The organism is Paraburkholderia sp. BR10141, from assembly GCF_056155635.1.
In genome coordinates, this window is sequence record NZ_JBMIQH010000005.1 from 111,264 (window position 1) to 165,123 (window position 53,860).

The 53,860-nt window shown below is 63.3% G+C and carries 60 protein-coding genes and 3 pseudogenes (2 of these 63 only partly in view); 28 read left to right on the plus strand and 35 right to left on the minus strand.

All coding sequences use genetic code 11. The features are described 5' to 3' along the window. The 10 genes in view from ACOJB8_RS08995 to ACOJB8_RS09040 are tightly spaced (at most 51 nt apart) and all read right to left on the minus strand, a layout consistent with a single transcriptional unit that may run on beyond the window. Positions 1-1,176 carry the 5' portion of a F0F1 ATP synthase subunit alpha gene (locus ACOJB8_RS08995; RefSeq protein ID WP_475012142.1) on the minus strand. The gene continues 402 nt to the left of window position 1, outside the view, so only the first 1,176 of its 1,578 coding nucleotides appear in the window; the start codon lies at positions 1,174-1,176; its stop codon lies beyond the left edge, outside the window. Next, a complete protein-coding gene (locus tag ACOJB8_RS09000) occupies positions 1,130-1,879 on the minus strand; it encodes a F0F1 ATP synthase subunit B family protein (protein ID WP_368727589.1) in 750 nt (249 codons plus the stop codon). The genes ACOJB8_RS08995 and ACOJB8_RS09000 overlap by 47 nt, the downstream gene beginning before the upstream one ends. Before the next feature lie 12 nt (positions 1,880-1,891). Further along, on the minus strand, positions 1,892-2,137 hold the full coding sequence (locus ACOJB8_RS09005) for a F0F1 ATP synthase subunit C (RefSeq protein ID WP_321924618.1): 246 nt from the start codon (positions 2,135-2,137) through the stop codon (positions 1,892-1,894). Continuing rightward, positions 2,134-2,832: a F0F1 ATP synthase subunit A gene (locus tag ACOJB8_RS09010; protein ID WP_368727590.1), complete on the minus strand. Its 699-nt coding sequence runs from the start codon at positions 2,830-2,832 to the stop codon at positions 2,134-2,136. The genes ACOJB8_RS09005 and ACOJB8_RS09010 overlap by 4 nt, the downstream gene beginning before the upstream one ends. Further along, positions 2,829-3,128, minus strand: a complete 300-nt coding sequence (locus ACOJB8_RS09015; protein ID WP_475012395.1) for an N-ATPase subunit AtpR — start codon at positions 3,126-3,128, stop codon at positions 2,829-2,831. The genes ACOJB8_RS09010 and ACOJB8_RS09015 overlap by 4 nt, the downstream gene beginning before the upstream one ends. Then, entirely contained in the window at positions 3,097-3,402 is a 306-nt protein-coding gene (locus ACOJB8_RS09020) for an AtpZ/AtpI family protein (RefSeq protein WP_368727592.1), read from the minus strand. The genes ACOJB8_RS09015 and ACOJB8_RS09020 overlap by 32 nt, the downstream gene beginning before the upstream one ends. Further along, the gene (locus ACOJB8_RS09025; protein ID WP_321924613.1) at positions 3,399-3,857 is read right to left on the minus strand and encodes a F0F1 ATP synthase subunit epsilon; all 459 of its coding nucleotides are present in this window, start codon (positions 3,855-3,857) and stop codon (positions 3,399-3,401) included. The genes ACOJB8_RS09020 and ACOJB8_RS09025 overlap by 4 nt, the downstream gene beginning before the upstream one ends. Then, positions 3,854-5,353: a F0F1 ATP synthase subunit beta gene (gene atpD / locus ACOJB8_RS09030; protein ID WP_475012146.1), complete on the minus strand. Its 1,500-nt coding sequence runs from the start codon at positions 5,351-5,353 to the stop codon at positions 3,854-3,856. The genes ACOJB8_RS09025 and atpD overlap by 4 nt, the downstream gene beginning before the upstream one ends. 17 nt (positions 5,354-5,370) lie before the next feature. Then, a complete protein-coding gene (locus ACOJB8_RS09035; RefSeq protein WP_368727594.1) occupies positions 5,371-6,021 on the minus strand; it encodes a BON domain-containing protein in 651 nt (216 codons plus the stop codon). A gap of 51 nt (positions 6,022-6,072) precedes the next feature. Next, positions 6,073-6,558: a hypothetical protein gene (locus tag ACOJB8_RS09040; RefSeq protein ID WP_475012148.1), complete on the minus strand. Its 486-nt coding sequence runs from the start codon at positions 6,556-6,558 to the stop codon at positions 6,073-6,075. Positions 6,559-6,832: 274 nt separating this feature from the next. Between ACOJB8_RS09040 and ACOJB8_RS09045 the strand changes: the two genes are divergently transcribed. Together ACOJB8_RS09045 and ACOJB8_RS09050 are read left to right on the plus strand one after the other, a co-directional pair. Further along, complete coding sequence (locus ACOJB8_RS09045; protein ID WP_475012150.1) at positions 6,833-7,039, plus strand: ChaB family protein; 207 nt, start codon at positions 6,833-6,835, stop codon at positions 7,037-7,039. A 37-nt stretch (positions 7,040-7,076) separates the two neighbouring features. After that, the gene (locus ACOJB8_RS09050; RefSeq protein WP_368727597.1) at positions 7,077-9,968 is read left to right on the plus strand and encodes an AMP-binding protein; all 2,892 of its coding nucleotides are present in this window, start codon (positions 7,077-7,079) and stop codon (positions 9,966-9,968) included. Positions 9,969-10,077: 109 nt separating this feature from the next. Here the strand turns inward: ACOJB8_RS09050 and ppsA are convergent, their stop codons facing one another. Beyond that, entirely contained in the window at positions 10,078-12,513 is a 2,436-nt protein-coding gene (gene ppsA / locus ACOJB8_RS09055) for a phosphoenolpyruvate synthase (RefSeq protein ID WP_368727598.1), read from the minus strand. A 73-nt stretch (positions 12,514-12,586) separates the two neighbouring features. Beyond that, complete coding sequence (locus ACOJB8_RS09060) at positions 12,587-13,039, minus strand: universal stress protein (protein ID WP_368727599.1); 453 nt, start codon at positions 13,037-13,039, stop codon at positions 12,587-12,589. Positions 13,040-13,251: 212 nt separating this feature from the next. On the opposite strand from ACOJB8_RS09060, the gene ACOJB8_RS09065 reads away from it, so the two are divergent. Then, the gene (locus ACOJB8_RS09065) at positions 13,252-13,743 is read left to right on the plus strand and encodes a carboxypeptidase regulatory-like domain-containing protein (protein ID WP_368727600.1); all 492 of its coding nucleotides are present in this window, start codon (positions 13,252-13,254) and stop codon (positions 13,741-13,743) included. A gap of 106 nt (positions 13,744-13,849) precedes the next feature. Then, entirely contained in the window at positions 13,850-14,017 is a 168-nt protein-coding gene (locus ACOJB8_RS09070; protein WP_368727601.1) for a hypothetical protein, read from the plus strand. Between the two features lie 77 nt (positions 14,018-14,094). Here ACOJB8_RS09070 and ACOJB8_RS09075 read toward each other — a convergent pair whose 3' ends face one another. After that, the gene (locus tag ACOJB8_RS09075) at positions 14,095-14,745 is read right to left on the minus strand and encodes a BON domain-containing protein (RefSeq protein ID WP_368727602.1); all 651 of its coding nucleotides are present in this window, start codon (positions 14,743-14,745) and stop codon (positions 14,095-14,097) included. Positions 14,746-15,096: 351 nt separating this feature from the next. On the opposite strand from ACOJB8_RS09075, the gene ACOJB8_RS09080 reads away from it, so the two are divergent. Then, the gene (locus ACOJB8_RS09080) at positions 15,097-15,267 is read left to right on the plus strand and encodes a lecithin retinol acyltransferase family protein (RefSeq protein WP_475012153.1); all 171 of its coding nucleotides are present in this window, start codon (positions 15,097-15,099) and stop codon (positions 15,265-15,267) included. 61 nt (positions 15,268-15,328) lie between these two features. Here ACOJB8_RS09080 and ACOJB8_RS09085 read toward each other — a convergent pair whose 3' ends face one another. Both ACOJB8_RS09085 and ACOJB8_RS09090 read right to left on the minus strand, forming a co-directional pair. Continuing rightward, positions 15,329-16,033, minus strand: a complete 705-nt coding sequence (locus ACOJB8_RS09085; protein ID WP_368727603.1) for a lysylphosphatidylglycerol synthase domain-containing protein — start codon at positions 16,031-16,033, stop codon at positions 15,329-15,331. A 195-nt stretch (positions 16,034-16,228) separates the two neighbouring features. Further along, positions 16,229-16,669: a lecithin retinol acyltransferase family protein gene (locus tag ACOJB8_RS09090; RefSeq protein ID WP_368727604.1), complete on the minus strand. Its 441-nt coding sequence runs from the start codon at positions 16,667-16,669 to the stop codon at positions 16,229-16,231. On the opposite strand from ACOJB8_RS09090, the gene ACOJB8_RS09095 reads away from it, so the two are divergent. After that, a complete protein-coding gene (locus ACOJB8_RS09095; protein ID WP_368727605.1) occupies positions 16,650-17,333 on the plus strand; it encodes a CBS domain-containing protein in 684 nt (227 codons plus the stop codon). The genes ACOJB8_RS09090 and ACOJB8_RS09095 overlap by 20 nt on opposite strands. A gap of 929 nt (positions 17,334-18,262) precedes the next feature. On the opposite strand, the gene ACOJB8_RS09100 is transcribed toward ACOJB8_RS09095, so the two are convergent. Together ACOJB8_RS09100 and ACOJB8_RS09105 are read right to left on the minus strand one after the other, a co-directional pair. After that, the gene (locus tag ACOJB8_RS09100) at positions 18,263-18,622 is read right to left on the minus strand and encodes a response regulator (protein ID WP_368727606.1); all 360 of its coding nucleotides are present in this window, start codon (positions 18,620-18,622) and stop codon (positions 18,263-18,265) included. Between the two features lie 67 nt (positions 18,623-18,689). Further along, positions 18,690-18,977: a transcriptional repressor gene (locus ACOJB8_RS09105; protein WP_368727607.1), complete on the minus strand. Its 288-nt coding sequence runs from the start codon at positions 18,975-18,977 to the stop codon at positions 18,690-18,692. Positions 18,978-19,374: 397 nt separating this feature from the next. Between ACOJB8_RS09105 and ACOJB8_RS09110 the strand changes: the two are divergent. The 3 genes and pseudogenes from ACOJB8_RS09110 to ACOJB8_RS09120 all read left to right on the plus strand — a co-directional run bounded on the left by ACOJB8_RS09110 (position 19,375) and on the right by ACOJB8_RS09120 (position 20,589). Next, positions 19,375-19,672: pseudogene (locus tag ACOJB8_RS09110) on the plus strand (cupredoxin domain-containing protein). Between the two features lie 14 nt (positions 19,673-19,686). Next, positions 19,687-20,168: pseudogene (locus ACOJB8_RS09115) on the plus strand (FTR1 family protein). A gap of 73 nt (positions 20,169-20,241) precedes the next feature. After that, on the plus strand, positions 20,242-20,589 hold the full coding sequence (locus ACOJB8_RS09120) for a hypothetical protein (protein WP_368727608.1): 348 nt from the start codon (positions 20,242-20,244) through the stop codon (positions 20,587-20,589). Positions 20,590-20,885: 296 nt separating this feature from the next. Here the strand turns inward: ACOJB8_RS09120 and ACOJB8_RS09125 are convergent, their stop codons facing one another. After that, entirely contained in the window at positions 20,886-21,368 is a 483-nt protein-coding gene (locus ACOJB8_RS09125; protein WP_368727609.1) for a DUF5676 family membrane protein, read from the minus strand. A gap of 181 nt (positions 21,369-21,549) precedes the next feature. Between ACOJB8_RS09125 and ACOJB8_RS09130 the strand changes: the two are divergent. The 4 genes and pseudogenes from ACOJB8_RS09130 to ACOJB8_RS09145 form a co-directional block, all read left to right on the plus strand. Beyond that, positions 21,550-21,711: pseudogene (locus ACOJB8_RS09130) on the plus strand (LemA family protein); the annotation flags it as partial. Next, the gene (locus ACOJB8_RS09135) at positions 21,708-22,568 is read left to right on the plus strand and encodes a YgcG family protein (protein ID WP_368727610.1); all 861 of its coding nucleotides are present in this window, start codon (positions 21,708-21,710) and stop codon (positions 22,566-22,568) included. The pseudogene ACOJB8_RS09130 and the gene ACOJB8_RS09135, both read left to right, overlap by 4 nt. 2 nt (positions 22,569-22,570) lie before the next feature. Next, entirely contained in the window at positions 22,571-23,068 is a 498-nt protein-coding gene (locus ACOJB8_RS09140) for a TPM domain-containing protein (RefSeq protein WP_368727611.1), read from the plus strand. Between the two features lie 66 nt (positions 23,069-23,134). Then, on the plus strand, positions 23,135-23,662 hold the full coding sequence (locus tag ACOJB8_RS09145; RefSeq protein ID WP_368727612.1) for a hypothetical protein: 528 nt from the start codon (positions 23,135-23,137) through the stop codon (positions 23,660-23,662). A 50-nt stretch (positions 23,663-23,712) separates the two neighbouring features. Here the strand turns inward: ACOJB8_RS09145 and ACOJB8_RS09150 are convergent, their stop codons facing one another. Continuing rightward, positions 23,713-24,048, minus strand: coding sequence for a hypothetical protein (locus tag ACOJB8_RS09150; RefSeq protein WP_475012154.1), 336 nt, complete (start codon positions 24,046-24,048; stop codon positions 23,713-23,715). On the opposite strand from ACOJB8_RS09150, the gene ACOJB8_RS09155 reads away from it, so the two are divergent. Next, on the plus strand, positions 24,043-24,726 hold the full coding sequence (locus ACOJB8_RS09155; RefSeq protein ID WP_475012155.1) for a methyltransferase family protein: 684 nt from the start codon (positions 24,043-24,045) through the stop codon (positions 24,724-24,726). The two genes, ACOJB8_RS09150 and ACOJB8_RS09155, sit on opposite strands and share 6 nt — an antisense overlap. 17 nt (positions 24,727-24,743) lie before the next feature. Here ACOJB8_RS09155 and ACOJB8_RS09160 read toward each other — a convergent pair whose 3' ends face one another. Continuing rightward, on the minus strand, positions 24,744-25,112 hold the full coding sequence (locus ACOJB8_RS09160) for a hypothetical protein (protein WP_475012156.1): 369 nt from the start codon (positions 25,110-25,112) through the stop codon (positions 24,744-24,746). Between ACOJB8_RS09160 and ACOJB8_RS09165 the strand changes: the two genes are divergently transcribed. The 9 genes from ACOJB8_RS09165 to ACOJB8_RS09205 all read left to right on the plus strand — a co-directional run bounded on the left by ACOJB8_RS09165 (position 25,098) and on the right by ACOJB8_RS09205 (position 34,491). Then, on the plus strand, positions 25,098-25,412 hold the full coding sequence (locus ACOJB8_RS09165) for a hypothetical protein (RefSeq protein WP_475012157.1): 315 nt from the start codon (positions 25,098-25,100) through the stop codon (positions 25,410-25,412). The genes ACOJB8_RS09160 and ACOJB8_RS09165 overlap by 15 nt on opposite strands. Beyond that, positions 25,409-27,391, plus strand: a complete 1,983-nt coding sequence (locus ACOJB8_RS09170) for an integrase (protein WP_475012158.1) — start codon at positions 25,409-25,411, stop codon at positions 27,389-27,391. The genes ACOJB8_RS09165 and ACOJB8_RS09170 overlap by 4 nt, the downstream gene beginning before the upstream one ends. Before the next feature lie 25 nt (positions 27,392-27,416). After that, on the plus strand, positions 27,417-28,394 hold the full coding sequence (locus tag ACOJB8_RS09175) for an AAA family ATPase (protein ID WP_368604526.1): 978 nt from the start codon (positions 27,417-27,419) through the stop codon (positions 28,392-28,394). 7 nt (positions 28,395-28,401) lie between these two features. Then, entirely contained in the window at positions 28,402-29,094 is a 693-nt protein-coding gene (locus ACOJB8_RS09180) for a hypothetical protein (protein ID WP_368604527.1), read from the plus strand. 650 nt (positions 29,095-29,744) lie between these two features. Next, positions 29,745-30,146, plus strand: a complete 402-nt coding sequence (gene cueR, locus ACOJB8_RS09185) for a Cu(I)-responsive transcriptional regulator (protein WP_368727615.1) — start codon at positions 29,745-29,747, stop codon at positions 30,144-30,146. Between the two features lie 66 nt (positions 30,147-30,212). Further along, the gene (locus ACOJB8_RS09190) at positions 30,213-30,410 is read left to right on the plus strand and encodes a heavy-metal-associated domain-containing protein (RefSeq protein ID WP_368727616.1); all 198 of its coding nucleotides are present in this window, start codon (positions 30,213-30,215) and stop codon (positions 30,408-30,410) included. A 123-nt stretch (positions 30,411-30,533) separates the two neighbouring features. Further along, entirely contained in the window at positions 30,534-32,981 is a 2,448-nt protein-coding gene (locus tag ACOJB8_RS09195; RefSeq protein WP_368727617.1) for a heavy metal translocating P-type ATPase, read from the plus strand. A gap of 831 nt (positions 32,982-33,812) precedes the next feature. Next, positions 33,813-33,968: an NAD(P)-binding protein gene (locus ACOJB8_RS09200; protein WP_475012159.1), complete on the plus strand. Its 156-nt coding sequence runs from the start codon at positions 33,813-33,815 to the stop codon at positions 33,966-33,968. 337 nt (positions 33,969-34,305) lie between these two features. Then, positions 34,306-34,491, plus strand: a complete 186-nt coding sequence (locus tag ACOJB8_RS09205) for a hypothetical protein (protein WP_475012415.1) — start codon at positions 34,306-34,308, stop codon at positions 34,489-34,491. A 276-nt stretch (positions 34,492-34,767) separates the two neighbouring features. On the opposite strand, the gene ACOJB8_RS09210 is transcribed toward ACOJB8_RS09205, so the two are convergent. After that, a complete protein-coding gene (locus ACOJB8_RS09210; RefSeq protein ID WP_368727618.1) occupies positions 34,768-35,088 on the minus strand; it encodes a hypothetical protein in 321 nt (106 codons plus the stop codon). A 513-nt stretch (positions 35,089-35,601) separates the two neighbouring features. Here ACOJB8_RS09210 and ACOJB8_RS09215 point away from each other — a divergent pair. Then, positions 35,602-35,850 carry a hypothetical protein gene (locus ACOJB8_RS09215; RefSeq protein ID WP_342920052.1) on the plus strand — a complete coding sequence of 83 codons (249 nt, stop codon included), beginning with the start codon at positions 35,602-35,604 and terminating at the stop codon, positions 35,848-35,850. Positions 35,851-35,873: 23 nt separating this feature from the next. Here ACOJB8_RS09215 and ACOJB8_RS09220 read toward each other — a convergent pair whose 3' ends face one another. From ACOJB8_RS09220 to ACOJB8_RS09235, 4 genes are all read right to left on the minus strand, one after another. Beyond that, the gene (locus ACOJB8_RS09220; protein WP_368605274.1) at positions 35,874-36,326 is read right to left on the minus strand and encodes a ferritin-like domain-containing protein; all 453 of its coding nucleotides are present in this window, start codon (positions 36,324-36,326) and stop codon (positions 35,874-35,876) included. A gap of 149 nt (positions 36,327-36,475) precedes the next feature. Continuing rightward, complete coding sequence (locus ACOJB8_RS09225; RefSeq protein WP_069263872.1) at positions 36,476-37,480, minus strand: substrate-binding domain-containing protein; 1,005 nt, start codon at positions 37,478-37,480, stop codon at positions 36,476-36,478. A 33-nt stretch (positions 37,481-37,513) separates the two neighbouring features. Beyond that, the gene (locus ACOJB8_RS09230; RefSeq protein WP_256094633.1) at positions 37,514-38,551 is read right to left on the minus strand and encodes an ABC transporter permease; all 1,038 of its coding nucleotides are present in this window, start codon (positions 38,549-38,551) and stop codon (positions 37,514-37,516) included. Next, positions 38,548-39,321, minus strand: a complete 774-nt coding sequence (locus ACOJB8_RS09235; protein ID WP_256094632.1) for an ATP-binding cassette domain-containing protein — start codon at positions 39,319-39,321, stop codon at positions 38,548-38,550. Before ACOJB8_RS09235 ends, ACOJB8_RS09230 begins: the two co-directional genes overlap by 4 nt. A 387-nt stretch (positions 39,322-39,708) precedes the next feature. Between ACOJB8_RS09235 and ACOJB8_RS09240 the strand changes: the two genes are divergently transcribed. Beyond that, positions 39,709-40,194: a GNAT family N-acetyltransferase gene (locus tag ACOJB8_RS09240; protein WP_475012160.1), complete on the plus strand. Its 486-nt coding sequence runs from the start codon at positions 39,709-39,711 to the stop codon at positions 40,192-40,194. Between the two features lie 8 nt (positions 40,195-40,202). On the opposite strand, the gene ACOJB8_RS09245 is transcribed toward ACOJB8_RS09240, so the two are convergent. From ACOJB8_RS09245 to ACOJB8_RS09260, 4 genes are all read right to left on the minus strand, one after another. Next, positions 40,203-40,505 carry a hypothetical protein gene (locus ACOJB8_RS09245; RefSeq protein ID WP_475012161.1) on the minus strand — a complete coding sequence of 101 codons (303 nt, stop codon included), beginning with the start codon at positions 40,503-40,505 and terminating at the stop codon, positions 40,203-40,205. Between the two features lie 56 nt (positions 40,506-40,561). Then, a complete protein-coding gene (locus ACOJB8_RS09250) occupies positions 40,562-41,437 on the minus strand; it encodes a phosphate/phosphite/phosphonate ABC transporter substrate-binding protein (protein WP_475012163.1) in 876 nt (291 codons plus the stop codon). Positions 41,438-41,453: 16 nt separating this feature from the next. After that, positions 41,454-42,572: an acyl-CoA dehydrogenase family protein gene (locus ACOJB8_RS09255; protein WP_342947542.1), complete on the minus strand. Its 1,119-nt coding sequence runs from the start codon at positions 42,570-42,572 to the stop codon at positions 41,454-41,456. Between the two features lie 279 nt (positions 42,573-42,851). Continuing rightward, entirely contained in the window at positions 42,852-45,179 is a 2,328-nt protein-coding gene (locus ACOJB8_RS09260) for a beta-glucosidase (RefSeq protein ID WP_475012166.1), read from the minus strand. Between the two features lie 273 nt (positions 45,180-45,452). On the opposite strand from ACOJB8_RS09260, the gene ACOJB8_RS09265 reads away from it, so the two are divergent. Next, positions 45,453-46,607: an AraC family transcriptional regulator gene (locus tag ACOJB8_RS09265; RefSeq protein WP_368605268.1), complete on the plus strand. Its 1,155-nt coding sequence runs from the start codon at positions 45,453-45,455 to the stop codon at positions 46,605-46,607. 180 nt (positions 46,608-46,787) lie between these two features. Here ACOJB8_RS09265 and ACOJB8_RS09270 read toward each other — a convergent pair whose 3' ends face one another. The 5 genes from ACOJB8_RS09270 to ACOJB8_RS09290 all read right to left on the minus strand — a co-directional run bounded on the left by ACOJB8_RS09270 (position 46,788) and on the right by ACOJB8_RS09290 (position 49,981). Further along, on the minus strand, positions 46,788-47,000 hold the full coding sequence (locus ACOJB8_RS09270; RefSeq protein WP_028203895.1) for a hypothetical protein: 213 nt from the start codon (positions 46,998-47,000) through the stop codon (positions 46,788-46,790). Between the two features lie 30 nt (positions 47,001-47,030). After that, entirely contained in the window at positions 47,031-47,312 is a 282-nt protein-coding gene (locus tag ACOJB8_RS09275) for a hypothetical protein (RefSeq protein WP_475012167.1), read from the minus strand. A gap of 105 nt (positions 47,313-47,417) precedes the next feature. Continuing rightward, positions 47,418-48,050, minus strand: a complete 633-nt coding sequence (locus ACOJB8_RS09280; protein WP_069263858.1) for a response regulator — start codon at positions 48,048-48,050, stop codon at positions 47,418-47,420. Continuing rightward, positions 48,025-49,536, minus strand: coding sequence for a histidine kinase (locus ACOJB8_RS09285; RefSeq protein WP_069264170.1), 1,512 nt, complete (start codon positions 49,534-49,536; stop codon positions 48,025-48,027). The genes ACOJB8_RS09280 and ACOJB8_RS09285 overlap by 26 nt, the downstream gene beginning before the upstream one ends. A 136-nt stretch (positions 49,537-49,672) precedes the next feature. Further along, positions 49,673-49,981: a hypothetical protein gene (locus ACOJB8_RS09290; protein WP_069263856.1), complete on the minus strand. Its 309-nt coding sequence runs from the start codon at positions 49,979-49,981 to the stop codon at positions 49,673-49,675. Positions 49,982-50,270: 289 nt separating this feature from the next. Between ACOJB8_RS09290 and ACOJB8_RS09295 the strand changes: the two genes are divergently transcribed. Together ACOJB8_RS09295 and ACOJB8_RS09300 are read left to right on the plus strand one after the other, a co-directional pair. Continuing rightward, positions 50,271-51,392, plus strand: coding sequence for an ABC transporter substrate-binding protein (locus ACOJB8_RS09295; protein WP_342947546.1), 1,122 nt, complete (start codon positions 50,271-50,273; stop codon positions 51,390-51,392). Continuing rightward, entirely contained in the window at positions 51,392-53,254 is a 1,863-nt protein-coding gene (locus tag ACOJB8_RS09300; protein WP_475012169.1) for a PAS domain S-box protein, read from the plus strand. The genes ACOJB8_RS09295 and ACOJB8_RS09300 overlap by 1 nt, the downstream gene beginning before the upstream one ends. Positions 53,255-53,330: 76 nt before the next feature. Here ACOJB8_RS09300 and ACOJB8_RS09305 read toward each other — a convergent pair whose 3' ends face one another. Further along, on the minus strand, positions 53,331-53,860 hold the 3' portion of the coding sequence (locus ACOJB8_RS09305; RefSeq protein WP_475012171.1) for an HD domain-containing protein. The gene runs 94 nt beyond the window's last position; only the last 530 of its 624 coding nucleotides appear in the window; its start codon lies beyond the right edge, outside the window — the gene reads right to left on this strand; its stop codon occupies positions 53,331-53,333.

Below are 53,860 nucleotides of genomic sequence, written 5' to 3' on the forward strand. Positions count from 1 at the left end.
CACCTGCCGCAGCTCGGGCAGTTGCGCCTTGCCGCCCACACGGCTCACGCTCAGCCCCACGTTGACCGCGGGCCGCTGGTTCGCCGCGAAGAGCGCGGCGTCTATCACGAGTTGGCCATCGGTAATCGAAATCAGATTGGTCGGAATGTAAGCGGAGAGATTGCCCGCGTCGGTCTCGGCGATCGGCAGCGCGGTGAGTGAGCCGCCGCCGAGTTCCGCACTCAGCTTCGCTGCGCGCTCCAGCAGCCGTGCGTGCAGGTAAAAGATGTCGCCAGGGTACGCCTCGCGGCCTGGCGGCTCGCCGGTGAGCAGCGCCAGCTCGCGGTGCGTGGCCGCGTGCTTCGAGAGATCGTCGATCACGACGAGCGCATGCTGGCCGCGGTCGCGGAAATACTCGGCGACGGAGAAGCCCGCGAACGGCGCAATCCACTGCATGCCAGGCGTTGCCGACGACGGCGCCACCACGAATACGCAGCGTTGCGGCGCGCCGCGCGCGCGCACTGCGTCGATCACGCGCTGTATCGCCGTGGCGCGCTGACCCACAGCGATGTACACGCAGATCACGTCGCTCGCGCGCTGGTTGACGATGGCGTCGACCGCGAGCGAGGTCTTGCCGGTCGCCCGGTCGCCGATGATGAGCTCGCGCTGTCCGCGCCCGATCACAAACAGCGCGTCGACGATCAGCAAACCGGTTTCGAGCGGCTCGCTCACGGCGGCCCGTTCGACGATGGCGGGCGCGGGGCGCTCCACGGGCAGCCATGTCCCGGCCGCAGGCAAATCGCCGCCGTCGAGAGGCCGGCCAAGCGGATCGATCACGCGCCCGAGCAGTTGCTCGCCCACCGGCACCTGAAGCACGGTGCCGGTACGCTCAACGCGCTCGCCGGCCTCCACGCCCGCTGCGCCGTCAAGCAGCACGACATTCGCGAGGTTGGCGTCTAGCGTGCGCACGTAGCCGGTCGCACCGCTTGCGAAGCGCACGGTTTCGTCGAGCGCGACATCAGCCAGGCCCGAGATGCGGGCGACGCCGTCGGCCACCTGCTCCACGCTGCCATTGGTCTGTGCCTCGGCGGCAAAGCGCACGCGAGCGAGCGCGTCTTGCGCCCGCGCGAGCCAGGAATGCGCGTTGGATTCAGCCGCGCACACCGCCCTGCTCCCGCAGCGTCTCGCGGATGGCATCGAGATCGCGACGCAAATGGTTGCGCACAGCCGCATGCGCGCCGGTGAGTTCGATCCCGGCGATCAGCTCGGGATCAGCACGCACGCGCAGCGTGATGTCGTGCCCGAGCACCGCGCCGAACGCATCCTCGCAAGCCTTTCGTTCGGAGGCGCTCAGTTCGCGTGGCGCGGCAAGCTCAAGCGGCTCGCCATGCGCGCCGAACCCCGCGCGCGTCTCGGGTGGCAGGCTCGCCAGCGCCTCGGCCGTACCGTTGATAAAGCCCTGCACACGCGCCTCCGGCGGCATGCGGTCGAGCAACCGGCCGGCGATCTCCACCGCCAGCCGCACCGCATCGCCCTCGATGGCGCGCGCCTGCGCGGCGCGCTCGCGGTCGATCTCGTTTTCGGCCTGCACGCGCACCTGCGCTGCTTCGGCCCGCGCCAGTGCGAGCAGTCTGGCCTTGTGGGCTTCGGCGTCCGCCTCCGCTGCCCGCAGCGCCGCCTCACGCGAAGCCGCGAGCCGCGCGTTTTCCTCGCGTGCTGCGTCCTGCCCGGCCTGCGCCGCGCGGCGGCTCGCCTCGGCGTCCGCAAGCAGCGCCTGCGCCGCCTTTTGGCGCGCGGCGACGATATCCGCCACGGGGCGGAACAGGAAACGCGCGAGCAGCCAGACCAGCACCAGGGCGTTGACTGTCTGCAGCGCGAGCGTCGACCAGTCGATATGCATGGAGCGGTCTTCCTACTTGACGAATGGATTGGCGAACAGCAGCAGGAGTGCGATCACGAGGCAGTAGATCGCCATCGTTTCGATCATCGCGAGGCCGACGAATAGCGTGCGCGAGATCGTGCCTGAGGAATCCGGCTGGCGCGCAATGGCGTCCATCGCGGCGGCGACGGCGCGGCCTTCGGCCAGCGCAGGGCCGATCGCGCCGAATGACACTGCAAGCGCTGCGGCCGCGATGCTGACGATTTCGATCATGTTCATGGCTGTCCCTGTGCGCGATGGCCGGCGCCCGAGGGCGCGCCGCCCGCCGCGGCGCCCACGAACACCATCGCCAGCACCGCGAAAATGTAGGCCTGTACGGCGCCGGTGAGCAGATCGAGCGCCATCAGCGGAATGGGCACGAGCAGCCCCGCGAGCGAGAGCACGATGCCGACCACGAAGACGCCGCTCATCACGTTGCCGAAAAGGCGCACGACGAGCGAGAAGGTGCGCGTGAGTTGCTCGACGACATTCAGCGGGATCATCACCCAGGTCGGCTCGGCGAAAGTGGCGAGATAGCCGCGCAGCCCGCGCGTGCGCAAGCCGTGAAAGACGGTTGCGGCAAGCACGATCAGCGCGAGCGCCGCGTCGGTCTCGAGATGGGCGGTCGGCGGTTCCACGCCTGGCAGCAGCGACGACCAGTTCGCCGCCAGCACGAACAGGAAGAGCGTACCGATCAGCGCACGATAGGGGGCGGGGTCGCTCTCTATGGTGTCGCGTATCTGCGTGTCGAGCGTCGTAACGAGCAACTCCAGCACGACTTGCGTCTTCGAAGGCTTCAGCGCTAGCCGCCGTGTCAGCAGTACCGCGGCGGCAGCCATGCAGGCCATGGTGACCCACGTGATCACGACGGGCGCAGTAATCGCCAGCGGGCCGACATGCCAGAGCGGCGAGGTGACGAGAGGCGATGCTTTCATCGTGTCCGCACCATCATGCGAAGCGCGGTATGGCATGCAAGCAGCAGCCCGGCCATGCCCGCGAGCAGCGCCGGGACGCCGGCGCGCGCGAGCGCGAACAGGAGCAACGCGGTCAGCACGCAGCGTAGCGCCTGTGCACCGAGCGCGAAGCCGATTCGGCCCGACGCAAACAGGCGCGCATTCCAGCGCAGCGCGGCGAAGTGCACGGCGCCCACCGCCACACCGGCAATCAGTCCCGCCGCGCCTGCCCAGATCGTCCAGTGATCAGTCGTCCTGATGACTCCGTTCCTGCCGATGCATCCACTTCCACGCGAACCAGAGGCCCGCCGCCGCGCCCAGCATGAGCATCGGCGCCGAAAAGAACACGCGCGTGCCGAACCACCTGTCGAGCACGTGGCCGATCGCGAGCCCGGCCAGCGTGGGCAGCACGATGGTCCAGCCGAGAATGCCGATCTGTCCGAGCCGGCTGCCGAGCGAAGGCTCCGGTTGCGCGCGTCCGCGCGCTTCCCGTTGCGCGGCGTCGCGCGCCGCCCGTGCCATGTGGTTGGACTCTCGTGACGGATCGCTCATTGCCCGCGCTCCCGTGCCGCCGGAATCTCTTGCCCGTCCGGCACGACCGGGCCGCGCAGATAGCGCAGAATCTGCCGCACCGCCTGGGCGTGCAAGCGCACGGTCTCCACACGCACGCGCCGCTCGGCATCGAGTTGCGCCGCGCGCACGCGGGCGACTTCACGCTCCAGCCGTTCGAGCGAATCGCCGACGATCGCCTCGCGGCACGCAACGGACACCGTCTGGCCGCCGGAAACCGTCAGGACGCCGCCGTCCACGGCGCAATAGCGTCGCTTGCCGTCCGGCGCGACCCAGCGCACCACTGAAGGCGCAAGCATCGTGATGAAGTCGGCGTGACCTGGCCGAATGCCGAACGCACCGCTTTCGTCCTCGGCGCGCAGCGAACCGGCGGCCTCGTGGTTCACCGCCATGTCGAGCGGCGTGGCGATCGTCAGATCGAGCAGCGTGGTGGTCATTCGTCCCCCTGGACGGGTGCGGGTGCGGCCGCGGCGCCCATTCGCGTTGCCGATGCGCGTTCCTTCTCGCGCGCCTCATCGAGTGTGCCGACCATGAAGAGCGATCGCTCCTGCCAGTCGTCGCACTCGCCGGCGATTATCGCCTTGCAGCCTGCGAGCGTTTCCGCAATGGTGACCGAGCGGCCCGGCTGCCCCGAGAACGCCTCAGTCACCGCGAAGGGCTGCGTAAGAAAGCGCTGCAGGCGGCGCGCGCGCTGTACGAGCAGCCGGTCCTCGGCGCCCAGTTCCTCGACGCCAAGCAGCGCGATCACGTCCTGCAGTTCGCGATGGTGTTCGATGAGCCTGCGCACCTCGACCGCGACCGCTGCGTGTTCCGCGCCCACGACCAGCGGATCGAGCAGCACCGACGACGAGGCGATCGGATCGATGGCCGGATACATGCCCTCGGCGGCCATGGCGCGTGAGAGCACGACCATACTGTCTACATGCGCCGCGATGGTCGTCACGGCGGGATCGGTGAAATCGTCGGCGGGCACATACACAGCCTCGACGGCCGTCACCGCAGCATCGCCCACCGAGACGATGCGCTCCTGCAGCGCGGCCACTTCGCTCGCCAGCGTGGGCTGATAGCCGACCCGCGAAGGCATGCGCCCGAGCGACGCCGACACCTCGGCGCCCGCCTGCACGAAGCGAAACACGTTGTCGATCATCAGCAACACGTTTTGGTGCTTCTCGTCGCGAAAATGCTCCGCGATCGTGAGCGCCGTGAGCGGCACGCGCCAGCGCGCCCCCGGCGGCTCGTTCATCTGGCCGTACACCAGCACCGTGCGCGCGAGGACGTCCGAGCCACGCATGTCCGAGAGCATCTCGTGCCCCTCGCGCGAGCGCTCGCCCACGCCCGCAAACACCGAGATGCCCTGATAGCGCTCGACCATCGCGTGAATCAGCTCCATCAGAAGCACGGTCTTGCCCACGCCCGCGCCACCGAACATCGCGGCCTTGCCGCCCTGTGCGAGCGGCGCGAGCAGGTCGATCACCTTGATGCCGGTGGTGAAGATCTCGTTTGACCCGCGCAGGGCCGCAAGCGGGGGCGCCGCGCGGTGGATCGGACGGCGCGGCGCGCCGGCGTCGAGCGGCGCTCCGCCGTCGCGCGCCGTGCCGCTCACGTCGAGCAGCCGTCCGAGCACCGCGTCGCCCACGGGCACCACGAGCGGGCTGCCCTGCGCCTCGACGCGGGCGCCGCGACGCAATCCCGCCGTGGATTGCAAGGCGAGCGCGCGCAGCATCGTGCTGCCGAGATGCGCCTCGACTTCCGCGACGAGCCGCGAGCCGTCGTCGCAGACGATAGTCAGCGCGTCTTCGACGGGAGGCAGCGGCCCGTCTTCAAACACAATGTCCAGAACCGCGCCGCGCAAGGCGCTCACGCGCCCCACGGCGCGCGGCACGGTTGCAGCGGCCGAGGTCGAAGGATGGTTCGGGGCGAGGCTCACTGGCATGGCGGGACTCCGCGGCGTCAAACCAGCACGAGTTCGTCGATAACCGCGTGCACGCCGGGATGCGCCCACGCCGCGCCGCGCGCTACGGTGCGTTCGGCGTCCGATGCTACCGTCCCTCTCAGCGTCACCATGCCCTCGCTTGCTTCGACGTGAATGCGGCTCGCCTCGTCGTCCGCATAGCGCTGAAACGCCTTGCCGATGCGCTCGCCGATTTTCCGCGGGTCCATGCGCCGACGCGCCTCCACGCGGCTCGTGATTCCCGTCACGCCTCGCAAGCGCACGAGCGCGCGAATCGCAAGCTCGCGCTGCCATTCCCATTCGACCGCTCCCCGCAAGAAAAGATGGCCGTTCTCAGCCTCGACCTCCACGGCCCGCTGCGGCACGCCGGCCGTCCAGTGCAGGACAGCGCGCGCCATATCCGCAATCTCGTCGTCGCCTGGCGGGTCGATAACCGGCCGTTCGACCCGCATCCGCGTAACGACCGAACACACGCCGCTCACGCGCTGCGCAGCGTGTTCGGCGGCATGCGTGTGGGCAAACACCGGCACCGCGCCCGCCAGCGTCACGACTCCGTTTGCCACTTCGACACGAATACGCGACGCGTCCAACGCTGAGTCGAACGCCAGTTCGTCCAGCACGTCCTGCTTCAGTTGCGTATCGGCTTTCATGGCGTGCTCCGTACGCGCGGGCGTCATTGGCGGAATCTGGACTCCTGACTATCAGGCACCGGTGGCTGCGGGACGACTTTCGAACTTCGCCTCACCATTCGGGCGCACGCCCGCGAATTGGCCCAGGTACGTCAACCAGTCGGCCGCCTGCGGCACGGCGCCAGTCTGGCGGGTCGCCCGAGCCTGCGCACGGATACAGGCTTTTTCGAAGTCGATCGCGCCGGCTCGCAGCAACGCCCCAAACGCCGTCTGGCTTCGCATAGCCAGTTCCTGACTTTGCTCGAACAAGGCCACGCTCGCCGCGCAGTACTCCCGGAACAAGTTTTGACACGTCTGCACGAGCGCCCCCTTATCGTACGTGCGGACATCCGTCAGGGCTTCACACGCATGTTGGGCCGCCACGCGGTCACGCTCGACGCACTTCGCCTGCAGTCCGAGCAGGGCCTGAAAATCGTCCAGGCCAAGCTGCACCATGCGCGCGCTCATGCTCAGCATGGAAACGGGTGAAAACGGTAGATTCTGGGGGCTCTCTCTCATTTGCAATCTCCAGATCGATCGACCACCACCGCCTGATCCGCAACGCGCGGCTTCGCCCGGCAGGTCGCATTCCTCGTTCAATCTATCGGAGGGGCTTCCCGCGCAATTGACCTGCATCAGTACTTTTTGGGGGACGGGTAGCCGGCCGGCGGAACGCGCGTGCGTGCAGACAAGATCTGGCGTCTCTTGATTTGAATCAGATGCAGGTCGACTGAGGCGCGCGAGCCTCTCACTTGTTCCGCTTGACTTCGTGTGCAACCCGCACCTCACAGCCATGCCTTACCCGACGAATAGCGACTTGCCTCTGGGCGTACGCAATCATTTGCCGCCTCATGCGCAGGACATCTTCCGGGCCGCGTTCAATCGCGCCTACGCCGACCACGCCCTGGACCCGCGCCGCGAGGAAGCGGCTCGCCGGATTGCCTGGGCGGCCGTAAAGCGCCTGTATGTTCGCGACGGGATGTACTGGGTCCCGCTCTAGACGATCGCTCCCCGCTGGAACCGCGCCACTGCACGCCATGACTCCACAATCCGACGACACTCGCGCGGTATGTCTGCTGCGTCTCGTCGATACCCTCGCCACGGAGTTGCACGGCGAGGCGCAGCATCGCGACCGCGTTTCGATGACGACGCAACTCGAGCGCGATCTCGGCTTCGACAGCCTCGCGCGCGCCGAACTGGCCGAACGCATCGAACAGGCGTTCGGCGTCCGTTTGCCGCCCGACGCGTTTGCGGCGGTCACGCCCGCTGACCTGCTCAAGGCAATCGAGCTGGGCGCCGAAGCCATGCCGGTCGAGGCAGCGGCACGTCTCGTCCCGCTGCCCGAAATGTGCAGCGAACCTGCGCTGGCGGTGCCCGAACAGGCCCAAACGCTCGCCGAGGTACTCCAATGGCACGCGCTCAGGCATCCGGATCGGCTCCATCTCACGCTCATCGACAACGGCACCACGACGGAGCTCACTTACGCTGCGCTCTTCCATCGCGCCTCGCATGCCGCCAATGTGCTGCGTTCGCTCGGCGTGGATCCTGGCGCGCGGGTCGCACTCATGCTGCCAACCGGCATCGATTATTTCGTCGCCTTCGCGGCGTTGATGCTGTGCGGAGCCGTTCCCGTGCCGATCTATCCGCCCACGAGCCTCGCGCAGGTCGAGGAGCACGTCGCGCGTCATGCTTCGATCCTTGCGAATGCCGGAGTCTCCACGCTGATCGCTTCGGCGTCGCTGGGCCCGGTAGCGCATCTGCTCAGGCTGAAGGTTCCGACGCTGCGTCAGCTCGTTATCAGCGCGGCGCTCGCCCCGGTGCAAATCGACGATAGCGGGCAGGCGCCGCTCGTCAGGACCGGAACACGCGACCTCGCCTTGCTCCAGTACACCTCGGGCAGCACCGGCGAGCCCAAGGGCGTCATGCTGAGCCACGCGAACCTGCTTTCGAACATCCGCGCGATGGGCGAGCGCATGATCGTGCAGCCCGGCGACAGGCTTGTGAGCTGGCTGCCGCTCTATCACGACATGGGGCTGATCGGCGCATGGCTCGCGCCGCTCTATTTCGGCTTTCCACTTGTCGCGATGTCGCCGCTCGCCTTTCTGGCGCGCCCCGCCGTCTGGCTGGAAACGATCTCGCAACACCGCGCGACGATCACCGCGGCACCCAACTTCGCCTACGAGTGGTGCGCGCGGCGTGTGCCGGAGCGCCAGCTCGCCGGGCTCGATCTCCGGTCGTTGCGGTTCGCGTTCTGCGGCTCCGAGCCGGTGAATCCAGCTACGCTGCGGGCCTTCGCAAGCCGCTTCGCGGCGTTCGGGTTCGACGCGCACGCCATCACGCCGGTCTATGGACTCGCCGAGAACACGCTCGCTGTCACGTTCCCTACCCCGTCGCGCGGCCTGCGCGTGGACTTGGTGGAGCGTGAGGCGCTCAGTACGCTCGGCGAAGCCGTAAAGACGACGCGCATGGACGACGACCCGCTTGTCTTCGTTGCCTGCGGCTATCCGCTCGCGGATACCCAACTGCGCATCGTGGACGAGCGGCGCCAGCCGCTTGCCGAACGCCGGATTGGACATATCGAGTTTCGCGGCGCGAGCGCAACGGCGGGCTATTACCGCAATCCCGAGCAAACGGCGCGTCTCGCGCACGACGGCTGGCTCGACAGCGGGGACCTCGGCTATCTCGCAGACGGGGAGCTTTTCGTGACAGGGCGCACGAAGGATCTCATCATCCGGGCTGGCCGCCACATTTTTCCCGATGAGCTGGAGCACGCGCTCGCACAGTTGAACGGCGTCGAACCGGGCGGCGTGGCGGCCTGCGGCGAGCCTGATCCCCTGGCCGGTACCGAGCGGCTCGTCCTGATCGTCGAAACTTCGATGCGCGATGCCGCAGATCGCGCCGATCTCCAGGCGCGCGTCAATGCCGTCGCGCGGCGGCTGTGCGGTGCGCCCGCCGAGCGCGTCATGCTCGTCGCTCCGCATGGCATCTTCAGAACGCCTGGCGGAAAAATCCGTCGGGCTGCGACGATCGAGCGACTACGCCGCGGCGATGCGCCTGAAGCGCCGATGAGCGCGTTCGCACCCTGGCGTCAGGCATTCGCTCTCGTTGTGGCAAACGTGGTTCCGCTCACGCGGGCTGGCGTCGCGCGGCTGCGGCGCAGCACCCGCGGCGCCTGGTGCTGGTGCCTCGTCGGACTGGCGTTTTCGGCAGTCTCGGTGTGGGTCGCACTCGAACGCGAGCCTGCCCGCCGCTGGCACGCGGCCGCTCGCGCGTGCCGCTTCGTGCTGCGCGCCGTCGGACTGCGTACGACGCTGCGCGGCGCGGAGCACCTTGACGCACCAACGCATCCCGTACTGGCCGCCAATCATACGAGCTACCTCGACGTGGTCGCGCTACTGGCCACGCTGCCTGTGCCGGTGCACTTCGTCGCGAAGCGGGAGCTCTCGCGGCGCCCGTTCGTGGGCGGGCTGCTGCGCGCGCTAGGCACCCGCTTCGTGGCGCGCGACGACTATGGTCAGAGCCTGGCCGACGAAGCGCAACTGGTCGAATGCGCGCGCGCAGGCGAGACGCTGCTGTTCTTCCCCGAAGGGACATTCGTATCCGCCGCCGGCCTGCGGGCATTCAGGCTGGGCGCGTTTCGCGCGGCCGTGCTGGCTGCGAGGCCCGTGCTGCCCGTCGCCGTGCGCGGCGCGCGCACGGCGCTGCGCGACGGACACTGGATACCGGAGAGCGGGGACATCGAGATCGAAGTGCTCGCCCCGATCTATGCGCAGGGAGCCGATTTCCGCGCGATGGTGAGTCTGCGCGAGCATACGCGCGCGGCGCTGCTCGCGAAATGCGGGGAGCCCGATGCGGACGATCAGGCAACGCGCCTCGAACAGCTCGACGCACACGCCACAACGAAGGATGCAACCATCGCGCCGGAGTGAATGAGAGGACCATCAGGCAATGGACATCGCCGTCCTGCGTCGCGATGATCCTTGCCTTTCTGGTCCACGATGGCGTGCGCTGGTGGCGGCGCGATTGACGCCGCCCCGCTCAGAGCGGCAAACGCTCGGTCAGGCTCACGGGCATGCCGGCCTGCGCATCGAGCGCCGGCTCGCTGTCCGCGACGCGCCACTTGACCGCGACGAAACTGTCGGGGCTCACCGAGATCGAGTCGATGCCGCATTCCACGAGGAAAGCGGCAAAGTCGGGGTGGTGCGCCGGTGCCTCGCCGCACAGGCCGATCTTGGCCCCGGCATGATGGGCCTCGGCGATCACTCTGCGCACCATCCACTTGACCGCTTCGTTTTGCTCGTCGAAGAGCCCGAAAAGCTGCGCCGAATCGCGATCCACGCCCAGCGTGAGCTGCGTGAGATCATTGCTGCCGATCGAGAATCCATCGAAGCGTTGCGCGAACTGACGCGCGAGCACGACATTGGACGGAATCTCGCACATCACATAGATCTCCAGACCATGGCCCCCGCGTTCGAGGCCGTTTTCCTTCATGACAGCCAGCACGCGGTCGGCTTCCTCGGGCGTGCGGCAGAACGGAATCATCACGACGACGTTGGTGAACCCCATCGTTTCACGCAGGCGGCGGATCGCTCGGGATTCCAGCGCGAACCCTTCGCGGTACAACGGCGAGTAGTAGCGCGAGGCCCCGCGAAAGCCGAGCATCGGGTTGGCTTCCTTCGGCTCGAACTGCGCGCCGCCCACCAGGTTCGCGTATTCGTTGGTCTTGAAGTCGCTCATGCGCACAATGACGGGACGCGGATACTGTGCGGCCGCGATACGCCCAAGCGCACGAGCGAGATGCTCGACGAAATACTCGGTGCGGTCTTCATAGCCGGCGGTCAGATCGCGAATGGTCCGTTTCGCCTGTTCGTCCTTCAGGTCGTCGAAATGGACGAGCGCCATTGGGTGAACCCGGATCTGGTTGCTGATCACGAACTCCATTCTTGCGAGCCCCACCCCGTCGGACGGGATGCGCCACCAGCGAAACGCCGCAGCCGGATTCGCGAGGTTGAGCATGATCCCGGTGCGCGTAGGCGGCATGTTCGAGAAGTCGATCTCGTCGGCGTGAAATTCGGCGATGCCCTCATAAACCATGCCTTCCTCGCCCTGCGCACAACTCACTGTGACTTGCTGACGGTTGCGCAGCACGCGCGTGGCGTTGCCGGTTCCAACGATCGCCGGCAGGCCGAGTTCGCGGCTGACAATCGCCGCGTGCGAAGTGCGGCCGCCATGATCCGTGACGATCGCCGAAGCGCGGCGCATGATCGGCACCCAGTCGGGATCGGTGGTCTGGGCGACCAGCACCGCGCCGTCCACGAAGCGAGCCATGTCGCGCGGCTGATCGATCACGCAGACCTGCCCCGCGCCGATGGCCTCCCCGACACTCACGCCCGACAGCAGCTTCGGTCCCGTCTTGCCGAGTCGCCAGGTCTTGAGCGCGCCCGCGTCGCGGCGCGACTGAACCGTTTCTGGACGCGCCTGGACGATGAAGATTTCTCCAGTGGCGCCGTCCTTGGCCCACTCCATGTCCATCGGGCAGCCATAATGTGCTTCGATCAGGCAGGCCCAGCGCGATAGATGCAGGATTTCGTCATCGCTCAGTACCCAGGCCGTGCGCTCCGCGCGCGAAGTCCGCGCGTTCTTCGTCGGCTGGGTGCGGCTGCGCGTGCAGACCATTTTGACCGCCTTTGCGCCACGCGTCTTGCCGACAATAGGCGTGATCGACGGCGCGTCCAGCAGCGGCTTGAAGACCTCGTACTCGTCGGGGTCGACCGCGCCCTGCACGACGTTTTCGCCCAGCCCCCAGGCCGCGTTGATCAGCACGATGCGATCGAAGCCGGTTTCGGTATCGATCGAAAACATGACGCCCGCGCCACCGAGATCGGCGCGCACCATCTGCTGCACGCCTACCGAGACTGCGACCTGCAGCGCGTCGAATCCCTTGGCCTGGCGGTAGCTGATCGCGCGGTCGGTATAGAGCGACGCGTAGCAGCGCCGGCATGCGTCGAGCACCGCCGTACTGCCGGATATGTTCAGGAACGTTTCGAACTGCCCGGCGAAGCTTGCTTCGGGCAGATCCTCGGCCGTCGCGCTCGAACGCACAGCGACACCGAGCTTTTCATTGCCGGTCTGGCGGCAGAGGTCCTCGTAGGCAGTCCGGATGCCTTGCGCGATGGCGGCAGGCCATTCGCCGCGCAGGATGGCGGAACGGATCAGTGCGCCCGTTTCGGCGAGCGTGCTGCGCTGGGCAGCAAGGCCGTCGAGCGCGGATGCGATCACTTCGTCGAGACGGTTCGCTTCGATGAAGTCGCGGTATGCCTGCGCCGTGGTTGCGAAACCAGGCGGCACCTTCACGCCGTGGGGCGCGAGGTCGGCGATCAGCTCGCCGAGCGAGGCGTTCTTGCCGCCCACGCGTGCAAGGTCGGCGCGCGTGACCTGTGCAAGCGAAACAATGGGAGAAGTTGCGTTTTCCATGGGTTGCTCCATGTATTGACCGGAAGGCATCAGGTTCGTGCATTGGGTTCGCAATGCATCGGGCCGCTACGCCTCACGCGGCCTCGCCGCGCACGAGCAGCACAGGGCACTCCGCCTTGCGGACGAATTCCTCCGCCACGCTGCCGAGGAAGGCGCGCCTGACGCCGCGCCGACCATGTGTGCCAAGCACCACGAGTTGAGCGTCAATGCGCGATGCACAGGCTTGCAGGCAGTCCGCCACGCTTTGCGTGACGCCGCCCACTTCGAGCAGTTCCGTCTCGCACTTCACGCCCGCCGCCTTCGCTTCGGCGTGCGCAGCTTCCAGCAGCTTCCTGGCCTCCTCCCGATACGACGCGAGCAGTTCCACCGGAACGTAGGTGAGTCCCATGCCGGGCGGCGCCACAACGTCGATCACGTGTGCCACATAAAGTTGGCCGCCCGTCAGTTGCGCCGTGCGCAGTGCCTCGGCGAGTGCCAGATTCGAGGTTTCGCTACCGTCGAACGCCGCCAGAATCCTCTCGTACATGTTCTGCCTCCTGTCCCGCGGGATATCCCGCACCACATCGCGTTGCCTGACGCCCATCATCGGTTTGCGTCGCGTCACACCATTGATTTGCATCAAGAGAGCTACGACGTCGAGGCAGCGCGGGGCGGTTTGATTTGCATCAGACGCAGCGCCGCTGGAAGGCGGGATGCTCCCATCGTGGCAATACCGGCCACTTACGCGAGGAGCAAACCATGAAACCTGCCCTTGGCTTCACGCTGAGCGCTGCCCTGGTTGCCGCAATGACCCTCGGCGCCGGCGTTTGCTCGGCGCAAACCGTCGCCGCTGGAACGGACGCCGCCGCGACGCGGACCGTCCAGAACGGCGTCGCCTACATTACTGGCGGCGTGGGCAGTGACGAAGCCGCCGCGATACGCAGCGTCGCCGGCCAGTACAGCCTGCGGCTGACGTTCGTCACGCAAGGTGGACAATTCCTTTCGGACGTGGACGTCGAGATCGTCGGTCCTTCCGGGGCGTCGTTGCTCAAGACACGCACGCTCGGCCCGTTCCTTTACGTGTCGCTTCCGACCGGAAGATACCAGGTCGCCGCATACGCGGCAGGGGCGAAGCAGACCCGCGTGGTGCTCGTGAATGTGCGTCAGGCCACGAATGTCGAGTTCGATTTCCCCGTTCTTGTGCACCGTGCCGCCGCACCGTGTTGTCAGACGCCGCCCGTCGCGCAATGAGCGCAAGCGCATGGCCCGGCGCAAGTTCCCCTGATGCAGGTCAAGTGTGCGAGTCAGCCCCAATCTAAGCTTTATCCATCTTCGTTGAAGCCTTGCGGGACCCATCATGTACAAGCGATTGATCTTTCTCGCCGTCCTCGCCCTGCCCGGCTCGTTCTTCGTTCTCGCAGCCGTCGGCCTGCATCCGCGCGGCCGCGCGCTTCTTGTGCAAGCTGCTGGATTCGGCGTCTTGCGCGCGAAATCGGCCATCGCTCGCAACGTCGCTGCGCGCTGATCGCCAAACCAGCCGCGCGATCTCCCGCAAAGCCTCAGCACACGTACGTCAGCGCGCCCCCGCCCGCAATCGCCGCGTCACTCCACTGTCAGATCGTCCACCACGGCGCGCACACCAGGCGCCGCCCACGCCGCGCCTCGAGCCACGGAGCGTTCGGCAAACGAATGAACCTTGCCGGACAACCTGACCGTGCCCTCCTGCACGGTGACCTGAATATGCCGTGCCTCGCGGTCCGCATGTCGGCGCATGGCGTCGAGGATGTCCTTGCTGATCTGGTCCGGCCCTACCTTATGATGGATTTCGATGTGGTCCATCACGTCCGCGACGCCTCGAAGTTGGGCAATGGCACGCACTGCGGTCTGACTCTGCCATGGCCAGTCAACCGCGCCCCTGAGCACAACGTGGCCACGCTCGACCTGCACCTGCACCGCGTCCTCGGTCAGTCCTGCGGTCCAGCGCAAAACGGAACGCGCGATGTGCGCGATGTCCTCGTCGGTGCGAACGTCTTCGCCCGGCAGATGCACATCCAGTTCGATCACGAGCGCGCGCACGCCGCCCACACGTCGTGTCGCCTGCTCGGCTGCGATCTTCTCGCCAAGGCTCGATAGGTGCCCGGCAAGGGTCACGACACCGTCCTTCACCTCCACCCCTATGTTCGAGGCGGTCACCGCGGGCTCCCACTCCAGTTCGGCTTCCACGTCATGCTTGAGCTGCAAATCGGTCTTCATCCTCACCTCCTTCGAATCGGGTCCCAATGCGGACCATCAAAACAAGCGTGGCACGGGCCGCCCTCCTTCAGCTGATCTGCATCAAGCAGACGGCGGTCGCGCGGCGTGCAGTCCGCCAGCACATGCCTGGCAATTCGGGATCAGCGTTCCGATCACGTGGTGTCAGTCATTTCTGACACGCACGGCGCAGATCGGACACCAATCTCAGCCGGGGCTGATTGTTGCTACCGGCGCCAAATCCAATACTTGAAGCGTGGCGAAAGCAGCAGTGTGATCACGCGGTGCGCAAATCTAGCATCAGGGGCGTAGTCCCGACAGCACAGACGCCGCCGCAATGGCCGGGAGCGAGTCATGAGCCAGCCTGAAGAATCCGGTTGCACAGAGGTCATGTCCACGCGTTTTCTGTCGGTGGGCACCCACCTCGCCACGAAGCGCGCGAGTTATCGGCATCACGGCATCTATATCGGAAATGGCCGGGTCATTCACTACGCCGGCCTTTCGCGGTGCTTGCGTGTCACGTAGATACGCCGCAGGCCCCGCCATATGCCCTTTAAAGACGCGCGCTCGCTATCGCTGTGACGAATCATGCGGCGCCTCCGCTTTGCGCCGGCTCGCGCGCAATTCGACGCGGGCAAGCCAGAAGCCGGGCAGCATGGGCAGCCAGAAGGTGAATCAGGATGGCAGGAACGAGCAATAGCACCAGCAGGAATACGGCAACGCCGGCGAAGAGCGTGGTGCCCGCAGCGTGATGGAGCCAGAGAATCGCGGCGCTCATGAACACGACGATCAGAAAGGCGATATCGCGCGAGAGCAGACTCGACAGCAGTGCGGTCAGCGCGATCGAGCGCGGCACGCCCCGGCGCAGCAGCCCGCGAATGGCCATGAGGCTGCCGCCGAGGCCGGCGCTCGGAAGCGCTTGATCGGTAAAGACCTTGATGATGCCGAGCCGTACCAGTACGCGCATCGGCAGTTCGTAGCCCGAATCGTGCAGAGGCTGGCGCCAGACAAGCGCGGCGCTCAAGTAGGTCGAAATCTGGGCTGCGACCGCGATCAGCAGCCAGCCTGGGCGCGCCGCGCGTGCGAGCGCGAGACTGCGCTCGAGTGAACCGGCGCGCACGACCGCGACCACCAGCACGAGCAGGCAAAGGAGGCCGACCGCCCAGGCTGCCTGGGCGCGTGGTCGCGCGTTCGGTGCAGAGAGCGTTCGGACGATGTTCAGTGCGTCGGCTCGCGGCGCGGACGGCTCGCCATCGGGGCGACACTCTGGTGGAGATGGGCCGGCATTCATCGAGACCTGTCTCTGGGAAGGGTACCGGCGCACTGCGTAGTGATCGGGCGTCAGCAGGTGGATTTTCGGCGCGTGCCTGCTGTCAGGCTTGATACATGTCAATCTTCGGCGCCCGGTTTGCTTTCGCGCGGCAGGCATGGCGCTGCGAATGTCGGGGCGCGCAAACGGTGGTGCAGGCGTCTGCTGTTGGTTGGATCAGTAGTTCAGCGCCGGTACAACGGCTTCGAACGTCTTGCCGAAAGCAGCAGGCTTGCAATCACGAACGAGCTTGCAGAAGAACAGCGTGAAGAGGACCCGCACAGCGCGAGCGGGATTGCGGATGCACGCATCGACCTGATCGCTTTTTCCGTGGCCTGCCACGCACCACATGCAGAGATGTTCGCAATTGTTCGTCAGCAAACGATAGTCTTGCTCGCCCAGCCGCGATGCCGCACGTCGGGCGACTTCGACGCCCGTGTACAGCGCGTGGGGGTGTTGAACGATCTCGAAGCCGAATCCCGCCGAAAAGAGCTGGAGCGAGATCACCTCGACCGGGCCGCGGCCGAACCCTTGATATAGGTCAACTGAGCGTCCTCGCGGCAGCAAAGAATGACCATCGGTTTTGAAGGAGAAACTTATGCGCGCTATTGACGTCATGACTTCGCACGTGGTGGTTGCCTCGCCCGATATGAACGTGCAGACAGCGGCCAAGCTGCTTGACGACAACCGCATTAGCGGCATGCCTGTTGTCAACTCCACCGGACAGGTGGTAGGCATGCTCAGCGAGGGCGATCTGGTGCGGCGAACGGAAATCGGCACTGGCGAGAGGCGGCGTTCGTGGTGGCTGGAGTTGTTTACTTCGAACCGCAAACTTGCGAGCGAGTATGTCAAGGAGCACGCGCACACGGTGATGGACATCATGAGCCAGCCCGTCGTGTCAGTGAGCGAAGATACGCCGCTGCACCTGCTCGAACGGCACCGCGTCAAGCGCGTTCCCGTACTACGCGACGATAAGCTCGTCGGAATCGTAAGCCGCTCGAATCTGATCCGTGCGCTTGCAACCGTCACGCCCGTCAAGCTGGCGACCTCGTCCAGCGATCGGGAGATCCGCGAAGCGGTTCTGCGCGAACTCAGCAAACGCCGCTGGGCGTTGCCCCGCCACGGCGTCCTGGTCCAGGACGGCGTCGTGCACTTTTGGGGCGTCGTTCAGTCAGAAGACGAACGGACTGCGATCCGCGCAGCGGTAGAAGGGGTGCCTGGCATCAAGGGTATCGGCGACCATCTCTATCTTCCTATCGGTGAAGTGCCGATCTCGATCTAATGGGGTATGCCTGCTGATTTCCGCCGGCGGAGAAACATTGATGCGCCGTCAAACTCCGAACTACGTGACCATGAGCCTAAACGATGGCTCCTGCTGCTTTGTGCTGGCGACGTGGCAAGATGGCTTTCAAACCCAGGTGCATGGCTTTACCTGCGAAGCGGATGCCCGTGCGTGGATTAGCAAGAATGGTCCGAAATGGCGGGAATGGGCACCGCAACGTGTTCAGCGCGAGCGATACCTGGATCGGACGTTGTGGTCCTGAAAGCAGCGATTGCCGCGGCGATGCGCAATGGCCGCGTTGTGTCCATGCGACCCGTTCGTATTCTCCCAAGGGCGACGCTCGTATGAACCGAGCATCGTCTCCTCCATGCATATGTGTTCAGTCCGCCGCTGCGGGCTTTTTCTTCGATTGCTGACTCTCTGTCGCAGAGCTCGGTGCTATAGTGCTTCGCTCGTCCAGTGACACTCTGCCAGCCATGTCCTGCGAAGCGTGCGAACGAATGCAACTGGGAAACACCGTCCAGCCACATGTGGGACTGCGGAGAGTCGGCGCCCAGACTCGGCTGCGGCCGCTCGGCCGACGCCCAGTGCTTCTGCGACATTACGTTTGCTGCAACTGCAACACGAACTGGTTGCTCGAACTCGATCCGCGGCAGCCGGAGCAGCCGGAATGGGTTTGTCTGTATCAGGCCTCGAGCATTCTCGACCCTGTATCCGCAGTTCATCAGGGCACCCGTTCATCGGCTCCCCCTTCTGCCAATGGACGGGCTGACGTTGCACGCGGCGGAACGACCAAGCGGCTCCTGCACAGCCTCCCCTGACCTGACGCTCCCGCAACCGGCTGACGGCGTCCGTGGCTTGGCGCGCCGTGAGTTCTGCTAGAGGGAGTCTGCCGCCGCCAGGCAGGAAACGGCATGCCAGCCCTGCGGCTAGCCGTGTGGCGGGGCGACAGTCTTGTTGATCAGGTCGAGGAACTGGGACGCGGCGAACGGTTTGCGCAGGAAGGCAAAAAAGGCACTCGGGTCAGGCGGCTCCGCGATGGCCGAGGTGAGTACGACCGGCACCATCGAAAGCCGGGGGTCGTCAGCGAATGCTCTGGCCAGTTCGAGTCCATTCATAAGTGGCATCATGTAATCGGTGACGACTAATTCTGGCGGTTGCGAACGCGCGAGCGCCAGCGCTTCTGCGCCATTGCGTGCCTGAGCCACCTGATGACCTTCGGACTCGATCAGCCAGACCAGGGCGTCGAGCATGCGCGGATCGTCCTCCACCAGCAATATCTTGGCCACGTACCGCTCCTGCTTTTGCGTTTCAGGACGATCCTGAGCCACCGGTGCAAGAGTCAACTCGCGCGTCCTACGTGGATGCCATCAGCTTCCACTGTGGCGCTCCGCGATTGAGCTCGTAGACCACCCGCGTTTCACCCACCCATGCATTCGAGATGAGTCCAGCTTCCAGAAGGCTGGACAGTGCGCGATAGACACTCGCCTGACTGCATCGGTCGGCCCCTGCCGATGGCCGGCGAAACACTTGTTCCGCAGTCGTGTGCTCACGAGGACATTCATAAAACGCAGTGAGCACGGCGACGCGACCGGACCCCGCACTCAGGCGGGCCCTTGCCAGTTCGTAAGAGACCGCTCTCATTGCCTTGACTACCTAACCCGCCGTTGCGAAATTTGGGAGGAATGTTTCATGTTACCTCATGCTTGGCGCATGACTCGGGTTGCGGGTTGACGCAATCAAAAGCTCGTCGAAGTTCACGCGGACGGGGAGAAGGGCCACCAGGGCAGCGCAACCCGCTGCATTACCAGGGAGAATAACTGAAAGCCCGGACGCGGAGCGCGCTATCGACAGGCAGATGTCGCGGCTTTCCGCTGGTGTTGCCCTGTGGCAGTGAAGCACAATCCCCTACTGAATTTATGGGTCATGCGGCCGAAGATGATAACCACTCTTATTATCACCTCTACTACCACCTGTTACAAACCGGCAGACATCTGATGAAAACAACGCGCGCGTCTCAGTTGTCTTTGCGAAGACCTCGTTGGTTCTGTCCGCAGCAAACGCAGTTGCTGCACAGGAGGCTCACAACCTGATGCTCAAGGACCACAAGTTCTCACCGCCCGAGCTGACCATCCCTGCTGGTAAAAGAGTGAAGGTTACGGTCAAGAATCTTGATTCGACGCCAGCCGAATTCGAGAGTGATGATTTCAAGGCCGTGAAGGTGGATCCCCGCCGGCAAGCAGGGCGATATTCTCATCGGACCGCTGAAAGCTGGAACGTACGAGTTTCACGACGAATATCACGAAGTAGAGTCGAAGACCCATCTGATCGTTAAGTAGCCGTTTGCAACACCATGCTCTCCACCGCCCTCATCGTCTTCCGGTGAAGTTCTTGAAGCCGCGCTCGTCGTGTCGATCGTAATGGCAGCAACCAAAGGGGTGCTTAACCGTGGACGGTGGGTGAGCGTCGGCCTGGTCTGCGGGATCATAGGGGCTGCGCTCATTGCCATATTTGCTGACGTCATTGCTTCATGGGCGTCGGGTATGGGCCAGGAAGTGTTCAATGCCTGTGTGATGTTCGTCGCAGTCGTCATGCTCGGATGTTGGTCACCTGGTGTCTGCGGCCCTCTTGCCGTCGCGGGGTGATACCGTCTGGGACACATCGTGGTTGCTCAACGAGACTACCATTCCCGGCAAGATGCTTCACACCCTCATTGGCTACACAGCCCGTCCGGCGGGGATTCAGATCGTGACCTATGTCACAATACTTGCGCTCATCGTTCTTCTCGCTCGCACAATTGGCCGCTCCCAAAGTAACGCGCGACAAGCAGCGTAGGCCGCCGTGCCGTACTTTCCAGTGAGGCCCGGGCTAACTATTCCTGCGTTGCTGGCAATCGAAAGAAAATCAGATGAAGACACCCAGGCTGGAGCACAGCGCGGCGATGCTTGTCGCGCTGAGGATAGTGGCGTGCCGATATGACGTTATTGCGGAGCGCAAGTTTTTTGGCTGCCCGGCCTTCTTTGTTAGACGAAGGATGGCAGCTTGCGTGTACGGCGAGATGATCGCACTGAGGCTTCCGCAGCTTTCCGTGGCTGCGCTGATGAAAACACCAGGCTGTTCGTCCTTCCAGCCACACGGGCGTGGTCCCATGCGACGCTGGCTCGCATTCGAAGCGAGGAGCCCAGCCTTTACCTCACTTGAAGATCTTTTTGAGGAGGCCGTGTCGTTCGCGAATGAGCTGGCAGCCCGCGATTAGTGTCTTGTCAGGACGCTCAGAGTCTTGCGCTATCGGTGCTCTTGCAGATTCCCCCGAGCGGCGACGGTACTGCGATTCTCCTTCCCTTGCGGCCTCCGCACTACGAGCCGCGGGTGATGGTTGCCGGCGGGACGAGCAACGGCGCAAGCTGGTCGCCGTCTGAAGCGAACCCTTTGCAGACCGCAGAGTGGATCGATCTGTCGGTCGCGGCGCCGGTGTGGCAAGCGTTACCGAACATGAACGTCCCACGGGACTCCGAGCGTGACTCCTCGGACTCAAAGTAGTACGTGCGCCCATCAAATATCGAGGTAAGCGCGTGAGTCGGGTCGACCGAATATCCGTTGACCGGATCGCGCGGAGGGCCGGCGTCTTGGGGTTGATGTTCGCGAGGTTCTCGACGGTATCCGCCCATGCCGCAACTCATCCCGCCGCGTCGCATCAGAACGAAAACAGCGAGCGCAAGCAAGATCCACAACCAGTCTTGTGATAGCCATTCCATCATGCTTCTCCACGATACAAGATTTCGCGAACCCAGGCGAAAAGCGTCTTCCTACAGCAAAACCCCAGACGACGAACACGACAAACGGGTAGACGAACATACCCAGCGTGAAAGTGACGCCGGTATCGTGCTTGCGGAAGTCCAGGCCGTGAAACAGTGCATTCAGGAAGTCAATGCCGAGCGCGGGCCACGCCGCATATAGTGCGGCGCATACCGTGTAGCTGGTCGCGAGCGTCAATGCAATGGCGACCCCGAATTTCCAGTACGGCTTCATGTTCATGACCAGCTCCCGCAACGACTCAGGCGCATTGATTCCGCGCGCAGATCGCCTTCACTACGCGGACATCGTAGCGACGCGGAGTGGGCGTGAATTGATCGATATCAAGCGGCCATGCAAAGGAAATCGCCCGCCCCCCGGACACTTCCTTGAGCTTGCTGGTGCCGCGACCTGCAGCATCAAGAGCGTGCGCTCGTTTCCGTCCGACCTCACCGCCATGGCGTTTGAGTATAAGGAGAAACCGAATTTCTCCGTCAGCAACGAAGCGGATATTGCCAGACCGCCCCGCGTCGAGTTCGACACGACGCAAGGGGGCCGCCCGGCGGCTGCTGGGGCCACCAATTGAATGTGCTGGAGAAAGTCTCGCTGGCGCTGATTGCCGCGTTCGCGCTGTGTCTGACGCCGCAGGTAGGCGCTGAGGTCGCGGTTCCGCCCTTGACGGCACGTGTGACGGACCAGACCGGTACGCTCACCCCGGAGCAGGTGGGCGAACTGGAGCAGACGCTGCAGGCATTTGAGAAGAGAAAAGGCACTCAGATCGCCGTGCTGATTGTTCCGACGACCGGCGAAGAGACGATTGAGCAGTATTCGCTGAGGGTCGTCGAGCAATGGAAACTCGGACGCAGGCAGGTGGATGACGGAGCGCTTCTCATCGTGGCGAAGGACGACCGTGCGTTACGCATCGAGGTTGGCTACGGCCTTGAGGGCGCTCTCAACGATGCCATCAGCAGCCGCATCATCCGCGAAATCATTGTGCCGCGATTCAAGGAAGGCAACTTCTACGACGGTATCGCAGCGGGTGTCAATCAGATGATCCGGGTGGCGGACGGTGAGCCATTGCCTCCTCCGCAGCCCCACGCAGGCCCGGGTTCGCCGGATGTCTGGAAACTCGCGCCCGTCATCTTCATGCTCGCAGCCGTATTCGGCGGCATGCTGCGTTCTGCACTCGGCCGATTGCCCGGCGCTGTGGTCGCTGGAGGGGGCGCGGCGCTCATTGCATGGCTGCTGACCGCCGGCATACTGGTAACGGTGGCTGCTGGCGTGATTGCCTTCCTCTTTACGCTGACAGGTGCGGGCATGGGCGCCTACGTCGGAACATACGGCATCGGACGCCACAACGGCGGGTTCAACAGAGGCGGACGTGGTGGATTTGGCGGTGGCGGTGGTGGATTCGGCGGCGGTGGTGCGTCGGGCAGGTGGTAAGCATGGAACTCAGCCGAATCGTCAGGCACCTCCTCACGACTCACTGGAAGGTCAGGCGCGCTTTTCCACCCGCCACACTGATGGCAATCGGGCAAGCCATCAGGGCTTGCAATGCCGCACATGTCGGGGAAGTCTGCTTTGCGGTTGAAGGTGCGCTCCACAGTGCGCACCTCTTCCGCGGGCAATCGCCACGTGAGCGCGCGATCGAGGTGTTCTCGCAATTGCGGGTCTGGGACACCGAGCACAACAATGGCGTGCTGATCTACGTGTTACTCGCGGACCGCGCGGTTGAAATCGTCGCGGACCGGGGAGTTCATGCGCGAGTCGGCGCAACGGGGTGGCAGGAGATCTGCGAATCCATGGAGGCGGAATTTCGCAGTGGAGCGTACCGGGACGGCGCGGTCCACGGAATTCAGGCGGTAGCCAATCACCTTACAAGACACTACCCGGCCGCTGGCCCTGACCGTGACGAGCTGCCCGATGCGCCTGTGGTGCTGTGATGCGGTACCGGTTGGCATCCCCGTTCCTTCGGCGTGGCGTCGAGCCACCACCAGGGGAGCCGTAACGTGTGCGACCGGGAGTCAAGCAAACACTCCAGCGCGACGGACGCGGGCGGCGCGAGGAAGAGCACGTCAGCCAACAGGGCCGGCCGGCGAATCCGCAGCCTGGTGGATCTGCACGCATGGCTGCTTGCTGCCGTGGGAGTAGCGATGGTGCTGGTCGGCGCATATTTCATTTTCCTTCGACCGCCCCTGCTGCCCTCGGACATGCGCTACCTGGCGGTGTCGACCGCACAGATCCAGGCTGACGCGCCGCGGCTCATGTTGTGGCTCCGATGGGTCTTCACGGTTCTCGGAGGCTACATTGCCTCTACGGGCGTTCTCTTCGTACACCTCGCTGTGGGCGCATTCGCCGAACGAAAACGATACGCCATTGTTGTGGCCCTGGTGGCGGGCGGCTTTTCAATTGGCATGATGAGCGTCGTCAAGCTCATCATTGATTCGGATTTCAAGCAGGTTCTCCTGGTCCTCGCGGCAATGTGGGGCGCCGCGCTTGTCTTCGCGTGCCGCGGGAAGGGTGCTCACGTCAGTTGATTTGGGTCAAGCATCTCGTCCCGCGCGAGCGTAGGTTGCAACAAACGCCGTCAGTCTGACTGACGGCGGCGACTGCGGAGTCCTGTATGGAACATGGTGGCCAGGAGCGGAAACCGGGCGGATTCGGGCGTTCGCGCACAAACATCGTGCTGATCGGATTCATCGCGATTGGTGCGTTTTACCTGGTGACAGAGCACCGGGCGCATCTGCTGGGCTGGTTGCCGTACCTGCTCTTTCTCGCATGTCCATTGATGCATCTGTTCATGCACCATGGACATGGCGGAGGTGGTCATGGCGAGAGGGCGGGCAGAAATGAACCCGATCGCGACGGGAATACCAGTTCCCATCATCACTGACAGGACCATCGACAGGAGCCAGTCATGCACGACAATCCTCCCGCCTACGGCCTGTGGTTGCTGGTCATCCTGAACTCGGCCTTTTTCATCTTCTTTGCCTTCACGTTCTTCAAGCCGAAGACGAAGCGCGACTGGCGTTCGCTGGGGGCGTTTTCGGCCTTCATCGTGGCGCTCTTCACGGAGATGTACGGCTTTCCGCTGACCATTTACCTGCTCTCAGGCTGGCTGCAGACTCACTATCCGCAGACAGACTGGTTTTCGCACGACGCGGGGCACCTGCCGGAAATGCTGTTTGGCTGGAAGGCAAACCCGCACTTCGGGGCATTCCATCTGCTGAGCTTCGTATTCATCGGCGGCGGCTTCTGGCTCATCTCAGCCGGCTGGCAGGTGCTTTATCGTGCCCAGCGCAGCCATACCATGGCAAGGACTGGGGTCTACGCATCGATACGTCATCCCCAGTATGTCGGCTTCGTGCTGATCATGTTCGGCTTCCTGCTGCAATGGCCGACGTTGTTGACGCTTGGCATGTTTCCGGTGCTCGTGTACATGTACACACGACTGGCGCGTTCGGAAGAACGGGAATCCGTAGAACAAAGCAAAGATGTCAATTCGAAATCCTTGAAGCGTAAGGATTCCGCACGCCGAATTGACGACTTTATTTGCAGTCTGAACGAAATAAAATCGTCAATTCGCATAAATCCGCATTAAATTCGTCAATTCGCGTTCTAGACTTCGAATCCCGCTCCTAAGGTCTTGATCTTATGGACGTTCCTGTGCACCTGATGCAGCCGGTCGCGATCGCGCGAGCGCGCGGCGCACACCGCTTCGAAGTCTTCAGCCCGAAACTCAAACGCCGGCTGACGCTCGACCGACGCTGCGCCGTCGATCAATGGTTCGTGCTCGAATCCGATCCGACCGTCCGCGCCTTTTGCGAGCGCCCAGGCTTTGTCCAGTTCGATGGCCGGCGATATCTCGTCGATTTCCACGTCCGCTACGCTGACCGTCATGAACTGCTGCTCCTGCCCGATCCGGTCATCGTCGAAGACGGCAAACCTCGCGCGGTCATTGATGCCAGTGCGATGACTGTGCGCCACGTCGAGCCCGCGGAGCTGGCGGCCTCGCGCATGTGGGTCGACAACTGGCAGCGCATGCTGCCGTGCCTGATCGCCACACGCGGTCTCGTGCCGGCTTCGCTGCTCAACTCGATCGAGCGCTTCGTTGCAACGTCTCAAGCATTGCTCGACATCGAGCGAGAGTTCTCAACGGGTGACCCCATTATCGTGCGCGCCGCCTTGTTCAGCCTGTTGCATACAGGCCGTGTCACAGCACCCGAGTTGCGCACCGAGCCACTTTCGTGGCTCACGCGCTTTGCTGCTGCCGAGGCCCGCTCATGAGTCGCCGCAAACCCGAACTGCAAGCACTCGACCTGACGATCTGGCCGACCGTGGCGTGGACCGAGTTCGATGCGCCCACGCGCAAGTGCATCAAGCTTCGGATGCAGGCAATCGAGCGTTACGCGCGTGGCGAACCTGTCAAGGACATCGAACATGCGACCGGAGTAAATCGCCGGCAGCTCTATCGCTTGCTCGAACGGGCGCTCGAACTGCATCGCGACGGGCGCATCTATGGATTTCGCGCGCTCATCGCGCATGTACGCGTGACGGAGTACGTCCGTGTGCGCCCCGTCACCGTACAGGGCGAGCGGGGCAGCCGTGGCGCCGTAGGCGCCCTCTCACAACTGTTTGAGCGTTACCCTCCCCTCGCCGGCTGGCTTCGGCTGCAGCTCAAGCAGCGCCGCGTCAAGCTTGATCAGCGCCATACAGATGGCGCTCTGCATACGCGCCTGCGCGGCCTGCAAGCATTGCACACTGAATTCCTGCAGCAGTGCCGGCAAGTGGGCCTGACGGCGGCGGACTATCCGTTCAATACGGCAGGCCAGGCGATTCGCTCCCTCTCGGCGTGCGTGAAGGCGGAGCTGCTAGGCAGTTTCGGTACTGCTGCGCGCGCGGCCGGCGCCTCGCACCTCAAAGGCTTGCCTCGCCCCGATGATCAGGCAGGCGCGCCACCGGCAAGCCGCCCCTATCAGGTCGTCGAATTCGATGGTCACAAGCTCGACATCCGGCTCAAGGTCGTCGTGTCCGATCCACTGGGCTTCGCGCACGAGTTCGAAATCGAGCGGGTCTGGCTGCTTGTCATCATCGACGTCTGCACGCGCACGGTGCTCGGCTACCACCTTGTGCTCGCGCGCGAGTACAGCCGCTACGACGTCATCAAGACCATCGAGAAAGCGCTTGAGCCCCACCCCGCGCGCATCTTCAGCATTCCCGGTCTCGCATACGGAACACACGACGGGTTTCCCTCCCAGCGTCTGCCCGAGTTGGCCTACGTGGCGTGGGAGTGGATGAAGCTCGACAACGCGAAGGCGAATCTCGCGAGCGACACGCTGGCCGCGCTGTGCGAATTTGTCGGCTGCAGCGTAGACGCCGGTCCCCACTATAGCCCGGACGAGCGACCTTATATCGAGCGCTTCTTTGGCACGGTCGCCTCTCGCCTGTCTTCGCGACTGCCCGGCTACACCGGTTCGCACCCGCGCGATCTGCGTCGGGCGCTGGCCGATCCCAAGGGCAATCTGCGCCTCTACGTGTCGCTCGACGAGCTGGAGGAACTGATCGAATATGCGATCGCAAGCTACCACGGGACTCCACATGCAGGCCTGAATAGCATCACGCCGCTCGAAGCGATGACGTATTTCGTGCGCGGCAAACAGCAGCTGCTCACCTGGCTTCCTGAGCAGCACCGCCGAACGTTGTGCCTGATGCAAACGGCCAGGCGCTGCCGCGTGCGGGCTTATCTCGAGCAGGGCGTGCGCCCGCACATCAACCTGTATCGGGTCCGCTACACCAACCCCGTGCTCGCCTGCAGCACGCACCTGATCGGGCAGCCGCTGCTCGTCTACATGAATGCGGACGATTTGCGTTGTGTGCGCGCCTTTCTCGCCGACGGCACCGAGCTCGGCGTACTTGAGGCGCAAGGGGCGTGGCGCGTCGTACCGCACAATCTCAAGCTGCGCCAAGAAATTCTGAAGCTACATGGCGACAAGCGCGCCCGTCCGCTCGCCTCCAATCCCATCGAAGCATACATACAAGCCAAGCTTGCCGAGGCGAGGAAGACCCGCAAGGCCGCCTCCGACCTCGCTCAGGCGATGCGCGTGCTCGCCGCAGCACCCATGGTACGCGTGCCGCCAGGTCCCGTGACATTGGCCAAGATCGCCGCGCCTGCGGCGTCGCTGGCCGCTGCGCCGAACGCCGAAACGACCCCGCCTGCGAGTGTGCGTCCCCGCAAGCTCACCATCGGCACCGGACAGGTTTTCTAACGCTGTCGTTTGCAAGGGAGGCCCCATGTCGCCGCAAATCCCGCGTCCGATCGACCCGTCGCTGCACCCGCTCGTCACTGGCAATTACCGCATCGCCACACCCGCGATCGAGGCGTTCCATGAGCTCGTCACGCGCTGCCTGCGCTACCGGATCATGGGGGCACTCATTTACGGCCCCTCGCGCATTGGTAAAACCCGCGCAATCGAGTACGTGCGGCTCATGCTCGCGCGACAGCATCCGAAGATGACGACCTTCCACGCGCAGTGCGAGCACAAGCCGCGGCACGCCGAAGGTCCATTCTTCGTGAACTTGCTGGAGGCCGTTGGCGATCACACGCCGAACTCCGGCACCAATCCGGCCAAACGCATGCGCCTGACGCTGCGCATTCGCGAGGCCGCCGCCCGCGCCGGCAGCGGCACGGTGCTGCTCTTTTGTGACGAGGCGCAACGCTACAACGAGAACGAATACGAATGGCTGCGTGATGTGCACGACGCCCTCGATCGTCAGCACATCAAACTCTTTACCTTTCTCGTCGGCCAGGAGGATCTGCTCGCTCAGAAGACGGCGCTGCAGGTCGCCGGCAAGACACAGATTGTCGCGCGTCTCATGGTCGAGGAATTCGCCTTCTGCGGCATCCGCAACGCCGAAGATGTCGCCACGTGCCTGGACGGCTACGATCAGACAGCCTACCCGGAGGGCAGCCAGTGGAGCTTTACCCGCTTCTACGTGCCGCAGGCGTTTGACGCCGGCTACCGCCTGATCAACGACGCCGGTGTGCTGTGGCAGGCGTTCGAGGCAGCGCACCACAAGGCGAGCTTGCCGGGCCGGCTCGAAATCCCGATGGAATCGTTCGCACGCGCCGTCGAAATCGTGCTCAAGGACAGCGAACTCAAAGATGCACCCGGTTACTGTCCCACGGCAGCGTTGTGGGCTTACGCCGTGCAGCATTGCGGCTACGTCCAATCCCGCCATGCCACCGGACGCGTGCTTGTCACGGCGTGATGCCGCAGTGCTCAAGCCGCCACGCTTTCCGATTCTGACCTTTGACGAGCGGCAACTCTCGCTCGCGTTCGGCAGCGTGATTAACCTCAAGTGGCTGATGCCCGGGGAATCCCTACTCTCGATCCTGTGGAAATTCGCATGTGCCAATTCGCTGCCCAGCCACGTGCTCGTTCAGTTGTTGAGCCCCGAGGTTGACGCGTCTGAAGGCGTGGCGCCGGTGCGCGACGACATCGACCTCATGCGCCTGCGCTGCATCCTCCGCCTGCCCGAGCACATCTTGCGCGTCTCGTTGCTCGAAGCCGCACGCTCAGGTCGGTATCACGCGACGTTCCGGTATTGCCGACAGTGCGTAGCGCACGGCTACCACAGTGTGCTGCATCAGCTCGAGGATGAAGATCGCTGCCCGGCGCATCATCAATCGCTCGAAACGCGCTGTCCGCACTGCCGAGGCGAGACGCCTTACCTCGTCAACACCAGCGTGATCGAGGCGCCGTTTCGATGCGTCTGGTGCCATTCGCACTTCAGTTATGGGCGTCTTCCTCTTCTGTCGACCACGCCTGCAATGCGCAGGCAGGACCGCATCGCCCTGACTCGCCGATTGCGATTGCATCTGCGCTTGGGCAACGGCATCGACGCAGCGGTCGCTCAAGGGCCGATCGCTGCCCCCTTTGTTGACACCTGTACGACGCCAAGCCGGTGACAACTTTAATTCGTTTTCCGTAAACGTTTGAATTTACGGCGATTTTTCGGCAGCCTTCGCGATGAATCCGCGAAGTGACATCTTTATTAGCGAAGTTGTGACATCTTTAATTTGGTCTACGGAATCGCTCGCTGAATTTGGCGAGACATACCGTCAGTACATGAACGAAGTCCCTCCCTTTATTCCGCGCCTCGGTGCGCGTCATGGTGGCCCGACGCGCGGCCGCGCCGGTCGGAGCTGATCGGGGCGCATCAGGGAATCCAAACACGAGCACCAGATCAAGCGGCTTGATATCACCCGGCGACTGCTCGCGACACTGCGCATTCCAAAGCTGTTGTTCGCATTGAAAGATCCTTCTGCAGCTGCGCCTGCGGCGTCACTGCGCCATTTCGGCACGGTGCTCCCAATCGAGCTCTCGCGCAGGCCGTGCTGATGGCGGCCGCCGCGATGGTCCCGAGTCCACTGCCAGACACGACGTAAGCCAACCGGCTTTTTGCGTTCACTCCGGGCTTGTAAGCTGGACGGCGCCTCGCAGTTGCGGCTGGAACGTGCCCTTCGTCCCTGGACGCACCTCCGGAACTTGACCTTCCCACTGTGGGAAGGCCAATAATGTTTTTGAGAGCGGCGGGTGTCCCGCCTGGGAGAAAGTGATGAACATCGGCGTGGTGGCGAAATCTTCGGGTGTCTCGGCCAAGATGATTCGCCACTACGAGGAATCCGGGCTGATCCGCCCGGCGACACGAACCGGCTCGAACTATCGGACGTACACGGCGAGAGACGTCGAGATCCTGCGATTCGTACGCAGGGCACGGCATCTCGGACTTTCGATCACGCAAATTTCCGCGTTGCTGGCACTTTGGGAAGACCGCGAACGACCCAGCAGCGAGGTCAAGCAGATGGTCACGCAGCACATCGATGACCTGAACGAGCGCATCCGCGAACTCGTGGAGATGCGCGATACGCTCCAGTATCTGGCGGCGCACTGCAAGGGAGACTCGCGCCCGGACTGCCCGATATTGGCGGAGCTGGCAGGCCAACCGCGTTGCAGTTGATCCAGGACAGAGCCCAGGACGCCCAAACTGTGTACGAATGAATCGAACCCTGAATGGAGTTAAGGAATGGAACTCGAGATCAAGGATATGACCTGCGGTCACTGTGCAGACGTCGTGACGAAGGCCATCGAGGTTGTCGATGCAAACGCGCAAGTCGATATCGATCTGAACACCAAGCTCGTTCGCGTTTTATCGGAGCATGCGCCGGGCGAATTCGTCGCGGCCATCCAGCAAGCCGGATATAGCCCTACCGAACTTCGCTGATTTGCCGGATCTCAGCAGCCCGGTTACGGCAACGCATATGCGTGCGTCTTCAGTGCAAACGAGCTCGGTCCGAGCCATGCGCGAACCCGATCGAGTCTGTGCGGGTATCAAGGGAGCGTCGAGATGAGCAGTCAAGGCAGCAAAGACCGGTCTTGTCACCAACAGAATTCCGGGCACTCGTTGTCGGGCGCGCATCACTCGCACGGCGCGAATGAGCACGATGCGAGTGCCGAACCCGAGCACGGCGCGCGTGCCCATCACGGTGAAAGCAACCACGCGCATGCGGGTGCCGGAGAACCGCTTCGGGACCCGGTCTGCGGAATGAACGTAACAAACAACTCGAGCTTTCATACCGGGCACGGCGGCAAGGAATACTACTTCTGCAGCGACGCATGTTTGGCGAAGTTTCAGTCTGCCCCGGAGAAGTACGTCGAAGCCCCGTCAGCTGAGCCTGCACCACCAGCACCGGTGGGCACAATCTACACGTGCCCGATGCATCCGGAGATACGCCAGGACCACCCAGGCCAGTGCCCCAAGTGCGGCATGACCCTGGAGCCGATTCTGCCCAGCCTCGACGAGGGCGAGAATCCGGAGTTGGTCGATTTTCGGAGTCGCTTCTGGTGGACGCTGCCGCTGACCGCAGTCGTCTTTGTGCTGGCGATGTTCGGCCATCGACTCGGGCTGATGGCCGCGTCGACCGAGAGCTGGGTTGAGTTCCTCTTGTCCACCCCTGTTGTCCTGTGGGCTGGTTTCCCGTTTTTTGAGCGGTGTGCGCGCTCGTTCCTTAACCGCAGCCCGAACATGTGGACGCTCATCGGACTCGGGACAGGCGCTGCCTACATATACAGCGTCGTCGCCACCGTCTTCCCGGGGTTGTTTCCTGAGACATACAGCGCCCACGGCCGGGTCAGTGTCTACTTTGAAGCCGCGGCAGTCATCATTTCACTCACGCTGCTCGGACAACTCCTCGAGCTGACGGCTCGCTCGCAAACGTCTGCCGCCATCAAGGCGCTTCTTGGGCTCGCGCCCAAGACCGCCCGACGCATCAACCCGGACGGTTCCGAGGCAGATGTCCCGTTGTCCAACGTGCACGTTGGAGACCTGCTTCGCGTCCGGCCGGGCGAGAAGGTCCCGGTGGATGGCGTCGTGACGGAGGGTGCAAGTTCACTCGACGAATCGATGATTACCGGGGAACCCATTCCCGTGACGAAGCGCGTTGGCGACCATGTCATTGGCGCGACGACGAATGCGACAGGCAGTCTAATCATCCGGTCCGAAAAGGTAGGCTCGCAAACCGTGCTGTCGCAAATCGTGCAGATGGTCGCTCAGGCACAACGGTCCAGGGCGCCAATGCAGCGGATGGCTGACAAGGTTGCCGGCGTGTTCGTCCTTGTCGTCGTCGGCATCGCGCTTCTGACGTTCCTGCTGGGGGGCCTGTTTGGGCCCGAGCCCAGCTGGATATTTGGTCTCATCAACGCGGTCGCGGTGCTGATTATCGCGTGCCCTTGCGCGCTGGGACTTGCAACACCGATGTCCATCATGGTCGCCAGTGGCAAAGGCGCATCGAGCGGGGTTCTCTTTCGCGACGCGGCCGCGATTGAGAATTTGCGCAAGGTCGACGTGCTGATTGTCGACAAGACAGGAACATTGACTGAAGGTCGTCCAGCCTTCGAACGGGCTGCGGGCACGAATGGCTACACGGCTGAAAAGGTACTTCGACTGGCGGCGAGTGTTGACCAGGGCAGCGAGCATCCACTTGCCGCAGCGATTGTCGCGGCTGCCCGCGCGAAGAACCTGGCCCTGGAGCGCGCCGAGGACTTCGAATCTGCGACAGGCATAGGTGTGCGAGCGCTCGTTGCCGGCAGGAAGTTGGCATTGGGCAACACCGCGCTGATGCAGGCGGATTCCATATCGGTCGAGCCGCTAGCCAGGGAGGCGGACAGCATGCGAGCACAGGGGGCAAGCGTCATGTACCTGGCTGTTGATGGTTGCCTGGCCGGGTTGCTGGCCGTCGCCGACCCGATCAAGGCGACGACGCCGGAAGCACTCGCGAGGTTGAAGGAAAACAGCGTTCGTGTCGTGATGGCGACCGGCGACGGTGTAGTGACGGCAAAGGCGGTTGCCGGGAAACTTGGTATCGACGAATTCCATGGCGAGGTCAAACCTGCCGACAAACTCGATCTGGTGACGAAGCTTCAGCAAGCCGGGCATGTTGTGGCAATGGCTGGAGACGGGATCAACGACGCGCCGGCACTTGCGAAGGCTGATGTCGGCGTTGCCATGGGGACCGGCACAGACGTGGCGATGAGCAGTGCGCAGGTCACCCTTGTCAAAGGTGACTTGCGCGGCATCGTCCGTGCGCGGGAGCTGTCCGAGGCAACCGTCGCAAACATGAAGCAGAACCTTGGCTTCGCGTTCGTCTATAACGCGCTTGGCGTTCCTCTGGCTGCCGGGGTGCTTTTCCCGTTCACTGGATTGCTGCTCTCGCCGATGATCGCGGCGCTTGCCATGAGCTTGAGTTCCGCTTCGGTCATCTCGAACGCACTCAGGTTGCGTAATGCCCGAATCTAGCTTTGATGTTGCGGGAGACCGGATGCATCAACTCCTCTTGCGCCGTGCGTTCGAGCGCATTACGGCTGGCCGTTTCCGGGAACTTTGAGAAAGCGGAATATAGATGAAGGCGTTTAACCGGCACCCCGCTCAGGCGTACATTCGAAACCGGGATTGGACATTCCTCCCATGTGAATGTTTAGGATGTGCCAATTCTTTAAAGTCAAGGCCTCGATGTCTCACTGGCGTGCGTTCCCTTTCGCAATGCTGCTAATCCTGGCGGTCCAGCGGCTCGTCGGTCCTGAGAAGCTCGCATATAGGGTGCCGGTCCATTGTCGGGCGCGTCACTTGTATAACGGTTTCGATGAAGAATGCAAATTGCGGAAGAGCGTGGTCAGATGTTTCTTCGGTCGCGGGAAAGCAGGCGTATGGCGGCCCGTCATCTGGTCGGCGATGGCCCCCCGACGTCCACGGATGCGATCGAAGCTATGCTCGCTATAGCCGAGTCCAACCATGGCAAATACAGATACCGCGAACGTTATAATCCGGCCGCCAATCGCCTGGGCGGTCGCGGTGATTGCCGGGCTCGCACTCGACCGACTCGCGCCCTTGCCGTTCGTTCCGGCCGTGGTACCTTGGGTAATCGTCCTTTTCGTGCATGTATGGTGGCGACGGCGGTACAAAATCCACAGCAGATCAGTTCTATTCGCTGGTCATGTAAGCATTCGTATTCATTCGAAAATTCTATCGCCTCGTTTGTGTTATCGCGACACAACCCACCAGAGTGTCGCCCCGATGGCGAGCCGACGCAAAGCAGCCAACTCCGTATGAACCTTCAATCCACGAGCGCAAATGACGTTGACGGAGGTGAACATGTCATCAGACCGGAATCACTTTGATGCGATCGTCATTGGATCAGGGATCGGCGGCCTCGCATTCGCGACGGCCCTGGCTAGATACGGCAAAGCCGCGCTGGTCCTCGAGCGCATTGTTTCCGCTGGGACGTAGGCCTGCACTATCTGGGCGAGATGGGCCCGGTCGGCGAGGCGCACGCGATCATTGACTGGCTCTCTGGCAATGCCATTACGTTTGCATCGCTAAGCAAGACATACGACATCGTCCACTTCCCCACTTCCCCATTTCCCCGACAATTTCACGGCTTCATTCACGCGTCCGAAGGCCGCGTTCGCGAACGATTTGAAATCCCGATTTCCCGATTCCGCAGCGACAATCGACCCGTTCTTCGACGCGCTCGACGCGGCCGTTCACGCTGGGAAAGCGCTCTTCACGTCCCGGGCGCTCTCAGGCTTCCTCGGTGAGATCTACAGCCTCTGGCACAAGCGCGATGTTCTCAAGTGGTGGGGGCGAACTGGTTCGTTGGGATACCCGTATCAACGACCAGCTCCTCGCGGACGGTGGCCATGTCGGCGCTGAAATGAGTTTGCGTGTGCTGGCCTACAACCTCAAACGCGTCATCAGGATTCTCGGGTTCGCAAAGACAATGCGTGCAATGAAGCTGGCAGGCGCTTGAACTCGCGCGCCGACGCTATTCGTCGGTAAATGCAATTACGCTATCTGTCCGTGTGCCGCCTCAGCGCAATTGCGCTCCCAACCGGGCGTCGCCGGTAGGGTGTTCTGCGTGTTCTTACACGGTCTCGGCCAACTGCAGCCTTTGGCCAGGAAGACATTGAACGATCCACGTCCGCAATGCCGCCGAATGCGGCCAATTTCACATACGTTTTACTGGCCGTTGCCTGGCTAACGTGCGGGTATCTTCGCTGGAAGCCCGGTTGCGCTAATGACACTACTAGCTGTACTGGCGCGCAAAAGCGGGGCGAGTAGAAAGAGGCTGGAGCGTCTGCTGTGCGACGCAACTGACGAGCAATGCATCGATCTGGTCCAATGCGCAGAGAGGAAGATCCTGTGCAAGCAGTATGCGAGCCTCGTAGGTACGGTTTCGACATGCAGGCTTGTCTGAAATAGCGCGTTCCAACAAATCGATAAATCGGGTGATTTCGGCGAGCAGAGCCTTCCGATCGATAGATCCGGTGTCGACGGCCACATTCCGAAGGGCGGCGGCCAGTACGAGAAAATCGCTGATCTCTGAAGTCATTCCGAAGCCGTCCATTGCAGCTCTCCCTGTGAATGATCACAGCTTGCGCGCTTGCTGCCTGAGTCACTGTACTGCATTTCGGACGAAGGTGGGGCGTCCGAAAGGCATGCATTTTGGCAAGCGATGATGCACGGGGTCTCGGGTGTCTGAGAATTGCCTGCTACGGTCCTTGAACGCTGCCGCGCCCTCCGTACCGTCGAATATCGGCGGCGCGATCTTAGCTCTCTTCGGCTTTGCTCGATTGATAGCTGCCCCCGAAGGGAAGCGTATCCAGTCGTCGATCGTGCTTTCGGAATCTTGAAAATGCCGATGCGTACGCGTCTCTAAGGATAAGTTTTCTTATCACAAGGCATTCATTCAATGTGAAAACATTCCATATTGAAAACGCGTCGCGCCTCCAGGGGGCCGCGCCGGAGCACCCTGGAATCAATTGAGGCAACCGCCTCCGGCGCGCCCTCAACTGCGCACCGGGTCCAAAATATGCGCTCTTTCCATCAAGCGACAGCGCGCAAAACCGGGAGTGATGTGATGAATCAGGAACGGAGAGCGAAGATCGAGGCGGTGGCGGGCAGGCTCATTCAGGAAGTGATGACGACCGGCCTCACATGGGATGAAGCGGTCGCTGTATTTGGCCTTGCCGCGAAGGCCACGGCACAAGCTGCGGTACGTCTCGGGGCCGGCACGCCCGCGGATTGCCTTACGGTGGCGCGCATTCGGTTCGAGGACGCCTTCGCGCAGGACGTGCGGGTGGTCGTTACGGAATCCGCCACCCAGTAGCGCCCACGTCGACCACGCTCGAGTCAGGGTTTCGTCTCGGCAAACTGGACTCGCAACTCGCGGATGCGATCGAGATCCTGGGCCACATCGCTATATAGCCGCGCCACCACGGCGTTCACATCAGCGGGCAAATTCCTTTCAAGCGCACTGTGAAACCGCTTCTCCGCGGTATCTTCGCCCTTTTCGCAATCTGCAAGGATGGCGTCGTCGGTGCGGGTGCCAACCGCGGATTTCACATTGAGCCAGCCGCGATGCAACGCGCCCGCGACGCTGCCGCCGTTTTCCGGCTTGCCGCCAAGCTTCACGACGAGTTCCTGCAACTGGCGCGCGCCACGCGAGCAGTGCACGGCACTTTCGAGCAGCGCTTCGTTCACGCTTGCGTGCTGTGCCCCGTCGGCTGCTTTCGTGAATTCGTGCTCGCCGTCCTTTGAAGTTTCGATCAGCTCGTTCAGCATGGCAATGACAGTGGTCGTCATGGGTTCGCTCCCGTCGAATAAACGCGTGAAAAGCTCCATGTTTCCGCATACGCCATGCCCGAACCGTCCTGCCAGGGGTACGATCGCGCCCGCCGCAACCTATGAGAGTTTCACCGCGTCGTGCCCCCGTACCTTCATCCCATTCGTCCTTAGCGAATCCCGCGCTTGATGAGCGGAATGAGCGAGTCGATCGTCGCGGGTGTCTGCACACCTGCACCGGTGTTGATGGTCAGCCCCGCGAAGTGATAAGCCGCCGAGAGCACGCACTGCGTAACCGGCAGAAAGCCCTGCAGATAAAGCTGCTGATCGAGCGTCGCGGTGATGAATTTGCTCTGCAGCCCGGAAATCGTGGCAGGCGCAAGATCGATGCCGCCCACGATGATTTGCCCCGGCTTCTTGCCGGCCTGCTGGAGCGCCTGCGGAATGAACCCGGTCACGCCGCCGTGCTGGGTGCCGATGGCCTTCAGATCAGGGTGCGCCTGGATAAAGGCGACCAGGATCGGCACGGCGAGCGATGAATCGGAATCCACCTGAGGCGAGATATTGAGCCGGGTCACCTTCACACCGGCCTTTTCCAGCGTCTCGGCAAGGCCGCGGTCGGACTGGCTGCGCACACTCTCGTTGAAGACGCCATATTCGAGCGCCTCGTCGCCCTTCTTGAGCCCGGCGCTCAGCATGGCCTGAGCGGTAATCTGGCCGCCAACGTAGAGTTCGACGCCGGCGTAGCCGAAGCCCTTCGCGTCGTAGAGCTTCTGGTTATCGGGCAGCGGCGTATTGCCGACGGTCACGATGATGCCCTGGTCGACCGCCTGCTTGATCAGCGGGGCGAAGGCCGGATCGCCCGGGTGGCCCATGATGCCGATACACGTCGGCTTTGCCGCCATCGCCTGGCGAAACTGCGCAAGCATCGTCTCCGGGCTCCAGGCCGAGAACTGCTCGATCACCTTGATGCCGAAGGCGTGTCCCGCATCGGCAGCCCCCGTCTGACGTGGCAATGTCGCGCCGTCGCCGGGGTTTCCGCCCATCTGCATATACATCGTCATACCGGCGCCGAGTTGCCCTGACGTGGTCGGATCGGTCGCGCCGGCGTTCATCGAAAGGCCGAACGCAAGCACGCCCGCCCCCAGGAGGAATCCCGTCATGATCTTGTTCATCTCTCTCTCCTATCTCCTGATTTAACGGCTTTATCACCTCCCAAGCCTGAATCTTTCGCGCAACGCGCGCAGCCTGGCGGGATTCTCGACCAACAGATGCAGGATCACGGCGACGATGAACACCACCCCTTCGATCGCCTGTACCCAGAAGCCGGCGATGCCTGTCGCAACGATTCCGGCCTCCAGCATGCCAATCACGAAGGTGCCGAAGAAAGTCCCCACGATCGTCGCCGTGCCGCCGAACACCGAAGTTCCGCCGATGAACACGCCGGCCAGCGCCGGCAGCAGGTAGCCTTGCCCCTGGGTCGAGAAATAGTTCAGGTTCTCGAGCGTGAGCAGAACCGTGGCGAAACCGGCCAGCACACCCATCAGCGTGAACAGCTTCACCGTCTCACGCAGCACATTGATGCCCACGACCTTCGCTACGTTGCGGTTGTCTCCGATGAACAGCACGTGCTCGCCAAAACGGTGGCGATTGAGGATGAACCACATGAATATTGCGAGCCCGAGCGCCCAGAGCGCTTGCATCGGGAGGACGCCGAACAACGTGCCCGTGAAGACTGCATAGGCTGAACCGCTGGCGAGCTGCTGTAGCGCATAGGAGAGCCCGCCGGAAAGAATCGAAGCAACACCTGCCCAGAGGAACTGCGTGCCGATCGTCACGATGATCGAGGGCATCCCGACCACCGCGACCAGCACCCCATTCACCACGCCGACCAGCGCGCCGCCTGCCAACGCCGCAACAATGGCTAGCCACGCGGAACCGGTGGTGTTCACGCACCAGGCGAACAGAAAGCCCGAGAATGCCATCACCGAAGGGAAGGACAGATCGATCTCCCCCGCCGCAATCACCAGCGTCAGCCCGATCGCCAGCACCACGAGCGGCGGCACAGTGGTCAGGAAGGAGAAGTAGATTGGCCAGCCCAAAAACACGCGCGGTGCCGTTGCCATGAACAGGCCGACCACCAGCGCGAATACGACCAGGCTCGGCAAGCCCTCCATGCGGGCAAATCCCGGCAGACGCAAACCCACCGGGCGCACCGGCCGTTTTTCCTTGATCGGATCGCTCACGTCTTTGTCCCCGCAACCGGCGCCGGTCCGTGCCCGCTCTGCTGCAGCGAAATCAGATACCGCGTTAGATCCTCGAGGCTCATCTCGCCTGACTTGATATCCGCGACGATGCGGCCGCGATCGAGCACGACCAGCCGATCGGCTAGCTCGTGCACATGGGCGAGGTTATGTTCGATATAAATGCAGGCGCGCCCGGACTCCTTAATGGAGCGCACGAAGTCGAGAACCTTGCGCACCTCGCTGATGGCAAGTGCCACCGTGGGTTCATCGAGAATGATCAGATCGCTGTCGAAATACATCGCCCGTCCGATCGCGATGCCCTGGCGCTCGCCACCGGAGAGTTTCGCAATCAACGAATCCGCGTCGATCCCCACGCCGCGAAAACCGAGCTGTTGCTTGAGAATATCGTTGGCAATGCGCCGTTCTTCGGCGACATTGATGAAGCCGAGCCGATTGGTGATCTGCCGGCCGACAAAAAAGTTACGCCACAGCGGTTGCTTCTCGCCGAGCGATTTCTCCTGATACACCGTCTCGAAGCGCAACCGGTGTGCCTCGCGCACGGAAAAGCGGCTCCAGTCGACCTCTTCGTCGCGAATGAACAGCTTGCCCGTGCTCGGCCGCACGACACCGGTCAACACCTTGATGAGCGTCGATTTACCCGCGCCGTTATCGCCGATCAGGCCGACGATCTCGTTGCGGCCAATGGCGAGGTCGATGCCGGAAAGCGCGCGTATCTTGCCGTAGGACAGGCTGATGCCCTGCGCGCGCACGATATGCCGCCAGTCGCTCGCAGCGGGCGCGGCATCGCTCGCCGTCACGCTGCGCTCCGGCTCGAATGAACCACAGAGATGTTGTGTACGACGATAGCCATAAAACTTTCCCCTTTGCTTATCGCTCGCCGCCTCAACTTACCTGGAAAAGTCTCTGGAATATAGTAAGACTAACAGTCAAAGTCTAGTTCAAGAATCGCCTCGCGAGACCGCTTGTTTCATCGGGAAATTACTAGTCCTGGGCATCCGAATAACGGAATGTAAGGGACTTGGGCACGTCCACGCTTGATAGCAAACTTCGCGCGCGTGACCTGACACGGTGGCCCGTGCAGGAGGCACGACAGCACCGTTCGCTACTACGGCGTCGAGGTCGACAACGTGCTTGAGATGGTCAACAATCACAAGGCCCGCCACTGCCAGTTTCGACCGCCACGAATGAATCCACCTGAATTCACACTTCGCGCAGCGACGCCCGCCGACGAGCCATTTCTGTTCGCTTTGCGCAAGGCAACGATGACCGAGCACCTGGAACGTGCTGGTGAATCCACCGACGAGCACGCACATTGGGAGCGTCTTCGCTATCGCTACGACGACGCTTATGTCATCTGTTGCGGGTCGGAAAAACTCGGACTCTTCAAGTTCTTTCGCGACCTCGATGAATGGACCATCGTACAAATCCAGATCCTGCCCGAACATCAGGGTCGCGGTATCGCGGCTCATCTGCTCGGTGAATTTCTAAGCCACGCAGACGACGCTCGCGTCCCTGTCAAACTCAGTGTTCTGAAGGGCAATCGGGCCATTAGCCTTTACCAGCGCTTTGGGTTTCACGTGGTCGACGCGACTGACACGTCGTTGCTGATGAGGCGGCGGTAACGCCGCCGCTACATGAAATTGCGCGTATGCAGCGCCGCAAGCTGCTTCGCCTGAGCCGGCTCGAAGCCAAGGCGCACCAGCCTCGTGTAGCGGCCATCGGCCATTTCGCGCATCAAGGTTTGAACCTGCGCGTAGCCTCGCGCCACGGCCGCCGGCGTCAACTCGCCCGCGGCGATCAGGATCAGCGCGTCGAATACCTCTTCATTGAGACCCGCGGTGCCCTCCAGTGCGTCATGACGTTGCTCGACCGCGTGGGCCAGACGCGAACGCAGGCGCGGCTCGCTGTTGAGCCGGTAAAGCAGATGGGACATGCCCAGGGCGACATGGCGGGCCTCGTCACTGAGCGCCGGCGTCGAAACCGAGCGACTCAATATCGATAAGCGGGCTCGGCGATTCGGCCCTGGTGGTCATAGAAAGCCTCTTCCGTTACCGCACGCTCGAGCAATGCGTAGCCACTGGCGCGGCCAGGCAGCCACGACCTGAGACCCTCCAGTTCGAGCAACGGACGCACCCGCGCGTCGTTCCAGTCCATCGAGCGCAGCAGGTCGCCAAAGCGCTGCGCCGCTTCCTGCGGCACGCCGGGGCTAACCGTCATGTTGCAGTGATCGAATGCGCCCGTCGTGGCGACGATGCGCGACGCGCCCGCCGGCAGCGTCCCTTCGTCGGCAAACGCCCGGAAGTTGCCTGCGATCATCCACGTGGCGTCGATTTCGCCGCGCACGAGGGCGCTTGCCGCATCGCGTTCGCCGCCGACATGGTCGCCGTGCTTGCCGCCCAGCACATCGAAGCGGCGCGCCTGGTAGTCCTGGCCCGCGACGAGGCCGCCCTCGTGGCGCAGATGATCCAGCGGAATCAGCGTGGCCTGGGGCGAGTCGATCGCACCGAAGCCGATCGTGCCGCCGCGCAGGTCGGCGAGCGTCTGGACGCGACTGTCACGGCGAACCACGAGCACCGAATGCAGGTCGCGGTCCGTGTCGCGCATGGCGAGCGGCAGCACGGTCTCGCCGCGCGCCTGCGCGATGCGGCTCGCGCGTATCCAGGCAAGCGGGGAATTCCACGCGAACGCAATATCGCCTGCGAACTGGGCCTCGACCTGCGTTTCATAGTTCGAGTAAAGCAGATAGTCAATCGCGACTCCGCGTTCGGCAAACCATGCCTTGAAGCCCTCCCAGATCGTGACGACCTTGGACGCATACGCAACGGCGCCGAGCATCAGGGAGGCATTTCGTGCGCTTGAGGACATGATGGGTGTCTCCTCATCAGGCGAGCGGCAGGCCGCACAGCACGCGGCCAACGAAGTCGTAAAGGACGTCCGAGGTCGGTCCCATGATGGAGGCGGCGCGCGCGTCGCGGAACAGACGCTCGATGCCCACCTCTTTGCGAAAGGCCGCGCCGCCGCAAATACGCATCGCCGTATCGGTCACGGCGAGCGCGGCTTCCGCGGCCACCGCCTTCACTTCGAGTACGCGCAGCATCGCGTCGGGCCGGCCCGACGCCAGCGCGGCGAGCGTATCGTCGCGCAGCGCGCGCGCCTGATCGACGCGCAGCTGCGCGCGGGCGAGATAGGCGCGGATGGTCGGCAGGTCGGCAAGGGCACTGCCGCTCTCCGCGAAGCGGCTGCCGGTCACGTGAGGAATGGCGCGCGCCAGCGCGCCATCGGCGATGCCGATCGATGTCGACGCAACGAGGTTTGCAAACGCCGGCAATGCTTCGCCATTCATGATGTCGCCGCCGCCCCCGTCAGGGCCGAGCATCGCACTGGCCGGCACACGCAAACCTTCGGCCTGGATCGGCGCGGACGCGTTGCCGCGCAAGCCGAGGCCGTCGAAGGGCTGCGGACAGTGCAGCCCTTGCGCACGGCTGTCCACGAGCCACAGCGTACTGGCGCCATCCGCGGCCAGCGCCGGTCGCGACGACCAGACGTAGGAGTCGGCTTCGACGGCGGACGTCACCATGCTCTTGCTGCCGTTGAGCACGAAATCGTCGCCATCGGGATGCGCGGTGCCGACCGGCGCCCAGAAATGGCTGCGCGAGCCGGTCTCGGACCATGCCAGCGTGGTGAGGTGCCCGCCTTGCGCAATGGCGCGCCTCACTTCGATGGGGCCGTATTTTTCGATGAGGATGGCGCCGGCGTAGTGCATGGTGACGACCATCGCGGTGGACGGGCAGTCCCGCGCGATGCGCTCGACCACCTGACACGCCTGCGCGACGCCCTGCCCCATGCCGCCGACCTCTTCGGCGCTGACGAGTCCGAGCAGACGTGCCTCGCCTAGCGCGTCGAGGGCCGCGCGAGGAAAGCGCGCGAGCTGATCCGTTTGGGGAGCTTCGGGGGCAATAGCGGTGCGAACGAGCGGTTCCAGCACGTCGATCAAGGACATCGGAGTCTCCCGGACAGAGTTGGCGGAGACGGTCGTCCGGGTCTGTGCTGATGCCGCGCACGTGTTGCGCAGCCGAAAATGGAGGACGCGCGTGCGCCGCTCCGGTGCATCTGTCGCATGCAGACCTGCAACAACGACTCTCGCACTTGAAGGAGCCCGCAGCGCATCGGCAGTGCCGCAGGCTGGCACATTATTGCATCCGCCGATTTTCTCTGGACGCTGGGTGTCCTCGCTCGTCCGCAAGGCCTGGGTGCGGGCTGCGCCCAGGCCTCAGACAGCTCAATGCATATCGCCAACGACAACGCGTGCCGACAACGCATTCGTATCGCGCGACGACGACGCGGCGCGAATCTCGTAGCTTCCGCCATGCACCTGCCACGCGTGCGTCGTGACGTTCCACGTCGCGAGGCGCCGTGCCGGGATGACGACGGTCACCTGCTGCGACTGCCCAGGCCGCAAGGCGACCTTCGTCCATCCCACCAGGCGCTGCGGCGGCTCGCCGAGTCCCGGCGGCAGCGTCGCGTACACCTGGGCGACTTCGGCGCCGGCACGCGAGCCCGTGTTGGCAACGGTGAACGTCGCGATCACATTGCCGCCCTGATCGGTACGCGTCCGGAGCCCCGAGTACGAGTAAGTCGTATAGGAGAGGCCATAGCCAAACGGGAAGAGCGGATCGATGTTTTTCGCATCGAACCAGCGGTACCCCATCAGGAGTCCTTCGCTATAGACGACGTTCAGGTTGTTCGGGTCGATGGTCGGCTGCGGCAGATCGGCTTCCTGGCGCGGGAACGTGATCGGCAGCTTGGCGGACGGGTTTACGTCGCCGAACAGGATGTCCGCGATCGCCTGACCGCCTTGCACACCGGGATACCACGCTTCCACTACACCGTGAACGCTGCCGAGCCACGGCATCGTGACGGGGCTGCCATTCTCCAGCACGACGATGATCCGTTTGGCCTTCGCAGCCACCGCGTTGATCAGCGCATTCTGGTCGTAAAGCTGATTGCTCGCGTCCGCCTTGTTGTCCGGCAAGGACAGGTTCGCCAGATCCGTGCCCTCGCTTTCCCACTGCGTGGCGAACACGATCGCGACATCGGCGCTGGCGGCTGCGCTAGCCGCGGCGGAGGCGTTCGTGCCGTCGAAATACGTCACCGTGGCCTGAGGCGCCTTGGCCTTGATCGCGTTGTACGGCGAGGACTTGTACCAGGTCGCGCAACTCGAAAGCAGCGGATTGCCGGACTGGCATCCCGACACCGCATTGCCGTCTGCCGCGGGCACGCCTCCCGACCCGCCTCCGGACATCACACCGACATCGGCATGGCCGCCGATCACGACGATCGAGTGCAGGCCGCCAGCGGCGAGCGGAAGGACCGGCTGGTTACTGCCGGATGCCGATCCATTCTTCAGTAGAACGATCGACTCGTGCGCGACCGCGAGAGCGTCACGGTTGCCTGCCGTCTGGTCGACCGAGCCGCCGGGGGTGGGCGGGTTGTCCATGACGCCGAGGGCGATCATGGTGCGCAGCTTGCGAAAGACCATGTCGTTGAGACGGGCGACCGGAACGGTACCGGCCTGGACCGCGGCCTTGAGCGCGCTGCTGAAATAAGACTGAATGCCAAAGCCCGCGCCGGCCGTGCCGAGATCGCCGGGCTGCTCTTCGTCGAGACCGGCCATCGCGGACGCGACAGTGCTATGGTTGGCCGTCCAGTCCGACTGAACCTTGCCCTTGAATCCCCACTCTTTCTTCAGGATGGTCGTGAGGAGTTCCGGATTCTGGCAGGCATACACGCCGTTGACCAGGTTGTACGAGCACATCACGTTGCCGGGATGCCCCTCGCGCACGGCGATCTCGAAGGCGAGCAGCTCCGTTTCCCGCATCGTCCTTTCGTCGACCACGGAATTGCTCGTCATCCGGTTGGTTTCCTGGTCGTTCATCGCGTAGTGCTTCACCGTTGCGATCACGTCCTGAGACTGCGTCCCCATGGTGCGCGCCGCACTCATCGTGCCGGTCAGGACGGGATCTTCGCCCATGTACTCGAACGTGCGGCCGTCGCGCGGTTCTCGCGCCAGATTGACCCCGCCACCCAGCCCTTCCGCGTAGCCGAGCACGCGCAGTTCACGGGCAATACGCGAGCCGTAGGCCCCCGCGAGCGCCACATCCCAGCTCGAGGCGAGCCCGATCGGTGCGGGAAAAGCCGTGGCATGCGCGTTCTGCACGTTCACGCCGCCAGCCGAATCCGCGGTGGCCAACGGGGGAATGCCCAGGCGACTGATACCGGGGATATAACCGGCGCCCTGCACCCACGATGGAAACGGGCCACCCAGACCGATGGTGGGAATGCCCGTGCCGTGCACCAGCTGGATCTTTTCGTCGAGCGTCAATTGCGATACCAGCACTGCCGCGCGCCTGTCGGCCTGGTCGCCCTTCGCTTTCCAGTCAAAGGCCGGCTGCTGTGACGCACCCGAAGCCTGGGAAAAGAACTGCGCCACAATCGAAAATGGGCTGTTGCCCCATGTATTGCCGGTGGCAGCTTGATCCGCGTACGCCACAGAGCCGGCACACAATACGCCGGCGACGGCAATCGCTATTTTCTTCGCATTCCTCACGGTGTCTCTCCTGTTTTGCCGATTGCATGAGCGATGACCCGCAGGATTGCGGGACCGTAATCGGACTACATTTTTCTTCTGGTTTTATGTTGAATTGCCCTACGTAGCGAGATGACGATAGCACCGGAGAAACGTTGGCACTTATCGTGCCGTCGCAGAACTTAACTTTGCGTCGCAGCATCAGGGTTTGCCTTAACCCTGCGCCGTTTGCCATTCCGTCGCTACCTTACAGGCAGTTTTCGAGTCTGCGCACCCGCTCACAGCGCCCGCGCAGTGGTTCATGCGGATTCGATATCTGGCCCCATCGGGCCGTTTGAGGATTGCAGCAAGGATGCTAAAGTCACCAGCTACCAGCGGTTAGCCGAGGCGACGTTTCTCCGTTCCATGGTGTCTCCCATGACGACCGATCAAAAGACCGTTTCAAACGTCCTTGCCCAACTCTCGCTCAAGTCCGCCGTCGAGCACGGCATGTCGCCACACGATTTCACGCGCCTCACCGGCATCACCGAGGCGGAACTCGTCCATCCGGACGGGCGCATCCCCGCACACAAGCACATTGCCATGCTCAATCTGCTGGAGCCGGGCTACCAGGCTTCGGAGCGGCTCGAAATCTTTTCCAGTTATTCGTTTCGCGCCCCCATCAGCACCTTATTGGCCATCGTCACGAACAGCCCGACGTTGACGAAGGCCTTTGACCAGTTTCTGCGCTACCGGGTGTTGATCGGAAATGTCGATACCGTGAAGGTAAAGCGGGCAGGCCAGACATTCGAATTCGAATACGTTCTGGACGGCGCGGGCAGAAGTTCATCGAGCGCTTTCTATAATTTCCTGCTGCTCATTCGACTCGCCGAACAGTACAACGACGACGAGCCCTATCCCACCCAGATCGAGTTGACCGGAGAGGCGTTTGCGCCCGTCTCCCAGCTCTCGCACCTGTGTGGCGCGACGGTGAAATTCAGGCAGAGCCGCAACCGCATGCTGATGAAAACCGGAGCGGCAGACCTGCCGTATTGCAGGTACAACGAGATCACCGAAAACATTCTCTGCGGGCAGGCCGATGCCGATATCAGACGCTTCGTTGTGGGCCATTCGTTTTCTTCGAGAATCGAAGATTTCGTGACGAAGATGATTCGTGAGGCGCATGCCGGTCTGCCATTTGCGAACCCCATGGAAGAAGTCTGCGGCCGCCTTGGCATTTCACGCTCGACGCTGCACCGGCGCCTGCAGATTGAAGGGACGAACTTCCAGGCTATCCTGTCTCATGCGCGCCTCGAGGAGGCACGGCGGTTGCTGCCGTTGGCCGATTATTCGGTTGCCGCGGTGAGCGATCTTCTCGGCTTTTCTTCTCCCTGCGCGTTCTCGCGTTTCTTTCTCGAGAACAGCGGCAAGTCTCCTTCGCGCTACAAGTTCGAAAACTGCAGGCTCTAGTGAGCCTTCTGGGCAAACCGCGCCTGCGCTGTACACGATCGAATATTCGGGACCAGACAGAAAGCGAACACGCGCGTCGAAATCACGATGAGGTCGATGAACAGAGCGCACTACGCAATACACGTGGATGATCAGATCGAGGCCGCATGAGCGCTCGACGCGCCGTCACGAAGGCGCAAGTCAGTGCGCCGGTCCGAAGAAGGCCTGCGCACCTTCCGATGGCGTCAGTCCGGCGGCGAAATAGCCTTCGAGGCGCTCGGCCTTGGCGTCGTCGAGCAAAAACGGCGGACGCACGAGCCCTTGCGCAATGGCGTGGTCGTACCACCGGCTCATCCACTCGCGCAGCTTCGTTTCATAGGGTGACGGCAATTCGTCTGGCGCGATCTCTTCCATGCGCAATCTCCGCTCGCGGCCTGCCTGCCGCTATATTCTAGTCGCGACACGTGCTGCGCCCATCGAAGGACGCAGGATATCGGGTGGAAACACCTGCCATCCACGGTCGGGATGGCGGAAGAAAAACAGCGCGCGCGGTCCGTCCGCTGTCTGCGCCTCGATGAACACGCTCGCGATCCGCCCGGACGGCGCACGATGCACCGTCACGACCCGCACTGTCTGCCTGCTGGTGGGGTTCAGCCACTTCACGACTGCTGCCCCTAACGACTGCCGCACCGCCATCGCCGCCCCCCACGCTTTAGGTGAAATCATCGTAGACAGCCGTTAAACCGGCCGCCATCGGGACGGGTAGATAGTTCCCTCGGGATTGTCCGGTTCGTTTGTCAGGATTTCCTTCTCGCCGCGCACGACCGCGCGTTACTCGCCCACCAGCCCATGCCGGATCGCATAGCGGATCACCTCCGCGTTATTGCCCAGCCCGAGTTTTTGCATCAGCCGCATCTTGTGGGTGCTGATCGTCTTGGCGCTGAGCGCGCACGCATCGGCGATATCGTTGATGCTCTTGCCCGACGCGAGCATCTGCAACACCTGGAACTCGCGGTCCGAGAGCACTTCGTGCGGGGGCACATCGCCCGAATGCTTCTCGAACACCATGGCGTCGACGAGTTTCGGGTCGATAAAGCGCCCGCCGTCCGCGAGCTTGCGAATCGCGGCCAGCAGCACTTCCGGATCGCTGTCCTTCGTCACGTAGCCTGTCGCGCCGGCCCGCAGCGCGCGCGACGCGACCTGGGCTTCGTTGTGGATGCTGAGCACGAGCACCGGCAACGCAGGTTCCTCGGCGCGCACGCGGCGGATGAGATCGACGCCGCTGATGCCCGGCATCGTCATGTCCAGCAGCAGCAGGTCGACTTCGCAGGTCCGCAGCTTTTCGATCACCTCCGAGCCCTGCCCGGCCTCCGCCGTCACGACCATGTCGGCAGTCGTCGCGAGGATCTGCTTGAGTCCGCCACGCACGATGGCATGGTCATCGGCGATGAGTATTCTGATCATGGGGGTCTTCGAGCGGAACGTGGATCGAAATCGTGGTGCCAGACGCAATGCCGATGGTCAGGTCTTTGCAGGGCTGACTGTCGATGCTCAACGTACCACCAATCAGCCTCGCGCGCTCTGTCATGCCAAGCAGACCGTATGCGTACCTTGCATACGCGGCGGCCACGTCGAAGCCGCGGCCGTCGTCGCGCACACGCAAGTCGAGCGAGCCGGGCCCGGTGCTGAGCGTGAGCTCGACGCGCTGCGCCGCCGCGTGGCGCGCGACGTTCGTCAGCGCCGCCTCGACGATCCGGAAGAGCGCCGTGGCCTGCATGTCCGACAAGGCCGGCTCGCCGCTTGCCATGTGCAGTTCGCACGGGATGGCGTTGTGCCGGCTCCATTGACTGGTGAGCCATTCGAGCGCCGAAACGAGGCCGAAGTTGAGCGCCGCGGGCCGCAGGTGGCTTGCCACGTTGCGGACCATCCAGATCGTGCCTTCGACCAGTTCGCGCATGTCGTCGGCCCGGCCGACGGCCTCGGGATCGTCGGTGAGCCGCATCCGCAGAAGCGAGACGTCCATTTTCAGCGCCGTCAGCAACTGGCCGAGTTCGTCCTGAATCTCCAGCGCGCTGCGCTTGCGCTCGTCTTCGCGCATGCCCTCCAGATAAGCCGACAGGGCCCGCTGCTGCTCGCGCGAGCGCACGAGTTCGTCTTCCACGCGCTTGCGGCCGGAAATGTCGTGCAGGCCGACGTAAATGGCCGGTGCGCCATCGTAGTTCGACAGCCGTGCCGTCGCCATGGCCCAGAACTGCGTCCCGTCCGGCCGACGCAGATTCACCTCCGCGTCGCTGAAGCTGCCTTGGGCCGCGAGACAGCGCACGAGTCTTTCGCGCTCCAGCGGATCGACGTAGAAGTCGACGATATTGACGTTCGCGCGCGCCGCTTCATCGAGGCGCAGCAGTTCGCGAAACCGTGCGTTGGCATAGAGCAGTTGGCCGTCGGGCATCGAGGTGATGCCCATGGCCACCGGGCCCGATTCGACGATCGCGCGAAAGCGCGTTTCGCACGCGTTGAGCCCGCGCTGCTGCATGGCGAGTTGCCGGTGGGCCGACCGCAACGCGATGTGCGTGCGGACCCTGGCCACCAGCTCCTCGACGAGCACGGGCTTGCGCACATGGTCGGCTGCGCCGGCGCTGAGGCCATCGGCGAGACTTCGATGATGGCCTGCCGGCATCATGAGCACCACGGGAATATCGCGCGTGCGCGCATCCGACTTCAGGCTGCGGCAGGTGGCCAGGGCGCCCACACTGGCGGCCTCTGAATCGAGCAGAATCAGTTCGGGCTGGGAGACGTACGAACGCTCCAGCACCTCGAGGCCGCTGTTCGCGGCGAGCACCTCGAAGCCCTCCCATACGAGGTGGTCGGCGATCAAGCGGGTCTCGTTCGGCGTACCGCCCGCGACCAGTATCGTGCAGGGGTTCGTTGTCGTGGCCTGCGAGTCAGTCATCTTGCCCACGGTTGCTCCGGCCCTGGTTACTTTGTTTTGTCCTCGTCGCCAAAGCCATGGCCCTTCGGCAACCCTTTATCACGTATGCAGGTAATACGGATTGCGCGCCCCGTTAGCCCTCTATGTTCCAGGTGCCTTACGTAGCGAACGAATGCCTCGCGGAAATTTCCGCACGGTCGATCAGTTCGTCGAGACTGCGTGCGAGTTCGCCAAGCGCCGATAACGCATACAGATCGAGCTTGTCCGCATGGTTGCGGCGCAAGTCTTTCATGCTTTCCTGCAAGCGCCGTATCGTGCCCGCGCGGCTGTCCGGCAGCGGCCAGCAGTGCATCAAATAAGCCAGCGGCATGAGATTGCGGGATTCGCACCACGTATCGAACAGGCGCATGCAGATCGAGTTCACGTCCTGCACGCGCGCCTTACGGTCGCCCCACTCGGAAATCATCGCGCGTCGCCTCTGCCAAGCTTCGAATTTTGCTGACCTCATGATGAGCCCGCCAATGATCGCGTGCAGTCGTCTTCGACTGCAAACGGTAAAGGGGAACCCTGAATCTTGTGTCGGGAAATCCTGAATGGCGGACTTCGAGGCGCAATCGCACCCTTGAATGTCTGCCGGGAATTTCCGTCCTGGCCCGAAGTAAAGCGGATTGTCGGCGAGATTACGTCGCGTTATGCTGCGCGCGACTGACCGTTCGGTTCCACACAATGCCGCGCATGGCATACGCTGATTTCGTATGAACAGAAGACAGATGATCGCGCAATGCGTCGGTATAGGCGCGAGCCTGATAACGATGCGGGCGACCATGGCGTTGCCGGTCAGCCGTGGGCCAGCAAGCGTCGTATTCCTGAATCCGGGCGAAAGCGTGGAACACGATACGGGCCAGCACTGGCAACTCGTCTCGCGCTTCATGGCCGCGACTGCAAAACGCTTTGGCATGCAGCTGGAAGTGCTCTACGCGGAGCGCGATCATCTGCTGATGCTTCGCCAGGCCGAATCCGTAGCGGCACGTACAGCGGCGCCCGACTATGTGGTGATCGTCAACGAAAAGATGGCCGCGCCGCAGATGCTGCAAACGCTGGCACGCTCGAGCGCCAAAGTGCTGTTGATCCACAACGATCTGACCGAAGCCCAGCGTGCCCAGACCGGCAACGAGCGCGAACGGATCGCGAACTGGATCGGCACCGTCACCGCCGATGCCGGACGCGGCAGCTTTCGCCTCATGGATTGCCTGATCCGTTCGAACGGCAGCGGCCCCGCCCGCGTGATCGGCATTACCGGCGACCCTGCCACGCCGGTCTCTGCCGAGCGCGCCGCCGGGGTGCAGGCCGCGCTGGCGCGCCGGCCGCAGGACCGCATCGATCAGCTCGTCTATGGGGACTGGAGTTTTTCCGACGGCCGCGACAAGGCGCGCGTGCTGCTCTCGCGCTACCCGGATGCCAATATCCTTTGGGCTGCCAACGATTCGATGACGCTTGGTGCATTGAGTGCGGTGCAGGAGCGGCATCTGTCCACCATCGTCGGCGGGCTCGGTGCGCTGCCCGAAGCCGTGGCATCGGTCATTCGCGGCGACCTGGCCGCGATCGTTGCAGGCGACCAGTTCATCGGCGCATGCGCGCTGGTCCTCATTCACGACTACCACTACGGCGCGGACTTTGCGCAAGTGGGCGGACCGCGCCAGCGGCTCGACTATCTGAAGGTGCTCGACAGCAGCGACGCCAGGCGTTACGCCGAGATTGCCTTTCAAGGCCGCACGTCTCCCGATTTCAGCCGTTTCTCGCGCGTGCAAAGCCGGCGTGTGGGCGCCTACACGTTCGATCTCGACACCCTGCTCGATTCCGCTTCAAAGGCCGCGTAATGCTGCAAACCCTGTTGCGTGCCCGCTTCCCACGCAGCCTGCATGCGCAGCTCATGCTCTCGCTGCTGGTGCTCTGTACGCTGGTGGCGGGCACGTCGGCGTTCTTCCTGCTCGAGCATGCGCGCGAACGCCGGATCGCGGAACTCGACGAACGTGCGAACCGCATTGCCGATCTCCTCAGCCAGTCGCTCGCGCAGCCGCTCTGGAATGTCGATCGCGACGCGATCACACGGCAACTGAATGTGCTCAAACCGAATCCGGAGGTGGTGAGCTTCACCGTGACCGCGACCAACTATGGCGTGCTGGCCGACGCGAGCAATGCGCCGATGCCCGACCCGCAGGCGCGCGTGGTTCGCGTGCGGCCGATAGAATTCACGCCACCCGGCAATGCGCCGCCAGAAAAGATCGGCGAGGTCCGCGTGGTCCTGACGCGGGCCGCCGCCGACCGGGGTTTCGAGGCCGCGCGCGCAGCGGTGCTGGGAACGCTCGCGCTCGTGCTCGCCGTGGTGTACGTCACGACCTTTCTGCTCCTCAAACACCTCGTGCGCGAGCCCATCCGGCGCCTGGAAGAAATGGTCGACCGCATCGCGTCAGGTGATCTGGACAGCCGCTGCGCCATCGAATCCAGTGTCGAACTGGGCCGGCTGGCCGCGCGTGTCAACGTGATGGCGGAGCGGCTGCGCGACTCGACGGCATCGCTCAGGGAGAGCGAGCGCAAGTACCGGAGCATCATCGAGAATTCACTCGAAGGATTCTTCGTGCTCGATCGCAATGGCAAACTCTGCGACGCCAATCCCGCGATGGCCCAGTTGCTCGGCTACCGCGACGTGCAAGGCATGATCACGGCGCCACGCGACGACGCGAGCGCAGTTCATGCCAAGCCCCAGCCGTTTTCCAGCGGGAAAACGGCCCAACTCTTCGCGATGCTGCAATTGACCGGCAAGATCGCGGGCCTGGAAATCGAGCTGACTCGCGCCGACGGCACCGCGGTCTGGTGTCAGCTCAATGCCCGCGGCATACGCTACGACGGCGCGGGCCCCCAATGCCTCGAAGGACAGTTGACCGATATCTCGGGCCGCAAGCAGGCGATGGAGATCCTCACGCGCCATCGCGATCAGCTCGAGGAAGAAGTGCGCGAGCGCACGCGAACCGAGCAGCTGCTTCGCCATTCGCGCGAACAGTTGCGCCAGCTTTCGTCCCACCAGGAGTCGATCCGCGAAGAGGAGCGGCGGCAGATCGCCATGACGATCCACGACGAACTGGGCCAGTTGCTCACCGCGATCAAGATCAATGTCTCCTTGCTCAAGCTTGCGCTGAGCCAGGGCGCCGAGTGGCAACAAAAGGTGGGCGACATCGGCGGGCTGGCTGAACGCACCATCGACATCGTGCGCAACGTCGCGAGTCACCTGCGACCGGCCGCGCTGAATTTCGGGCTCCTGTCGGCACTCGAATGGCTCGTTCAGGACTTCACCCGACACAACGCAACGGTCTGCACGTTCCTGCTCGAAGGCCGCGAACCTTCATTGAGCGACGACCGCGCGACGGCGGTGTTCCGCATCGTCCAGGAGGCGCTCACCAATGTCAGCCGCCACGCGCAGGCCTCGCATGCCGAGGTCGTCCTGCGTTGCATCCATAACCACTTCGAACTCGAGGTCCATGACGACGGCAACGGGTTCGACGTGGCGAAGGCGATCCGTGGGGATTCGTATGGACTGCAAGGCATGCAGGAGCGCGCACGGATGATCGGCGCGCAGTTTCATATCGAAAGCCGGGACGGGCCGGGATCGACGGTTCGCATCGTGTTCAACGAGACGACGGAAAACGTCAGTCGAGCGCTGCCCGCCGATAGCGAACTCCGCTAGTCATGCCTCGTCTGCCTGGCGCTTTTCGCTAGATGCGAAATCCTGATGGTCGTTTCCCTGATTTGCCAACCTGGCCTCATGTCCCGGCGCCCGGCGTCGGCTGTGCGAGCCGCCACGCGAGATTGGCGCGTGCCGCGGCCTCGCAATGCGAATGAAAGTAATCGGTCAGGTAGATGCGCGGGCGCGCGAGCAGCGTCTCCAGCATCCGCCGCTCGTGCATGGCGTAGGCGTGGTCGTCCAGGTCCGGGCGTTCGGCTCTCAGGCGCATGCCGTTGTCCTGAAACTGGCGGCGCGGTGCGCCCAGTGACGCGAGATCGATGTCGCACGCGAAGCGCGCATCCAGTTCATCCGGCGCGCGGGTATGCCGGGTCGCGAGAATCGCTTCGCAAATGCGCGCGCAAGCCGCGATGCGATCGTCTGCGCAGCGCCGCAGCCACTGCGCGCTGCGCTCCTCATTGTCCTGAGCGCCCGGCACATAGATCACGTCGTGGCACCACAGCGCAAGCTCCACGAGATTGCCATGCGCAATCGCCTCGCGCGCCCGGTCGAAATCGCGCAGGCAGCGGTGCACGTGGCGCAGCGTGTGGTAGTGCCGCCCCGCCTCGC

Bases quoted from the DNA above. Each gene is read 5' to 3' on its own strand.
- ACOJB8_RS09210 (WP_368727618.1), bottom strand. From the start codon at position 35,088: ATGGACGGCTTCGGAATGACTTCAGAGATCAGCGATTTTCTCGTACTG.
- ACOJB8_RS09290 (WP_069263856.1), bottom strand. From the start codon at position 49,981: ATGATTTCCGAGTGGGGCGACCGTAAGGCGCGCGTGCAGGACGTGAAC.
- ACOJB8_RS09020 (WP_368727592.1), bottom strand. From the start codon at position 3,402: ATGAGCGATCCGTCACGAGAGTCCAACCACATGGCACGGGCGGCGCGC.
- ACOJB8_RS09225 (WP_069263872.1), bottom strand. From the start codon at position 37,480: ATGAACAAGATCATGACGGGATTCCTCCTGGGGGCGGGCGTGCTTGCG.
- ACOJB8_RS09040 (WP_475012148.1), bottom strand. From the start codon at position 6,558: ATGAGAGAGAGCCCCCAGAATCTACCGTTTTCACCCGTTTCCATGCTG.
- ACOJB8_RS09280 (WP_069263858.1), bottom strand. From the start codon at position 48,050: ATGATCAGAATACTCATCGCCGATGACCATGCCATCGTGCGTGGCGGA.
- ACOJB8_RS09165 (WP_475012157.1), top strand. From the start codon at position 25,098: ATGACTGTGCGCCACGTCGAGCCCGCGGAGCTGGCGGCCTCGCGCATG.
- ACOJB8_RS09205 (WP_475012415.1), top strand. From the start codon at position 34,306: ATGTTCTCAAGTGGTGGGGGCGAACTGGTTCGTTGGGATACCCGTATC.
- ACOJB8_RS09045 (WP_475012150.1), top strand. From the start codon at position 6,833: ATGCCTTACCCGACGAATAGCGACTTGCCTCTGGGCGTACGCAATCAT.
- ACOJB8_RS09300 (WP_475012169.1), top strand. From the start codon at position 51,392: ATGCTGCAAACCCTGTTGCGTGCCCGCTTCCCACGCAGCCTGCATGCG.
- ACOJB8_RS09220 (WP_368605274.1), bottom strand. From the start codon at position 36,326: ATGACGACCACTGTCATTGCCATGCTGAACGAGCTGATCGAAACTTCA.
- ACOJB8_RS09240 (WP_475012160.1), top strand. From the start codon at position 39,709: ATGGTCAACAATCACAAGGCCCGCCACTGCCAGTTTCGACCGCCACGA.
- ACOJB8_RS09105 (WP_368727607.1), bottom strand. From the start codon at position 18,977: ATGAGAGCGGTCTCTTACGAACTGGCAAGGGCCCGCCTGAGTGCGGGG.
- ACOJB8_RS09255 (WP_342947542.1), bottom strand. From the start codon at position 42,572: ATGTCCTTGATCGACGTGCTGGAACCGCTCGTTCGCACCGCTATTGCC.
- atpD (WP_475012146.1), bottom strand. From the start codon at position 5,353: ATGCCAGTGAGCCTCGCCCCGAACCATCCTTCGACCTCGGCCGCTGCA.
- ACOJB8_RS09195 (WP_368727617.1), top strand. From the start codon at position 30,534: ATGAGCAGTCAAGGCAGCAAAGACCGGTCTTGTCACCAACAGAATTCC.
- ACOJB8_RS09095 (WP_368727605.1), top strand. From the start codon at position 16,650: ATGCGCGCTATTGACGTCATGACTTCGCACGTGGTGGTTGCCTCGCCC.
- ACOJB8_RS09250 (WP_475012163.1), bottom strand. From the start codon at position 41,437: ATGTCCTCAAGCGCACGAAATGCCTCCCTGATGCTCGGCGCCGTTGCG.
- ACOJB8_RS09065 (WP_368727600.1), top strand. From the start codon at position 13,252: ATGAAACCTGCCCTTGGCTTCACGCTGAGCGCTGCCCTGGTTGCCGCA.
- ACOJB8_RS09005 (WP_321924618.1), bottom strand. From the start codon at position 2,137: ATGAACATGATCGAAATCGTCAGCATCGCGGCCGCAGCGCTTGCAGTG.
- ACOJB8_RS09125 (WP_368727609.1), bottom strand. From the start codon at position 21,368: ATGAACATGAAGCCGTACTGGAAATTCGGGGTCGCCATTGCATTGACG.
- cueR (WP_368727615.1), top strand. From the start codon at position 29,745: ATGAACATCGGCGTGGTGGCGAAATCTTCGGGTGTCTCGGCCAAGATG.
- ACOJB8_RS09270 (WP_028203895.1), bottom strand. From the start codon at position 47,000: ATGGAAGAGATCGCGCCAGACGAATTGCCGTCACCCTATGAAACGAAG.
- ACOJB8_RS09070 (WP_368727601.1), top strand. From the start codon at position 13,850: ATGTACAAGCGATTGATCTTTCTCGCCGTCCTCGCCCTGCCCGGCTCG.
- ACOJB8_RS09140 (WP_368727611.1), top strand. From the start codon at position 22,571: ATGGAACTCAGCCGAATCGTCAGGCACCTCCTCACGACTCACTGGAAG.
- ACOJB8_RS09060 (WP_368727599.1), bottom strand. From the start codon at position 13,039: ATGTACGAGAGGATTCTGGCGGCGTTCGACGGTAGCGAAACCTCGAAT.
- ACOJB8_RS09035 (WP_368727594.1), bottom strand. From the start codon at position 6,021: ATGAAAGCCGATACGCAACTGAAGCAGGACGTGCTGGACGAACTGGCG.
- ACOJB8_RS09120 (WP_368727608.1), top strand. From the start codon at position 20,242: ATGAAGACACCCAGGCTGGAGCACAGCGCGGCGATGCTTGTCGCGCTG.
- ACOJB8_RS09215 (WP_342920052.1), top strand. From the start codon at position 35,602: ATGAATCAGGAACGGAGAGCGAAGATCGAGGCGGTGGCGGGCAGGCTC.
- ACOJB8_RS09085 (WP_368727603.1), bottom strand. From the start codon at position 16,033: ATGAATGCCGGCCCATCTCCACCAGAGTGTCGCCCCGATGGCGAGCCG.
- ACOJB8_RS09090 (WP_368727604.1), bottom strand. From the start codon at position 16,669: ATGACGTCAATAGCGCGCATAAGTTTCTCCTTCAAAACCGATGGTCAT.
- ACOJB8_RS09245 (WP_475012161.1), bottom strand. From the start codon at position 40,505: ATGTCCCATCTGCTTTACCGGCTCAACAGCGAGCCGCGCCTGCGTTCG.
- ppsA (WP_368727598.1), bottom strand. From the start codon at position 12,513: ATGGAAAACGCAACTTCTCCCATTGTTTCGCTTGCACAGGTCACGCGC.
- ACOJB8_RS09010 (WP_368727590.1), bottom strand. From the start codon at position 2,832: ATGAAAGCATCGCCTCTCGTCACCTCGCCGCTCTGGCATGTCGGCCCG.
- ACOJB8_RS09050 (WP_368727597.1), top strand. From the start codon at position 7,077: ATGACTCCACAATCCGACGACACTCGCGCGGTATGTCTGCTGCGTCTC.
- ACOJB8_RS09025 (WP_321924613.1), bottom strand. From the start codon at position 3,857: ATGACCACCACGCTGCTCGATCTGACGATCGCCACGCCGCTCGACATG.
- ACOJB8_RS09075 (WP_368727602.1), bottom strand. From the start codon at position 14,745: ATGAAGACCGATTTGCAGCTCAAGCATGACGTGGAAGCCGAACTGGAG.
- ACOJB8_RS09155 (WP_475012155.1), top strand. From the start codon at position 24,043: ATGCACGACAATCCTCCCGCCTACGGCCTGTGGTTGCTGGTCATCCTG.
- ACOJB8_RS09170 (WP_475012158.1), top strand. From the start codon at position 25,409: ATGAGTCGCCGCAAACCCGAACTGCAAGCACTCGACCTGACGATCTGG.
- ACOJB8_RS09190 (WP_368727616.1), top strand. From the start codon at position 30,213: ATGGAACTCGAGATCAAGGATATGACCTGCGGTCACTGTGCAGACGTC.
- ACOJB8_RS09295 (WP_342947546.1), top strand. From the start codon at position 50,271: ATGAACAGAAGACAGATGATCGCGCAATGCGTCGGTATAGGCGCGAGC.
- ACOJB8_RS09080 (WP_475012153.1), top strand. From the start codon at position 15,097: ATGAGCCAGCCTGAAGAATCCGGTTGCACAGAGGTCATGTCCACGCGT.
- ACOJB8_RS09200 (WP_475012159.1), top strand. From the start codon at position 33,813: ATGACGTTGACGGAGGTGAACATGTCATCAGACCGGAATCACTTTGAT.
- ACOJB8_RS09275 (WP_475012167.1), bottom strand. From the start codon at position 47,312: ATGATTTCACCTAAAGCGTGGGGGGCGGCGATGGCGGTGCGGCAGTCG.
- ACOJB8_RS09175 (WP_368604526.1), top strand. From the start codon at position 27,417: ATGTCGCCGCAAATCCCGCGTCCGATCGACCCGTCGCTGCACCCGCTC.
- ACOJB8_RS09000 (WP_368727589.1), bottom strand. From the start codon at position 1,879: ATGCATATCGACTGGTCGACGCTCGCGCTGCAGACAGTCAACGCCCTG.
- ACOJB8_RS09285 (WP_069264170.1), bottom strand. From the start codon at position 49,536: ATGACTGACTCGCAGGCCACGACAACGAACCCCTGCACGATACTGGTC.